Source organism: Vibrio sp. D417a (genome assembly GCF_030248595.1).
GTDB lineage: Bacteria > Pseudomonadota > Gammaproteobacteria > Enterobacterales > Vibrionaceae > Vibrio > Vibrio alginolyticus.
This window is the reverse complement of record NZ_JAHGAM010000009.1, coordinates 1-57,671: the sequence shown is the minus strand read 5'-3', so window position 1 is coordinate 57,671 and position 57,671 is coordinate 1. Positions and strand designations below refer to the sequence as shown.

The following is a 57,671-nucleotide window of genomic DNA, read 5'->3' as shown; positions in this document are numbered from 1 at the left end:
GATCAGTATTGATCTGAGAAATCACGGCCTCTCTTTCCACTCCGAAGTCCATAACTATACCGATATGGCAAAAGATGTGGCTCAGCTCCTTCAGCACTTAAACGTTGAGCCATCTATTGTTATTGGTCACTCCATGGGCGGAAAAGTCGCGATGGCTCTTGTGGGCATTGCTCCAAATGTAGTCAAGCAGTTAGTCGTTCTCGACATGGCGCCTGTAGCCTACACTACGAACCGTCACGATAATGTTTTTAACGGCTTACATGCTGTTATTAATGAAAAACCAGCAAATCGACAGCAAGCCATGGATATCCTAGCTCAACATATTGAACTCGATGGTGTAAGACAATTTCTCTCTAAATCACTGTACAAAAATGGCGATAAGATGGATTGGCGGTTTAACGTACCGAGTCTTTTTGAGAATTATGACCAAATTATTGGCTGGCAAGAAATCACACCAACAGATATCCCAACTTTATTTATCAAAGGCGGCGACTCTGACTACTTAATGCCAGAACATCAGCCGGCAGTGAAGCGACAATTTAACCATGCTAAAGCACACATTATCGCTGGCACTGGTCACTGGTTACACGCCGAGAAACCGACAGAAGTAATGAGAGTCATTCGAAAATACATTTCGAGTTAACAAATTCGAAAAGCAACACTAGATTATTGAAATAACCCTTCTTGTAGTGCATTAACTTTACCGTTTAACAGTGGTATAGTGCGCCCAAGATTTTTCGGCATGAAGGGCTAAAATGCTTTACGACTATATGGATATGCTCGAGTCTATTGGGCTCGATCTTCTTTTTGCTGCTATCTTTTTTTTCATCGGGATGGCGATAAAAGATGTGCTAAAGCAAGGCAATGTACCTGTTTTTGGTCGTCGTATTGTGTGGTTAGTCCTTTTCCTAGGCTGTGCTGGCTTTATTGCAAAAGGTGTAATTCAGCTAACTTGGGAAGGCTCAGGGTTAGGTTAAACCCTTAGTAGCATCGCCAATAACAAACAATGTAAAGGTATAGACTCTATGGCAAGTGTAGGTATCTTCTTCGGTAGCGACACAGGTAATACTGAAGCCGTTGCAAAGATGATTCAAAAGCAACTAGGTAAACATCTAGTTCACGTTCAAGACATCGCGAAAAGCAGCAAAGAAGACATTGATAACTTCGATCTTCTTCTTCTAGGTATCCCAACTTGGTACTACGGCGAAGCACAATGTGATTGGGATGACTTCTTCCCTGAACTTGAGCAAATCGACTTCTCTACTAAGCTAGTGGCTATCTTTGGCTGTGGCGACCAAGAAGACTACGCAGAATACTTCTGTGACGCGATGGGCACAGTCCGTGATATCGTTGAATCTAAAGGCGGCACAATTCTTGGCCATACCTCGACAGAAGGCTACGAATTTGAAGCGTCTAAAGCACTTGTTGAAGGTGACGAAAGCCAATTCGTAGGTCTATGTATTGATGAAGACCGCCAACCAGAATTGACTGACGAGCGTGTTGAAAGCTGGGTTAAACAGATCTATGAAGAGATGTGTTTAGCTGAGCTAGAAGGCTAATCAAATTGAATGATGCAAAGACCTCCACTTGGAGGTCTTTTTGTATGTATTGTCACACAGCATCGGTAAGTACTTCCTCTTCGCGATACTGAGGTTTCTTTCTTACATAAAGCTTGCGTTGAACCTCTGAAACCACATTCCCCTGTTTATCTTTTACATGAGTAATAAACTCAGGAAAGCACTTTTCTCCATTCCGTGTCATTTGGTAAATGTTTTCCAGCATCCCTTCAGTGACCTCAAATTCTGCAAACAAATCACTTTGCCCCGGCTTAATAAAGTTAATGCTTGCCTCTTTATCCCACACATAATATTCCTCTCGTAGAATCCCCATCAGCATCAACGAGTAAATAGGATCAGTTAAAGAGAAAATACTGCCGCCATATTGGGTGCGATTGGCATTTTTATTCCACCAGCGAAGCTTTAAACGTACCTTTACAGTACGGAAGTCTTGAGAAATATGTAAGATTTTAATACCCGCCCCCCAAAAAGGAGGCCAAATATTGAGTGCGAACTTTACAATTCCTGGTTTGTATATCTTCGCTAGTCGCCTATTCATCGCTATCCATGCCCTCTCCAAGCTTAATGTTACATAATTGTAACTGGTCAGAGCTGTAATATAATAGACCTGTTTCTAATTTACAAAAAGATTCTATTAACCCTTTGAAGTTCGTGGTTTAATGTTCCGAACGCTTATCCTATAATGGTAGGAAGATTGAATTCTGTTAAATCGCTGCAGATGATCCAACGGGAAAGTATATGTCAGATAATAATCAGGCGCTGAAGGATGCGGGTTTAAAAGTAACCCTTCCGAGGCTAAAAATTCTAGAAGTACTTCAGCAGCCAGACTGCCAGCACATCAGTGCTGAAGATTTGTACAAAAAGTTGATTGATCTAGGTGAAGAAATTGGCCTAGCAACTGTTTACCGAGTTCTAAACCAGTTCGACGATGCTGGTATTGTAACTCGTCACCACTTTGAAGGTGGAAAGTCAGTCTTCGAATTATCGACTCAACATCACCACGACCACCTAGTGTGCCTAGACTGTGGTGAGGTAATTGAATTTTCTGACGATCTTATTGAAGAACGTCAAAAAGAGATTGCAGCTAAGTACAATGTCACACTAACAAACCACAGCTTATACTTGTACGGCAAGTGTAGCGATGGTGGTTGTAAAGACAATCCAGATGCACACAAACCGAAAAAATAAGGGTTTGTTAATTTAAAAAGTAAACGTCAGCACATGCTGGCGTTTTTTGTTTCTAGAAGTCAGTACCTTAGACGTCAGTACTTTGGTTACAGAACAAAAGCTACTAAACACCCATCTTTTTTATCCACAGTTTTGCAAATCTATATAGCACTCTGTGGGATTAGGTATAAAAAATGCCAGCGTTTGCTGGCATTTTTCATCACTCTCAGCATTAATTGAGATTATTGATTCTCAATTTTTGCCCAGGTATCACGTAAACCAACCGTGCGGTTGAATACTAGATTATCTGCTGAAGAGTCTTTCGAGTCTGCACAGAAGTAACCCATACGTTCAAACTGGTAACCTTTTTCTGCTTCTGCAGAAGCTAGGCTAGGCTCGACAAAGCCATTGATCACAACTAATGATTCAGGGTTGATAGTAGAAGCAAAATCTTCCGCTGCGCCTGGGTTTGGCACCGTAAATAAACGATCGTACAGACGAATTTCCGCAGGAAGAGCTTTATCTGCTGACACCCAATGAATAACGCCTTTCACTTTACGACCATCTGCTGGGTTTTTACCTAGCGTATCTGCATCATAAGAACAGAAGATAGTTGTGATGTTGCCTTCTGCATCTTTTTCAACGCGCTCCGCTTTGATCACGTAAGCACCACGTAAACGAACTTCTTTACCTAGCACTAAACGCTTGTACTTTTTGTTCGCTTCTTCACGGAAGTCTTCACGCTCAATCCACAATTCACGCGTGAATGGCACTTCACGCACGCCCATTTCTGGTTTATTTGGGTGGTTGGCAACTGTCAAGTTTTCTACTGCGCCTGCTTCAAAGTTTTCGATAACAACTTTAACAGGATCCAGTACAGCCATTGCACGCGGAGCGTTCTCGTTTAGGTCATCACGAATACAAGATTCTAATGAACTAAACTCGATCATATTTTCTTGCTTCGTTACACCAATACGCTTACAAAACTCACGAATAGATGCAGGTGTGAAGCCACGACGACGCAGACCTGAGACAGTCGGCATACGTGGATCATCCCAACCATTAACCAGTTTTTCAGTAACTAGCTGGTTAAGCTTACGCTTAGACATCACTGTATATTCAAGGTTTAAACGACTGAACTCGTATTGATGTGGACGGCTTTCGATCGTGATGTTGTCTAGAACCCAATCGTACAGACGACGGTTATCCATGAATTCAAGCGTACAAATAGAGTGCGTAATGCCTTCTAATGCATCAGAAATACAGTGCGTAAAGTCGTACATTGGGTAAATGCACCACTTATCACCAGTTTGGTGGTGCGTAGCAAAACGCACACGGTATAAAACTGGATCGCGCATGACCATGAATGAAGAACCCATGTCGATTTTAGCACGAAGACACGCTTTACCTTCTTCAAATTCACCAGCGCGCATTTTTTCAAACAACGCCAAGTTCTCTTCAACAGAACGGTCACGGTATGGACTTGGTTTACCTGGCGCCTTTAGTGTGCCGCGGTATTCACGAATTTGCTCTGGACTTAGCTCATCTACGTACGCTAAGCCTTTGTTAATCAATTCAATTGCATATTCGTAAAGCTTATCGAAGTAGTTTGATGAGTAACATACTTCACCACTCCACTCAAAGCCCAACCAGTTTACATCTTTCTTGATAGACTCAACGTATTCGATGTCTTCTTTTTCAGGGTTTGTATCGTCGAAACGCAGATTACATTGACCCTGGTAGTCCTGAGCAATACCGAAGTTCAAACAGATAGACTTAGCATGACCGATATGCAGGTAGCCATTTGGCTCCGGCGGGAATCGAGTATGCACGCTAGTGTGTTTACCATCCGCTAGATCTTTATCAATGATCTGGCGAATAAAGTTTGATGGACGAGCATCAGCTTCACTCATCTATAGCACCTCAAAAATATTAGTATTGTCAGAGAAAACGGAACCCTGTATCCAAGTATGGTTTCACAGAGTACATTGTTCCTAATGATCCACAATTCTAAGCAATTAGACAACAAGAACTCGCTCTAAAACGACAATATTTATCGAGTTGGCGTGAAAGCAAAGCAGATTCAAAGGGCCTAAACGAAAAAAGGCCTCCTGCGGAGGCCTTTTGCGATGTTGTAGTATCAATTGTTTGCAATACCAATAACAAACAATCGCACCACTATTAAACAGTTAAGCTGGTAACTGAACACCACTTAAGTCTTCATCTTTAGATACATTCTTCATCTCACCAGCAACAATCTCTGCTAGTGGACCAAGGATAACTTGTAGGTTGTTTGTACCTAGCTTCACAACTCCCATAGCTCCAAGATCTTTCAGAGTTTTCTCATTGATAACGCTCATATCTTTCACAGAAAGGCGCAAACGAGTAATACAGGCATCGATAGAACTTAGGTTGTCATGACCGCCAAGTGCTTTCAAGTACTGACGAGCAAGCTCTGAAGAATTGCTTGATCCAGCCACGTTAGATGAAGCTTCTTCATCATCTTCACGTCCCGGTGTTTTAAGGCCAAACTTAACAATCACGGTACGGAACACGAAGTAGTAAACCGCAAAGAAACCAAGACCTTGTACAATGAGCATGTACCAGTTTACCGCTAGCGGGTTACGAGTTGACAATACTAAGTCGACTAAACCAGCAGAGAAACCGAAACCTGCAATCCACTGCATTGATGCCGCGATATAAACTGATAGACCAGTCAGCGCTGCGTGAAGAACGTACAGTCCTGGAGCAAGGAACATGAATGCAAATTCAAGTGGTTCTGTTACACCTGTAAAGAATGAAGCAAACGCAGCCGCAATCATGATAGATGCCACTTTCTCTTTATTCTTTGATTTCGCAGTATGGTACATCGCTAGAGCAGCGCCTGGTAAACCAAACATCATGATTGGGAAGAAGCCCGCTTGGTACATCCCCGTAACACCTACCGTTGCCGTGCCTTCAGCTAATGATTTCGCACCGCCAAGGAAGTTTGGAATGTCATTAATACCAGCAACATCAAACCAGAACACTGAGTTTAGTGCATGGTGCAGACCAACAGGAATTAGAAGACGGTTGAAGAATGCGTAAACACCTGCACCTGCTTCACCCATACCTTGAATGCTTTCGCCAAAACTGACCAGACCGCCGTAAACTGATGGCCAAACGTACATCAGGATGAACGCAATAACGATACCAGCAAAAGACGTTAGGATAGGTACAAGACGCTTGCCAGAGAAAAACGCCAGTGCTTTGTGCAGCTCTACGTGAGAAAAACGGTTGTACAACTCAGCAGAAACAATACCAACCAAGATACCTACGAACTGGTTATTGATTTTACCAAATGCAGCAGGTACTTCACTTGGGTCAATGCCTTGAATTTGTGATACTGCACCAGGGGCCAAAAGCGTTGTGACAACTAAGAAGCCCACGAAACCTGAAAGTGCAGCGGCGCCATCTTTGTCTTTAGACATTCCATAAGCAACACCAACAGCGAACAATACTGACATGTTGTCAATGATCGCTGCACCAGCTTTAATAAGAAATGCAGCAAGTGCACTGTTTGCGCCCCAGCCATTTGGGTCGATCCAGTAGCCAATACCCATGAGTATTGCTGCTGCAGGAAGTGTGGCAACCGGCACCATAAGCGCCTTACCCACCTTCTGGAAGTATCCGAGAATGTTCACCTTAAGTTCCCCCTATAGGATTAGATGTTATGTTGAATGACTTATTTCAGCCGTCCAATTTAGTCATCCTAAGTTTATGATATTAATTTTGCTCCGCAAATTAAAAGCTCACCGTTTGTGATCATAATCACCACAATTTGCCCTTTCGGAAGGTTTTTGCTAGCGAGATCATAAAACTTATTTTATTATACGAAAAAATGGCGTTTTAAAGATAATATTCTCGCACTTTATGCAAGGCAGAATCAGTGTTATTTTGGTATCTAGGCGGGTAAATCACTGTAACTTTGCTCTGAAAAAGAATCATAAAAAACCATACAATTATTACTTTTCAGTTAGTTACTATGACAATAACATCGATAAAACGCGACTTGCTGTATGTGACTCGTTATCTAATTCAGTGATACAAACTAAGTACCCATATGACTGAAGCAGTCTCTACTTAGATAACGATATAGAAATTGAATTCTCATCTATAAGGACTAGCTGACTATGTACGCGCTAAGTAACTGTAAAATTTATACCGGTAGTGATGTTCTTACCGATCATGCGGTCATCATCGAAAACGATCTTATTCAATCTATTGTGCCGGTTTCTGAGCTACCTCAAAGCATCGAAGTAAAAGACCTTGCAGGCGCTAGTCTAAGTCCAGGCTTTATCGATCTGCAGTTGAACGGTTGTGGCGGTGTAATGCTAAACGATGCAATTACCCCTGAAACCATGCAAATCATGCACCAGGCAAACCTCAAATCTGGCTGTACTAGCTTCCTGCCAACACTCATTACGTCATCTGATGAAGATATGCGAACTGCAATTGCCGCAGCTCGTGAGTACCACAACAAGTATCAAAATCAATCGCTTGGTTTACACCTCGAAGGTCCTTACCTTAACGTCGCGAAAAAAGGCATCCATAACGTCGATTTTATTCGCCCATCAGACGAAAGCATGATCGACCTTATCTGCGCAAACGCCGATATCGTAGCGAAAGTAACACTAGCACCTGAGCATAACGACCCAGAGCATATTGCGCGATTAAAGGCTGCTGGCATCGTGGTTTCAATTGGCCACACAAATGCAACCTACGCCGAAGCACGTAAAAGCTTTGAAGCAGGCATTACTTTTGCTACACACCTCTTTAATGCAATGACACCAATGGTTGGTCGTGAACCAGGAGTTGTTGGTGCAATTTACGATACTCCTGACGTATATGCTGGCATTATTGCTGATGGTTTTCACGTCGACTACGCAAACATCCGAATTGCTCATAAAATCAAAGGTGAAAAGCTTGTTTTGGTGACGGATGCCACAGCTCCAGCAGGTGCTAACATTGATCACTTTATTTTTGTCGGTAAGAAAGTATATTACCGAGATGGTAAGTGTGTTGATGAAAATGGCACGCTAGGCGGCTCAGCTTTGACAATGATTGAAGCAGTTCAGAATTCAGTTGAGCACGCGGGGATCGCTTTAGACGAAGCTCTACGAATGGCCACGTTATACCCAGCAACAGCAATTGGTGTTGAGGATCGCCTTGGCCGAGTTCGAAAAGGGATGGTTGCAAACCTGACTATTTTCGATCGTGACTTTAAAGTAAAAGCGACGGTTGTTAACGGACAATACGAGCAAAATTAAGCATGAATGGCGGACAGATTGGTAATGTAGATTTAGTAAAACAGCTTAACAGCGCTGCGGTATATAGGCTGATTGATCAGCAAGGTCCTATCTCCCGTATTCAAGTCGCGGACGTGAGTCAGCTCGCGCCTGCTAGTGTTACCAAAATAACCCGCCAACTTTTAGAGCGCGGCCTTATTAAGGAGGTCGCCCAACAAGCTTCAACTGGTGGTCGTCGTGCGATCTCTTTGACTACTGAAGTCAAACCTTTTCATTCGATTGCCGTTCGCTTAGGTCGAGATTACGTACAGTTCAGTTTATACGATTTAGGTGGCACCGCGCTGGCAGAAGATCAGCATGAACTGCACTACACTAACCAAGCAGACTTAATCGCAGGACTCATCGATTTATTAAAAGATTTCGTAAGCCGTTGCGAAGACAAAATTGATCAACTCATCGCTATCGGCATCACTTTACCGGGCCTTGTTAACCCAACAACTGGCGTGGTCGAATACATGCCTAATACCGATATCGATAATCTTGCTCTCGGTGAAATTGTTGGAGAGAAGTTTAATACAGCATGCTTTGTTGGCAACGACGTACGTGGCATGGCGTTGGCTGAGCACTACTTTGGAGCAAGCCAAGACTGCCAGGATTCTATTTTGGTTAGCGTCCACCGCGGTACTGGCGCAGGTATTATCGTTAACGGCCAGGTTTTTCTTGGTTTTAACCGCAACGTCGGTGAAATTGGTCATATCCAAATTGACCCGCTTGGTGAGCAATGCCAATGTGGAAACTTTGGCTGTTTAGAAACCGTAGCTGCAAACCCAGCGATTATTCAACGAGTGAAGCAACTGATTACTCAAGGATACGAATCAAGCTTAACCGACCTTGAAAACATCACAATTGAAGCGGTATGTCAGCACGCAATGAATGGTGATGAACTTGCGAAACAGAGTTTAGTGCGAGTTGGCAACCAGCTAGGTAAAGCGATTGCGATTACGGTTAACTTATTTAATCCACAGAAAATTGTAATTGCTGGCGATATTACTGCAGCACAAGATATTGTTTTCCCTGCAATTCAACGCAACGTAGAGAATCAATCTCTTAAAACTTTCCATAACGACCTCCCTATCGTGGCTTCTCACATTGATAAGCAGCCAACGATGGGCGCATTTGCGATGATTAAACGCGCTATGCTAAACGGAGTTTTGTTACAAAAGTTACTGGAAGACTAAGTTTATACAACCAATTGAGTTACAATCTCGGGCTGTGTTTTCACAGCCCGTTTTTGTATATCAGGAATACAGCTTAACAGTATGGAAATTATTCTAATTACAGCCGCTTTTTTAGCTGGTTTTATTGCGCTTAAATGCAGCCTCCCTCCCCTCGTTGGTTTTCTACTAGCTGGATTTGGCTTGCATGCATTTGGTTACCAAAGCAATGACGTTATCGTCACTCTCGCAGATCTTGGTGTTACTCTTCTTCTGTTTACTATTGGACTCAAACTCGATGTAAAAACCCTGCTGTCCAAAGAAATATGGGGAGGGGCAACCGCCCACAACATACTCTCTACCGCTTTTTTTGCCCTAGCGTTATCCGGCTTAAAACTACTGGGCTTGACTTCGCTAGCCAGTATGGACGGCAGCCAAATCCTGCTTTTAGCTTTTGCACTATCGTTCTCTAGTACCGTTTTTGCCGTAAAAGCATTGCAAGAAAAAGGCGAAATGAACGCGACCTACGGCACACTCGCGATCGGTATCTTGGTTATGCAAGATATTTTTGCCGTAGTATTCCTGACTGCTTCAACCGGAAAAGTCCCAGAATGGTATGCCATCGGTTTGTTCGCACTGCCTTTCCTTCGTCCCCTATTCTATAAGCTGCTCGATAAAGTTGGCCACGGCGAAATGCTGGTGCTATTCGGTATTTTCTTCGCGCTTGTTGTCGGTGCTGGGCTATTCGAGTTGGTCGGGATGAAACCAGACTTGGGCGCGCTAATTTTAGGCATGCTACTCGCAGGTCACCCAAAAGCCTCAGAACTATCCAAGTCATTATTCAATATGAAGGAGCTCTTTTTAGTCTGCTTCTTTTTAAACATTGGTTTATCCGCCTCATTGAGCGTGAATGGCGTCGTTCTCGCCCTGCTATTTATCTTACTGCTACCAATCAAAGGACTCTTGTACTTCGTCACTATTAATCATTTTAAGTTTCGCGTACGTACCTCTTTGCTCGCCTCTTTATCACTATTTAACTACAGTGAGTTTGGTCTTATTGTTGCAGGGTTGGCCTATAAAATGGGCTGGATGCCAAGTGATATGCTTGCTGCGATTGCGGTTGCGGTGTCGGTATCCTTTGTAATTTCCGCGCCACTTAACCGCCTTAGCCATAAAATTTATCAACATTCAGGTAAGTGGCTGCAAGAGACAGCGGTAGAAAAGCTCAATCAACGCGACCAACTCATCAACCCAGGTCATGCCCAAGTATTGATCTTAGGTATGGGGCGTATTGGAACGGGCGCTTATGATGAGCTACGCTCACGCTATGGCAAAATTTCATTGGGTATAGAAATTCGTGAAGACGCTGCACATCATCATCGTTCAGAAGGAAGAAATGTGATTTCTGGTGATGCCACCGACCCGGATTTCTGGGAGCGAATTTTAGATACAGGTCATGTAAAACTGGTTCTGCTTGCAATGCCACATCATCAAGGTAACCAAACAGCACTTGAGCAGCTTAAACGCAGAAAATATAAGGGGCAAATTGCCGCTATCGCCGAATACCCAGATCAATTGGAAGGCTTACTTGAAAATGGCGTTGACGCAGCATTCAATATTTATAGTGAAGCTGGTAGCGGTTTTGCTCGACACGTCTGTAAACAACTTCAACCTAAATTCACACCAATTAAATAAGCAACAGCACTGATATTTTTCGGAAGGCTTTCTATTGATAGAAAGCCTTTTTTGTATAGTTTTTATACCAAACCTTGATCTCATTCACCAAAACAACGGTTGAGTTAAATATTTTCCATACAACAAGGCCTTTTATCATTTTTTTAATCACAAAACGTTGCTTTTTTTATTAGTAATGGCAAATTTAAACCATACCGATTAGAAATTGTTTAGTTTAGTAAGGATGTAGTATGTGTTCAGTATTTGGCATTTTAGACATTAAAAGCGATGCAGCCGCATTGCGCCCTATCGCATTAGAGATGTCGAAAAAACTTCGTCACCGTGGCCCAGACTGGTCTGGGATTTACTCTTCAGAGCGTGCTATTTTAGCGCACGAGCGCTTGGCGATTGTTGGTCTAAATAGTGGTGCACAGCCGCTATACAGCCCTGATAAGAAGCTCATCCTTGCCGTCAATGGTGAAATCTACAACCATAAAGAAATTCGTGCTCGTTACGAAGGAAAGTACGAATTTCAAACCGATTCAGACTGTGAAGTCATTCTTGCACTTTACCAAGATATGGGTGCAGATCTCCTTGAAGAACTAAACGGTATTTTCGCTTTTGTGCTCTACGACGAAGAAAAAGATGAGTATTTAGTCGGACGTGACCATATTGGTATTATCCCTCTTTATCAAGGTCACGATGAGCATGGTAACTACTATGTGGCATCAGAGATGAAGGCTCTTGTTCCAGTATGTAAAACAGTAAGTGAATTCCCTCCTGGTAGCTACTACAGCTCTAAAGATACTGAGCCAACACGTTACTATGTTCGTGACTGGAACGAGTACGCAGCAGTACAAGGTAACAGCACTAGCAAAGAAGAATTGACTGAAGCGCTAGAAGCGGCTGTTAAACGCCAACTAATGACTGACGTGCCTTACGGTGTACTTCTTTCGGGCGGTCTAGATTCTTCTATTACATCTGCGGTAGCAAAACGCTTTGCAGCGATGCGTATTGAAGATGATGAAAAGTCTGAAGCTTGGTGGCCTCAACTGCACTCTTTTGCTGTTGGCCTAGAAGGCGCGCCTGACCTGAAAGCCGCTCGCGAAGTTGCCGACCAAATTGGTACCGTTCACCACGAAATGACGTACACGATTCAAGAAGGTTTGGACGCGATTCGTGACGTGATTTACCACATTGAAACGTATGACGTGACGACTATCCGCGCATCAACACCTATGTTCTTAATGGGTCGTAAGATCAAAGCGATGGGTATCAAGATGGTATTGTCTGGTGAGGGCGCTGACGAAATCTTTGGTGGCTACCTTTACTTCCACAAAGCGCCAAACGCGAAAGAGTTCCACGAGGAGACTGTGCGTAAACTGCTTGCTCTGAACATGTTCGACTGTGCTCGTGCTAACAAGTCGCTGGCAGCATGGGGAGTAGAAGGACGTGTACCTTTCCTAGATAAAGAGTTCATTGATGTAGCAATGCGCTTGAACCCAGCAGACAAGATGTGTGGCAACGGTAAAATGGAGAAACACATCCTTCGTGAGTGCTTCGAGCACTACCTGCCAGAATCGATCGCATGGCGTCAAAAAGAGCAGTTCTCTGATGGCGTTGGCTACAGCTGGATCGATACGCTGAAAGAAGTCGCAGAACAGAAAGTGACAGACCAGCAGATGGAAACAGCTCAATATCGATTCCCATACAACACGCCAACGACAAAAGAAGGCTACGTGTACCGTGAAATCTTTGAAGAGTTATTCCCACTTCCATCAGCAGCAGAGTGTGTACCAGGAGGCCCTTCAGTAGCGTGTTCTTCAGCGAAGGCGATTGAATGGGATGAATCGTTCCAAAACTGTGTTGACCCATCAGGTCGTGCAGTACAGACCGTTCACAACGACTCATACTAATTCTCTACGATAAAGATAAGGGTTGGTTCGTCCAACCCTTTTAAAACAGACAAAAAATTAGATACGATCAAAAAGAGGTGCTTTTGCACCTCTTTTTATGTTTGATGGAATTAGGCTATTTTAAATCTAAATCACTATTGTCTATGCTGACAGGCACACGCTTGGTGATCATCTGAACTAGCATAATTGAGCGTTTCTCACCATCTTGTTCTTGGAAGATGGCATCTATGCCCGCAAATTGACCGCTTTTAACTCTAATTTGATCGCCTGGTTTTGGCATACATTCAGAAACGGTATTGTCATTACAACACTTTTCTAGCTGCATCAATTCGAAGACCAAGTCACCTTGAACTTCTTTCGGTTGAGCACCAAAACGCACAAAGTCAACAACACCTCGAGTAGAGCGGACTGAGGTGAAGTTTGGCCCTTGCTCATAATCAAAGTAAGCGAATACGTAACAAGGAAACAGCGGCTCCTCGACTTTTTGTCTTTTCCCGCGCAAAATCTTCTCAACTTCTACAGTTGGATAAAAGCATTCTACACCTTGGTTTTCAAGGTGTTGTTTCGCCCTAACCTGCTCCCCACGTTTACAATAAAGTAGATACCAACGTTTCATCTTTTTACTAGCCAATTCTATTTTGTTTTTATCCTAGCATTAAGCCAAAGTTGAGTCATTGATATTCAGTTTATCTATAAAAGTATGATTATACATCGCTCGCATTAACGACATTTTTCAGCAACTTACGATAAAGAAGTCCATAGGCAAAAATGGAAATTAAGTTTGTAATACAACCAATACACCATCATATAATCTGCAAATCTAATCAAAAACAGCCACTTAACAAACAAAAATAGTTGAATGGCAAAATTTTATTATTTGTCACTCGTTGAATTGCATTGTATACGTAGAAGTCGTTAAAAAATGTAATAACTATTATTAGAAGAGCTTATGTCAAACCAACATCAATATTTTGGTCATCCACGTGGCCTGTTCTTATTGTTCGGTACAGAACTGTGGGAACGCTTTTCTTACTACGCAATGCGTGCCATTCTCGTGCTTTACCTTACTGATACAACAATGAATGGCGGCCTTGGCTGGTCAACCAAAGACGCATTAGACCTATACGGCATATACACAGGGCTTGTGTATATCACGCCTCTTATCGGTGGTTACCTAGCAGATAACTATTTAGGTCAACGTCGCTCAATTTTGCTTGGTGGCGCGTTAATGGCCATCGGCCAGTTTACTCTTGCACTTCCTGCTGATGCTTTAGGTATTGGTTCGCTACACAGTTTCTATTTAGGTCTTGGCCTACTTATCACTGGTAACGGTCTCTTTAAGCCAAATATCTCAACCATGGTTGGCGACCTTTATCAAGAAGGTGACAACCGTCGTGACGGCGCATTCACTATCTTTTATATGGGTATCAACTTAGGTGCATTACTTGCCGGCGTCGTTTCTGGCTCTGTGACAACCTCTTACGGTTGGAAAGCTGGCTTTGTTGCCGCTGGTGTGGGTATGCTGGTTAGCCTAGTGATGCAAATGGTACTGGCTCAATCATGGCTTGGTGATATTGGTCGCGAACCAGCGGCGAAACGAGATCTAAACAACAAAAACGCCACCACGAAGCAGCCACTCACCAAAGAAGAAGTGAATCGACTAAAAGTAATTCTGGTCATGAGCTTATTCACTATTGTCTTCTGGGCAGGCTTTGAACAAGCTGGTGGTCTGATGAACATCTACACTCAACAATATACTGATCGCATGATTGGTGGTTTCGAAGTTCCTGCTGCGTGGTTCCAATCACTAAACCCATTTTTCATTATTACTCTAGCGCCAGTTCTGGCTGTCCTTTGGGTAAAATTGGGTAAACGTGAACCTACTTCGCCAGTGAAATTTGCGATGGCACTATTTTTCTTGGCGATTGGTTTCCTTTGTATGGTTGGCGCAGTGCTAGAACAAGGTGGAGATACAACAGTAAAAACATCGATGTTATGGTTGGTCGGCGCTTTCTTCTTCCACACATTAGGCGAGCTGTGTTTATCACCAATTGGTCTTTCATTGGTGACTAAATTAGCACCGCTTCGCTTAGCTTCACTTATGATGGGTGCATGGTTTGGCTGTAATGCGATTGCTAACTATGTTGCGGGCTATGTGGGCTCTCACGTAGGCGAGTTAGGCGCTATGGCTATCTTTAGTGGTATTGCGGTCAGCGCAACCGTAAGTGGCGTAATTTTGCTCCTATTCTCTAATACACTCGTTCGCTGGATGCATGGCGCTGAAAATACGCACAGCACGGCAGAGCAAGTAGAAGAGCAGCAAGTACAAGTTGCTTGATCGCTCAACTAAACGTAGAAAGGGTCGCTATTGCGACCCTTTTTTGTATCTAAAGTTTAGATTGAACTAACTCAACCATCATCTCGATATGAAGTTCACTATCGTTCAAACAAGGGATGTAGGTAAAGTTTTCGCCACCAGCTTCAAGGAAAATCTCTTTACACTCTTCCGAGATCTCTTCCAACGTCTCTAAACAATCTGACGAAAATGCAGGGGTCACAACATTAATATTTTTCACACCCTTTGCAGGAAGTGCCTCTAGGGTCTTATCGGTATAAGGTTGAAGCCACTCTTCTCTCCCAAATCGGGACTGATACGTCATGCCAATTTGTTGGTCGCTTAAACCTAACGCTTCCCCAAGCAAGCGAGTCGTCTCTTCACAATGCTGTGGGTAAACATCACCATTGTCAGCATAGCGTTTTGGAATACCATGATAAGAACACAGCAAGTAATCTCCCTGACCATTCTTTTGCCAATGTTCACGAACTGAATGCGCTAACGCTTCAATATATTTCGGGTGATTGTAATAATCACGAATAAAGCTAAAGCCTGGCATCACCGGCAGGTTTTTAAATGCTTTAGTGATTCCATCAGAAACCGCTGCCGTTGTTGTGCCCGAGTATTGCGGATACAAAGGTAAAACAATGACTTCATCAACGCCTTGCGCCAATAGGGCTTCAAAGCCTGATTGCAAACTTGGGTTACCATACGTCATACCAAGCTCTACAGGTATATCAAGCTTTTGTGCTAACTTTTCCGTTTGGCGTTTAGAGTACACCATCAACGGCGAGCCCTCTTCCATCCATACTGATTGATAGAGTTTGGCAACTTTAGGAGCTCGGATAGGAAGGATAACGCCGTGCAATAGTGGACACCAAAGCCATCGAGTCATGTCTACCACTCGGTGATCATGAAGAAACTGACTTAAAAAGCGCTTTACGGCAGGAGCGGTTGGTGCGTCAGGAGTTCCCAGGTTAACTAGGAGTACACCCTGTTTATTATTCTCTTTCATAACATCCTATTCATGGTAAACGGCTTGGTTCATATATTTAAGTAACCTCGAAGTAACGAATAGCCGAGCTGAAGTTAATTAGATATATGTTTACGAGTAAACTAAAAAAAGCGACCACTTGGGCCGCTTTCAATATATCAAAATATTAAATTTTTGACTTCAGCAAATTAAGATAGTGCTTTCTCGATATCCGCACTAACTTCAGCTACTTGCTTAGTACCATCAAACTTAAGGTACTTAGTCTTGCCTGCTTCAGCTTCTTTGCCGTAGTAGTTGATTAGCGGTGCAGTTTGCTCGTGGTAAACACCTAGACGAGCACGTACTGTTTCTTCTTTGTCGTCATCACGAACAACAAGATCTTCACCAGTTACATCATCTTTACCTTCCACTTTAGGCGGGTTGTAAACCACGTGGTAAGTACGACCAGAAGGAAGGTGAGCACGACGACCAGCCATACGCTCAACAATCACATCGTCTGCAACGTCAAATTCGATAACGTAGTCTACGTCTACGCCCATTTCTTTTAGGCCGTCAGCTTGAGGGATAGTACGTGGGAAACCATCTAGTAGGAAACCGTTTGCACAGTCTTCTTGAGCGATACGCTCTTTGATAAGACCAAGGATGATTTCATCAGAAACTAGCTGACCAGCGTCAATAACAGCTTTAGCTTGTTTACCAAGCTCTGTACCTGCTTTGATAGCAGCACGAAGCATATCACCAGTAGAGATTTGTGGAATACCGTATTTTTCCATGATGAAGTTTGCTTGTGTGCCTTTACCTGCACCTGGAGCACCTAGAAGAATGATGCGCATGATTTATCCTCTTTAATATTTAAGATTTATACCGAAGCTCACAATAGCTGACCTCTTAGACATCAAACCTGAGAAGCACCTGCAACGATAAGTTTCGGTATAACGTATATAGGCGAGCAAAAATACACGCCTTATTACTCACATTCAAGTCGCAGATTCTATCACAGGTTCTCTGAGCAAAGAGTGTATTAAGACTAAAGAATGTTAACAGTACCCTCTTTCACGCCCTATTGATTATTAACTCAGCACTTGAGATGCAAAATTTTGCGACAACAAACAAAAAGCTCGCGAAATGCGAGCTTTTTGATTTGCAGAGGTTATTACACCTTAGTCAAAAGTTGATTAACGGCTCCTAAGAACTCTGTTGGATCCTCAATAGAGCCTCGCTCCGCTAGCATTGCCTGACCAAGCAGAACTTCAACCCAGCGACCAAACGCTTCTTCATCGGCTTCGTCAGCCATACGCTTAACCAATTCGTGCTCAGGGTTTAGCTCAAAGATGTATTTCACTTCCGGCACAGCTTGACCAGCTGCCGCAAGAAGCTTCGCCATTTGAGTGCCCATTTCGTAATCGTCCGTTACCACAACAGCAGGCGTGGATGCGAGTTTGAAGGTCGTACGAACTTCTTTCACACGATCGCCTAGGTAAGACTTCGTGCGCTCTACAACCGACTTAAACTCTTCTTCGGTTTCTTTTTGCTTCTCTTTTTCTGCTTCATCTTCAAACTGACTTAGATCAAGCCCAGCCTTAGTGATTGACTGGAACTGTTTACCATCAAACTCAGTTAAGTAGTTCATCAGCCACTCATCAATGCGGTCGTACATCAAGATAACTTCAATGCCTTTCGCTTTGAACTGTTCTAAGTGAGGGCTGTTTTTCGCAGCTGCATAGCTGTCTGCCGTCAAGTAGTAGATCTTATCTTGACCTTCTTTCATGCGCTCAACGTAAGACGCCAAGCCCACAGTTTGCTCAGAAGAATCCACTTCAGTTGAAGCAAAGCGCAATAAACCTGCAACTTTCTCTTTGTTTGCAAAGTCCTCCGCAGGGCCCTCTTTCATCACAAGACCAAACTCTTTCCAGAATGATTGGTATTTCTCTTCGTCATTCTTGGCCATACGCTCGAGCATCGTTAGCACACGCTTAGTACAAGCATTACGTAGAGACTGAGTCACTTTATTGTCTTGTAAAATCTCACGCGATACGTTTAGCGGTAAATCGTTTGAGTCTATTAAACCACGTACGAAGCGTAAGTATGACGGCATAAATTGCTCTGCATCGTCCATAATGAATACGCGCTGTACGTACAGTTTCAAGCCTGATTTGTGGTCGCGGTTCATCATATCCCAAGGTGCTTTCGATGGGATGTATAGTAAGCTCGTGTAGTCGTTTTTACCTTCTACACGGTTATGACTCCAGACCAAGGGATCGGCAAAGTCATGTGATACGTGCTTGTAGAACTCTTGATACTCTTCTTCAGAAATATCAGATTTGTTACGCGTCCACAGTGCTTGGGCTTTGTTGATTTGCTCCCACTTTTTCTCATCTGTTTCCTTGCCTTCGTCATCACGAACGACAGTTTGGATTGAAACAGGAATGCCGATGTGATCAGAGTACTTACTGATAACGTCACGTAGACGCCACTCATTCAAAAACTCTTTACCCTCTTCACGCATATGAAGAATGATGTCGGTACCACGTGACTCTTTGGTAATGTTTTCGATGGTGTACTCACCTTCACCCGCTGAGTGCCATTGTACCGCTTCATCAGCGGCTAGACCCGCAGCGCGAGTGCGCACGGTAACGGCGTCAGCAACGATAAATGCCGAGTAGAAACCAACACCAAACTGACCAATAAGCTGAGAGTCTTTGCTCTGCTCTTCAGATAGCTTTGAGAAAAACTCGGCTGTTCCAGATTTTGCGATTGTACCTAAGTGCTCAATCACATCATCACGGCTCATACCGATACCGTTATCAGAAATGGTTAAGGTATTTGCGCTTTCATCAAACGACAGTTTCACGCAAAGGTCTGCATTACCTTCGTATAGATCTGGGTTAGATAACGCCTGAAAGCGCAGTTTGTCTGATGCATCTGATGCGTTAGAGATCAGCTCGCGCAAAAAGATCTCTTTATTTGAATAAAGAGAATGGATCATTAAATGCAGTAGTTGTTTTACTTCTGATTGAAAACCACGAGTTTCTTTATTTTGAGATACGGTTTCGCTCATGTGTGCTCCATAACATCTAAACTAATTGGCTTTTTCATAGGGACAAGTTTGTGACTTTCCCCTTGAAATCACCTTACCGAGATGTCATTTAACATGTGGCTGACAAATGTAAATTCAAGGTCAATATTGCTAAAAACGGTGTTTTTTTAGAAAATTTTAATTATCCTACCCGTCTAAAAGCATCTAAAATGTCGTGCGCACTCCAAGCGCCCCGGTAATTTTGTGACATAAATCACCATAATTACAACATCATCCATCTAAGAAGAACTAAATGACTAACATTGGCACCAAATTTCTACTTGCTCAAAGGTTCACCTTTGATCCAAATAGTAATTCGCTCGCTGACCAACAAAACGGCAACGACGTTGTACGATTAGGAAGCAACGAAAGCCGTATACTTCTGATGTTGGCAGAGAGACCAAACGAAGTTTTAACCCGTAACGAGCTTCACGAGTTTGTTTGGCGTGAGCAAGGTTTTGAGGTGGATGACTCAAGCCTGACTCAAGCGATTTCTACTCTGCGTAAGATGTTGAAGGATTCAACAAAATCTCCAGAGTTTGTTAAAACGGTACCTAAACGTGGCTACCAACTCATTTGTTCAGTGGAACGCTTGAGCCCATTTTCTACTGACTCTAACACTGACGCTGAAGAAACCGCTTCTGAACAAGAAGCGCCAGCAGTGGAGTTAGAAGCGAGCGATATGCTACCGACAGAGGTAGTGACCGATACTACTGCTGATATTGAGCCTCAAGTAGAGCCGACTAAAACTCAGCCGAAGCCAGCATCTAACACGATTAACTGGCTACCGCGTGTCATTATCTTTTTGTCTCTGCTGCTTCCTGTTTGCGTATTGTTATTCACGAACCCTGCGGAATCCCAATTCCGTCAGATTGGTGAGTATCAAAATGTACCAGTGATGACACCTGTAAATCACCCTCAAATCAACAACTGGTTGCCCTCAATAGAGCAATGCATTGAGCGCTACGTGAAGCACCATGCAGAAGACTCGTTGCCAGTGGAAGTGATTGCCACTGGCGGACAAAATAACCAGCTGATTCTGAACTACATTCATGACAGTAACCACTCTTACGAGAACGTAACACTGCGTATTTTCGCAGGTCAAAACGATCCAACAGACATCTGTAAATAAAGGAGGCCAATATGAAGATTAAATTAGCATCTGCGGTTTTGGCCGTATCCGTTCTTTTCAGTAGTTGGTTGTATTGGGGAAGTGACCTAAAAGTGGAGCAGCTCCTCACAGCAAACGAATGGCAGTCGACCATGGTGACAGTCATTACAGACAGCTTGCCTGACGATACTGTCGGCCCACTACGCCGAGTTAATGTTGAATCAAACGTGAAATATCTCCCTAATGGTGACTATATTCGCGTAGCAAATATAAAACTATTCGCTCAAGGTTCAACCGCAGAATCAACGATAAATATCTCGGAAAAAGGCCGCTGGGAAGTAAGTGACAACTATTTGTTGGTCTCGCCTTCGGAGTTTAAAGATATTTCATCTTCTCAATCAAAAGACTTTTCCGAAGCACAGCTACGTTTGATTACTCAAATTTTTAAGCTAGATGCGGAGCAAAGTCGTCGTATTGACGTCGTGAACGAAAAAACACTCTTGCTCACTAGCTTGAACCACGGTTCTTCGGTACTGTTTAAAAACTAATTTTGATTGGATGATAAGGGGGCAAGACGCCCCCTTTGTTTTGCTTATGGATTGGCTAGATACCACTACTCTCTTTTTCGGTTCACTAATCGCCAACACGCTGGCTTCACTTTCTGGTGGCGGAGCAGGCTTGCTTCAATTCCCTTTACTCATCTTTCTCGGCTTACCGTTCTCCGTTGCGCTAGGCACACATAAGGTGGCTTCGGTCGCTTTAGGCTTAGGCGCAGCAAGCACGCATTTGAGATCAGGCACTATTAAATGGAAAATCGCGCTCTACCTTATCTTGTCCGGTAGTATTGGCGTGATTTTAGGGGCTAACTTAATTGTACAGATCCCTGATGGTATCGCGGAAAAGATGCTCGGCACGATGATCCTAGCGCTAGGTATCTACTCGCGATTTAAGACATCGCTAGGCCAAGCTGAAGTAATACGTAACCGTCATCCTATCGGTTGGGTTATTGGTGGAATTGGCTTACTGTTTATCGGCATCATCAACGGATCTCTTACCGCAGGTTCTGGTTTGCTCGTGACACTATTTTTGGTGCGCTGGTTTGGTTACGACTACAAACAAGCCGTTGCTTACACCATGATTTGTGTCGGCCTGTTTTGGAATGGCATTGGAGGCATTGCCGTCGTACAGGCAGGGGCCCCTATTCACTGGGCTTGGATGCCTGTTTTATTGTTAAGCTCATTTCTAGGCGGCAGTTTAGGCGCATGGGCCGCGACTCGATACAGCAACAGAGTGATTAAAGTTGCATTCGAAATTCTCACGTTTGCGGTGGGCATCAAGTTGCTGGTTTAAAAAGATTAAAAGGAAAGTTTCATGGATAAAGCAATCATTGATATTTATTACTGCCGCCAGTGCAACTGGATGTTGCGTTCAACTTGGCTATCGCAAGAATTACTGCATACTTTTAGTGAAGAAATAGAAACAATCAGCTTACACCCAGACACAGGTGGTCGCTTCGAAATTTTCTGTAATGGCCAGCAAATTTGGGAACGGAAAAAAGACAGCGGCTTTCCTGAAGCCAAGGTGCTAAAACAGCGCGTTAGAGACATTATCGACCCAGAACGCGATTTAGGACATTCAGACACAAAATAGGGAGCAATTCGCTCCCTATTTTTTTACTTAGTAAAACCGTTAAATCATGGTTTGTGCTAATACTTCGCCTTCTGGCGTTTTTACCGTTAGCTTATTGTCTTCTAGAGTACCAAAGCTTCTCGGTAAGCCATTACGTGGGAATGTCATCGAGCCTGGGTTGAATATAATGGCTCCATCTTGCATCTCTGCGACGGGAACATGTGTATGCCCGTGGGCGATGATATCACCTTCGCGCAGTGGCGGCCGTTTTTCAGAGTTGTACAAGTGACCATGAGTCAAAAAGATTCTCTTGCCAGATTCAAGTAGCACCCATGAGTAATCCATCATCATTGGAAACTTCAATAGCATTTGGTCCACTTCACTATCACAGTTGCCACGTACAGAAATAATTTGATCACTGTATTGGTTCAATAAGTCTGCTACCTGTGGAGGGTTGTAGCCTTCCGGAATAGGGTTTCGCGGCCCATGGTTTAGCGTATCTCCTAGCAAAATCAGGTGGTGCGCACCAGAGGCCAGAAATAGCTCAATGGTTTCTTTAGTTGCTGGCAAAGAGCCATGCAGGTCTGAGGCAAAAAATAGTTTCACGACATTGTCTCCTCAAAAAGTATGAGGTCATTCTACGGCATTTTTTTAGCAGCTCAACCTACGACGGTTTGAATACTACTGATAGCGCAATGATTCAATGACCATAGGCAAAACATAGAACCATGCTGCATACGCTGTTCCAACCAACACCAGTATCCAAAACACCATCGACATAAATTTTGATTTGGCTAGATGGTGCAGCGGATCGGGCTCTCCGCATCCTGGACATGCATGAGCGCGTTTTGAGATTTGTTTCTCACACACGGGGCAAGAGACTAAAGGCATGATACAGATTCCTCGACATTAGGCTTAGGGCGCAAAGAATAATGGTGAATTAACACATATGCAACCTAACATATATTAAATATTTTAGTTCTTTGTAACAGTCGCTGACTTGAGAAAAAATTCGTTGATTTTTCATTTATATCAACCTATTACACTTCTTCTCGCACCATACCATTGATGACAATATTGTTATAACTCACCATCCCAATGACCTCGCCACTTTCAATGACCGGCGCTCTGCTTATGCCAAATCGCTCAAACAAACGGGCACAATATTTTACGTTCATATCTGGTTCGACACACAAAGCGGGCTTGGTCATGATTTCATAAATATTTGTGCGCTGAGGAGAACGATTATTCGCCAGCACCTTTTTGGCGATATCATTCATCAACACGATGCCATATTCATCATTATCATCTCGCTTTTTCACCACCAGCGCTTTGACTTGGTATTTTTTCGCTAGCGTTATGCCTTCGTATACGGTCATCAGTCCATCAACCATCACATACGTTGCCGCCATAACATCTCGAACTCTAATTATCGTTTGATCACTCATAATTCATCCTCGACTACTTTGGTCAATGTCTCGACTTGATGCGCGACACCGACTGCATCTTCAATATCGATCTGAATAGCAATCCCCTGTCCCGACTCTCTGTCAAATTCACCAACCTCATTAATGGTTTCTAATATGTGTCGAGCGAGATGTTCCTCGACCACAAACAGCAGCACATCTTTTTGCACTTCTAGCGTTAAACCAAAAAACGTTCGCTTTTGATTTAAACCTTGTCCGCGAGCATTGTTAATCACCGTAGCACCGGTCGCACCAGCATCGCGTGCAGCGTCCAACACCTTGTCTGTTTTGCTGTCTTCCACAAACGCAAGTATCAATTTAAAGCGCATTTTCTTCTTCCTCCGAGACGTTTTTATTCAGCCACTGGGTTATTTGCGCATAGCCCATCACAGAGATCATAGGAAATAGACTGGCAAACGCGATCAAGCCAAAGCCATCAATCATTGGGTTTCTTCCAGGGACGGTCGAAGCAAGCCCTAACCCTAATGCAGTTACAAGTGGGACAGTGACGGTAGAAGTTGTTACGCCTCCAGAATCGTAGGCGAGTGGAACAATAAGCTTAGGAGCGTAAAACGTTTGAATCACAACGACGATGTAACCCGCGATGATGTAATAATGAATGGGATCGCCCACGACAATCCGGTAACTACCTAATGCAATACCAATTGCCACCCCAAACGCAACGGCTACGCGCAAGCCGTTAATACTGATACTGCCTCCAGAGACTTGGTTTGCTTTTATCGCTACAGCGATTAAAGAAGGCTCTGCAATCGTGGTACTAAAGCCTATAAAAAAGGCGAAGGTGTAAACCCAATAATAGTCGACCCACATTAAGGCTTTCCCTACCGATACTTTGAACTCTTGTAAAAACTCCGGCGCCGTTAGTTGCACAGCCATCGTCTCCCCAAGTGGAAACAATGCCATTTCTAATCCAAGTAAAAAAAGAGCTAGCCCGAGAATCACATAAACGAACCCAAGCAAAACTTTCTTAAGGTTGCTAACAGGACGCCTTAAAACCGCTAACTGAAAACCAAAAATAATGCTGGCGATGGGAACGACGTCTCGAACGGTCGATAATAAAGTGTCTAGGAAATGATCAATTGAAATCATGTTACGACCATTCCGTAAACCATCACAAACATCATCGGTAACAGCGAGGCAAAAGCGATTAAACCAAAGCCATCCACCATAGGGTTGCGCCCTTTAATAGAAGACGCTAAACCGACGCCCAGTGCAGTGACCAAAGGTACTGTTATGGTGGACGTGGTTACACCTCCGGAATCGTAAGCAACGCCAATAATGGCTTCAGGTGCAAACCACGTCAGTATTACAACGCCTACATAGCCACCAATGATCATGTAATGAATCGGCCACCCTTTTAAGATACGCAAAACGCCGATAACGATGGCTATCCCCACAGAGAGAGCTACTGTTACTCGAAGTCCTTCTCCGTAATCCTGCATGGACTGCTCTGAGTTAGCGATCATTCCGCCCTCTGCCGCAACTTCTGAGGCTTCTTCCGCTACCGCGGTCAATGCAGGTTCAGCTATCGTGGTGCCAAACCCCAAACAAAACGCAAAGACTAATAACCAAAACACACTGCCTTTTTTTGCAAAGGCTTGAGCCATACTCTCTCCGATAGGAAAAAGACCAAGCTCTAGGCCAAAGATAAAAAAGGTTAATCCTAAAACGACAAGCAACAAGCCAAAAAGAATGGAGATCAGGTTGGGCAGCGGCTCTTGCAAAACGACTAATTGGAAAAAAGTGATAACAATGATGATGGGTAATAAGTCACGAGCACTATTGAGGAGCGCTCGAAAAAGCGCAACAAATGCTTCCATGCCTATCCTCCTTGATTGTGCAAACTGATTACGCTCGTTCCAATGAGCGATAACTTCTAGTCTGGCATAGATTTCACTCTTCTACCGTGAATGCACTAGCGCCATCTATAACATTTAGTTACATATTTTCTAATATGTGAAGTTAATAGTATCTCTGCCAGCTTGTCACTATCCCAGAAATAATGGTGTTGAGATGATCAAGCTAAGCACAAAGCGACTATAATGTTCTAATACGTGTACATTCAAAGAGATAACATGAAGATATTACTCACAGGTGGCACTGGGTTTATTGGCTCGGAGTTGCTCAAGCTGCTATCAACTCACCAGGTTATGCTACTTACACGCTCTCCAGAGCGAGCAAAACAACGCCTACAGCATGCTGATCTGGGTAATATCGAATACCTTGACTCGTTCGAGTCGTTCGCCGATCTCAATCACGTTGATGCAGTCATTAATCTTGCAGGTGAGCCTATTGCGGATAAAAGATGGACCAGCGAGCAAAAAGAAAAAATCTGCAAAAGTCGTTGGAAAATTACCGAACAAATTGTTGAGCTGATCCACGCAAGTACCGAACCTCCCTCTGTTTTTATTAGTGGCTCGGCAGTTGGCTACTATGGTGATCAACAAGACCATCCGTTTGATGAGTGCTTACATGTTAATAGCGACGACTTTCCTCACGAGGTTTGTGCAAAGTGGGAGCAAATAGCCAAGCGCGCAGAGTCGGAGCAAACTCGGGTTTGTCTAATGAGAACTGGCGTGGTACTCGGCCTTAATGGTGGTGCGTTGGCAAAGATGCTATTACCTTACAAGCTTGGCGTAGGCGGCCCACTTGGGAACGGTAATCAGTACATGCCTTGGATTCACATCCTAGATATGGTCCGCGCCATCATGTACTTGCTTGAAACACCACATGCCCACGGTGCATTCAATATGTGCGCCCCCCATCCTGTGACTAATCGTATATTCAGCGGCACACTAGCTAAAACGCTAAAACGTCCGCATATCTTGTTCACGCCTAAATGGGCGATGGAACTCCTAATGGGAGAATCTTCCTGCTTATTGTTTGATAGCATGAGAGCCAAACCCAAAAAACTCACCGAACTGGGCTTTAAATTTAGCTACTCCAGAATAGAGCCAGCACTCAAGCACTTGCTTCATGACCGGAGCTGATGAATGATGGCTCCAATCAATGCTTCTGAGTCTTAAATTAAATTATGAAAAAGTCGATTCTTATTACGGGTTGTTCAACCGGCATCGGTTACGTGTGTGCTCACGCCCTACAAAACAAGGGATTTAATGTCATTGCATCTTGCAGGAAAGAACAAGATGTCCAGCGCCTAATTAATGAAGGGCTAACCTGCATCAATCTAGACCTAAATAGCCCAGAAAGCATTTCTTCGGGCGTGATGCAAGCGCTAGAATTAGCAGAAGGTAAGCTTTACGCAGTGTTCAATAATGGTGCCTATGGTCAGCCCGGAGCACTGGAAGACTTACCCACCGAGGCTCTTCAAGATCAATTTCAGACCAACTTTTTTGGTTGGCACCAGTTGGTCAGAGAAGTGCTTCCTCATATGCGCCAGCAAGGCGAAGGACGCATCATACAAAACAGCTCTGTTCTTGGTTTTGCCGCAATGAAATACCGTGGTGCCTATAATGCATCAAAATTTGCCTTAGAAGGCTGGACAGATACGCTCAGGCTAGAGCTTGCGGATACGAATATCAAAGTGGCATTGATAGAACCAGGACCGATCGAAACTCAATTTAGAAACAATGCATTACGAGCCTTTGAGAAGTGGGTTGATATTGAATCTAGCCCCCATCGTCATGCTTATGAAGGACAAAGAGAGCGACTCAACAACGACAAGTCTAATAATCGATTTGTTTTGCCTGCAGAGTCTTGCATCGCACCAGTTCTTCATGCATTAACTAGCGTTTCACCGAAAATTCGTTATCGAATTACTACACCGACTAAATTATTCGCAGTCTTGAAAAGACTATTACCAACCCGTGTACTTGATAAAATTTTGCGACAGGCTGCATAAAAAAGTTTTGTCGAAATGTAATTTCACCGTAACAATGTGATGTCATTATGAACATGTAGGTTAAAAAAACCTCAACTAAACGAATCAATTTCTACGCAATTCAGCGGGGATTCTTTCGCCCAAAGTGATTGAGTTGCTTAGATTTGGTATCGCCACCCATTACGTTTTGTAGCAATGTTTATACTACTGCGAGGCAACAATGACATTAAATCAGCTTAACTGGCTTAGTGTGGGTGTAGTGTTGACCATGTTCATCCTATTTTGATACCGCACTAACAAATAGCATTAGAATTGCGCTGCTTCGGCAGCGTTTTCTTTTTATCTAACACCTGAGCAGCAATAACCTCACTCTATTACCTCACGTTTTCTCAAAATAGAATGATTCATTATTGATGGTGAATGTCGCTTGAATTTCACCTAAATCAACTCCATATCTAATATCAACGACAAGACACAAGGCAAGGATACTCTGATGCAATCCCCATTTATCGTTGAGATAACAGAACAGAACTTTCGCGAAACGCTTGAAGGATCAATGAACACGCCCGTTTTGATCCACTTTTGGGCCAACGCTCAGCCAGAAAGCGCACAGATACTCCCTGAGTTGCAATCTCTTGCTCAACAGTACAACGGTGCATTTACGCTTGCTCTACTAAATTGTGAAGATCAGCCCGCTTTAGCGTCTCAATTTGGCGTGCAAGTATTGCCAACTATCGCGCTGTTTATAAATGGTCAAGCCGTCGATGGTCTGGGAGGCCCCCAGCCAATTGATGCCATTGCTACCATGCTACAAAAGCATTTGCCAAGCCCAGATGAACAACTATTAAAACAAGTCAGTGAACTTCTTCAGCAAGGTGAGCATGCTCAGGCTTTGAGCATCATCCACACTTTGCCGCCAGAGCTGCAAGAGCGTGGTGATGTGAAACTCGCGATGGCTGATTGTTTGCTAGAAACCAAACAATTTGATATTGCCCAAGAACTACTGAACGCTATCCCTCTCGAGTATCAAGATAACTACTACAAGAGCCTAATAGCCAAGCTCGAGCTGCATTTGCAGGCTGCAGATAGCCCTGAGTTACAGCGACTAGAACAAGCATACGCAGCAGACATGGCAAACTTCGAACTCGCTTGTGAATTGGCGGTACAATACAACCAAGTTGGTCGGGATGAAGAAGCGTTGGAACTGCTGTGGAATATTCTTAAAAAAGACTTGGGCGCCCAAGACGGTGAAGTGAAGAAGATTTTTATGGATATTCTCAGTGCGCTAGGTCAAGGTAACGCATTAGCAAGCAAATATCGTCGCCAGCTTTACTCAATTTTGTACTAAGCGTCGCATTCTTCTAGGAATAAGACAACAAAGGCCGGGACTTCCGGCCTTTGTTTTTTGTTAGAAGTCGCTATACAACGTTGGTGCTGCTGGCGGATACTCTATTGGTTGCCAACGATCATTAAAGGTGTACTTGGCATAAAGCATGAAATGGTTTGGTGTATAAAACTCAGAACGTTGTACATCGACTAACGCACCAAGATACCAACGTTTGCTGACTCGCTTTTCCACCGCCGCTTGCAACGACGTACCAAAACCACCACCTTTGTCTGACTCCGCTACTGTCGATAAGTATGGCGCGTCTTCCTTAGTCCAAGAGTTAGAGACGGATGCACTCAGTTGATATGACCAAGAACTGTTGTATCGGCCATAAAAGTTGATAGGTAAAGACACCGAGAAGTAACTTTGCGGGCTGTAGTAGCCACCGTGACCTAGCGTGTACTCACCCAGATTTTTGTCGTAATCAAGGTACATTAAGTTCGTACCTATACTTAAACGCTGGTCATCCGTTGCAATTAACTTGTAGTACGCTCCACCTAGCACGCCTAAACGAGTGTTGTCCTCAACCTTTTCACCAGTCAAAACATGATACTGCAAGCTACTCCAAAAACCGTAAGGGCCACCAATGTCCCAACTTGAGCTCAACTTCACACCAGTACGAGCAACTCCGCCCCATTTAGTCCCTTGAGGGTCAGTCGTGCCGCTAGGGACAGACATTCCAGCATAAGAAAGCGTGCTGCTAGTCTCTGGGCGACGCGAAGCTTCTGCCGTCCAACCGAACTCACCCAGGTCCCCATTGATGCGCACACCACCAACCCATGTGGTATGGTCGAAACCAATTGGTGTCGTGCCGATATCGACCAACCAATCTTCAGCCTGCCAGCCCACTCCAAATGCCATACCTGATGCGTCATTTTGGAACGAAGTGCTGTCAGAATCGGTGGTTTTTTCATAATAGTCCAACTGACCTGAATCGATAGAAACATAATCGGCTTTTAGCAACAGGTGCCCATCCCAGCTCTCTATCGGGATTCGGGCTTCTATGGGCACTTGATTCGAAGTATTACGGCCATCTCGTGCACTGTAATCCCAGCCAATCATGACATGCCCATCACTCCGATCATGCAGTTTATCGATGTCCGATTTGACGTTACGAGTCAACCAGTAGTCGTCAGCAGTATCATATAGCTCGCGTAAGCTTAGGGGTTCTTTTTTCGCCTCTTCAGTTTCACGATTTTTATCCATTCGGTCACGATTTAAGGCTTGATAGGCGCGTGTTTCAGCTAACGCCCACTGTTGATTTTCCATTGCTATAGACATGCTATTGCGAAATGCTAATGCGTCGGCATCAGGCATCGCATCCAACAACTGATTTAGCGCATTAGCGTCATTTCGATAGCCTTGTTGATTAAACACCGCGGCCACTGTCATCAACTGTGCCGCAGTTAAGCTATCGCGCTTTTTATTCAAAATGAGGTGCATGTCGTGATACGTCGCTTCATATCCAGTCAAAGCACTAGCTTGCAACATGCCAATTTCTGCTTGAGTTTTAAATGGCTCAGGCTTTAAAGAAACTTGTTCATACAAATCCAACGCAAGCTTAGGCTGTTGATTAACCAGCATCAGATCCGCTTGACTCAACAGTCGACGGGTTTTGAGTTCATCAAGCTGTAATGCTTCCGAAGCACTTAAATCTTGTGTTGCGGAATTTAATGCTAAGTCCGCGTACCAACGATCAAAATCTTCAAAGTGATTCAAGCTTACCATCATGCTGCCGTAAGCCAGTTTGTCATCGGTTGACCAATCTTCTGAAAGCGAAATGTTTTGGAAAATCCTCTCAGCTTCCTTAACTTCATCAATGTCTAACCACGCACTCACTAGACGAGCGAGCGGTTGAATTTGACCTTGATAATCCGACTCTAGCGCACGTAATGTCGCCATTACTGATTCGGGAGAAGCTAAGTAACGCGTTTGAATGTCTCTCAACTGAGCATCAAGCTTCAAGCGGGTTAAATTGCGCTGCATCGCGTCTGTCATGTCATGTTGTGCGATACTCTCTAGCTCAGCGATGGCCTCATTCACGTTGAAGTCCTGCGCGAGATAAAGCGCGTAAGCAAATTTCATTTCAGGGTCATTACTAGATGTAGCCCAATCGGACATCAGCGTATCCGCGCGTACTTTGTCGCCCATTGAATGAACCACGTCAGCAATATCAAGCCTTAACCATGGGGAGGTTGGCTGTAGCGCAATCAATTCCTCTACGGACGCTTTCATCGTTGCCTGATCATTTTGAGCGATTGCGATCCGCAGACGAGTCAAAATAACTTCCGACTTGATGCTCGCTATTTTTTCAGCGACCACTTTCTGCTGTGGGGCTGAGTAACTGCGCGCGAGTGCTTCCGCGCCAGACCAATCTTGCTGCTGAATACGAACATCTAAGCGACCACGCAATGCAGAGCTATTGCTGCTATCCAGTTGCAAAGCTTGTTTGAAAACCTTCTCTGTCGCGGCATAATTTTCTTGTACCAGATACAAAGAGCCTAATGATGAATAAGCATAAGGTTGGGATTTATCTACTTGAATCGCTTTTTGATAAGCGCTTTCTGCTTGCTTAAACTGGCCTTTTTCGACCAAGGCATCACCTTGATCAAGATACGCCCAATATTGAGAAGTCTCGATTAGCGCTGCCCATTTTGAGGCCGAGTCAGGATTATGATCTAAGTGCTGAGCCTGTTTAAAGTATCCGAGCGCTTTTTGTTGCTGCCCTCTACGTAGATAAACCTTACCCATAGCACCAAGCAATTCAGGATCTTGCGGACGAGTCGTCAACGCATAACGCAGCTGAGCTTCTGCTTGGTCGGTTTTATCTTCCTCGAGCAACGCTAACCCTTTGAGCTTAGCGAGATAGGTGGGGTCTTTGCGTAGTTCCTTTTCCTTTTTCCAGCGATCTTTCGCGCTTTGATTCGCTCTTTGAATCTCCATGTCAGACGGGTAGTAACTAGCTAAAATGGCATATTGCTGAACAACTTGATCTGAAATAGGCAATTGATCCAATGCACGCAACCACGACGTTGCCGCATTTGTTCCAACCGAAGGAGCAAGCGCTAACTTTTTATAGGTATCGAGAATCCATGGATCGGCAGGATTCTCTTTGCGAATGTGGTTGGCTAACGCGAGTTGAAAAGACGGAACACTAGGATAATTTGCATTTAAACGTTCCAGTCCCTGTTTTACCGAGCTCCAACTGCCTGGCAAATTACTTTGCAACTGTAGGAATTCCAGTTGTAACGCTGGTGATGGCATTCCATTTGGGAAAAGGGCTTTGTAAGCTTGAATCGCTTCATCGTAACGACCAGATTTTGCAAGCAACTGAGCGCGCTGATAATCCGCTCTTTTCTCTCCCTGAATAGCCATAATCGATGACAAGTTTTTCGCTTGAGTCGAATGAGGCGCCTGTCTGATTAAGCGCTCAAATACCGGTTTTGCTAATTCTGGCTGCTTACGTTTCAGATACATATTCGCTTGATAGAAAAGCCCCGTTGGATTGCTTTCTTCAATCGCGAACAGCCTCTCCAGAGTACTCTCGACAATATCATCTCGGCCAATCGCATCCGCCAGTTTTAGCTGCTCAACCAACCACTCAACCGAGTCAACTCGTGCTAATGATGTGGAAAATTGAACCAGCTCGATAGGCTTGTAGACCTGTGCGAGCTGCGACTTTGTCAGAGGTGTTGAGCTAAAGCTTTCTGCATGCACAGTGCCGACGCCACCAGCCGCCAAAGCAACCAGTGGAATCCACCATAACACGCGTCCTGTTACTGACATCTCTCGCTCCATACAGGAAGCAATTCACCTTGCACACCAAAACGGTAACGTTCTTCATGCCAACCAAGCCCAAATAGACTTAATACGTTGTCGTAATAATGATCGTTTTTGTCCACCACAAGTTCATTTTGAGCACGACGAAACTGCGTCTCCAACAGCGTAGATTCACCAGAAGCCGCGAGTAACGGAAGAGCCGCAGCAGAAAAACCTGCGCTTCCTGCTTGGGTATATTTACCCGTTTCAGTATTTACTTCTCTCGCTGGCGCACCAAGGGCTTTGGTTGCCGCGACAAACGGCTGCATTTTTTGTACTAATACTGCTTTTTCTGAAACTTGGTCATTTAGCATACCCGCCCAAAGATAAGTGCGGATCGCGTTGTAACTGCCCATCGGCCCTGTAACCACATCTGAGCTATAACGACCATTTCTCAATGCTGCCCAGTCTGGGCTAAAGCCAGCTGGCATCGTTTTCTCTAGCATGTGAACACTTGCCTTGTACATTGAATCCCAGTTGTATTGCGGGTACAGCGACTGCATACGAGCAATCAGTTGTAACGGAACATAACTCGGATTCACACGGTACTGGCCGTCGGCATCAAAGCCCGTTGGAGCTGGCAACAATACCGTTCCAACTCCCGCTATGTTGACGGTTTCTTCACGTAAAATACGACTCGCGATCAGGTGTCCAAGGGTCTGATAGTAGTAGTTATTCCATAATCTCCCCGCCTCAACAAGGGAGTAAGCTATCCACAAATCAGAATCTGACGCTGGGTTAGAATCCAACACTCCGAACTGACCATTTTCTTTTCTTCCCCACAACCAAGCGGGAAGCCTTGCCGTCAAGTCCCCACCAGCTATATGTGATTGAGTCCATTTTAAAACCTGATCGAAGGTTTTAGGGTCATTGGCAACCAAGGCAAAAAACAATGCGTAAGATTGGCCTTCCGAGGTTGTAATCATACGCTCGTCACTGCCATCAACGACTCGGCCTTGCTCCATGTATACCGACTTAAATGTTTCCCATTGTGGCCACTCGCAGGTGTTAGCCCACAAGTAAGGAGACACGAACAACATAAGGAATGAGATGAGTTTTTTCATTATTCCTCTTCCTCAGTTTTTTCTAAACGTCTAGACGCGACTTGACGTAATACGCGCCAAAGCACAATGGTTACAATCACCACTAGCAAGGCGGCAAAGCACGCAACGATGACTGGGTGATTAGAGAAGTGATACCAAACGAGCTGCCACACAGGAAGCTTACCAACATAGTAGTGCGAACCCACGTTGTAGCTTGCTACTTCGTTATTTCTCAACGTCACTACCGAGCCAAACATGTGCTCCACTTTACCGGAGTCAGCCAACGCGCGATCAACCGACGCAAAATCTGACGGGTGAGCCGCCATAATAGAAATGACGCTGCGTTTTTTCGTAAATGGCGATTCTGCACCATAAATAGCAGCAAAAGAGCCTTCTGCCTCGACAGAAACATAATCTGCGGCGACTTGACGAGCATCACTTGGACTCATCCAGTTCATTCCGAGCTGCTTTTCATTTTTGCTTGGCAGGCGAATTTGTCTCTGACCTTCTTTAACCACTAAGTTTACTTGGTCAGGGTTATTAGCGGCTTCTTCTAGTGCATCCACAACACCAATCGTCAGGATGTCTTTATTTTTTAGTTGCTCAGCATTCCATTTATCTGTCAAAAGCACCTGAATACCTGGGTACCCAGAATCACTTCCTAACGACCCCATGACGTTTAAGAAGGTCTGCAACACTTCTTTTGGTGCTCTCTCTGGAACAACAATCGCAGTTTCTGACAAATCGGCCATGCGCGTGTAAGGGAAGCCAGAAGTAGCAAAAGCGCGCATATTTGGCATTTCGATGTAGTGAGGGAAACCACTAAAATCCACCGTAGAGTCACCATCAATGACCGCGTATTGCTTACTTGGTTGCGTCACCTGACATTGCCCATCAGTCACCGACGCAAAGCCAAACTCAAACTCGATTTGGTTTTTACTGCCAACTTTAAAGGCCGGAATACGAACAAGCGCATCACCACTCAGAATACTGTCATCTAACAGAGGAACACGCACACGGTTAGACTCACCACCTTGGCCTTTTGTGGTTAAGTTAAACGCCTCAATGAACTGGTCATTGATGCTCAAAGTCAGGCGAGAACCAGAATGATCCGCAGCAGGTGGCGAATACCTATAGTTAAGATCCATCGGTATACCACGGCTCTGCCAAGTAAAGAGATCGGGTGGTAAGCGTAAACTCACATTGATTGGAGGAGGCGTTCGGCCTTCCACTTGCAACATGCTTTTTTGTTCGACTAATTCAGATAATGCAACGGGACGAGCCGTACTCACCCAGTTTGGCGCATCGTACGGGACTCGTGGTTTGATTTGTTTGACTTCATTAATCTTCGCGATTGGCCCAGTAAGAAGTTGGTTTCCCAACGCCAAACCTTGCACCGCAACGTTAAGATCCTTACTGTCACGGCCTATCACCAGAAGAAGCTTCACGTACGGGTCAGTTGGGTGAGTGATGACTTGAAGACGAGGCCCATCCGTGTCTGGAAAATCTCTCAGAAACTCAGGTTTGTTGTCATTGGTAACAAAGACAATGGCGTTGCGCTTAGGTAACGTGTCGACACTAAAAGGGAATTGAGCGCCACGCCAACCCGCAAGAGCACCAAAGTAAGAGCTCAAGACACCGGCAGCTTTGACATCATCCAGATCGTATTTGCCGCCCATAACGACAGGCAGATTTAACTGGCTGAAATCACGGACATCAAAAAACGGCGCTGGCAACAAGCTCAAGTCACTTTCCAACATTGTCTTTTGGGCGAACATTTCAATTCGACTGCTTTGGCTGATCTCAGCCCAAATGCTCGAGTCATTTGGATTGGCACACTCTTTCTGAGTATTCCCAATCAACTCAAAGCGAATTTGGTTGTAGTTACTGAAGTAACGAGTATCCAGCGGCATCGATAAGCTCAATTTTTTACCTTGCTGACCATCGACGATTGACGCTACTCCCATAAGCTCGTTGTTCAAATACACTTTGACGTGAGAAACCAAAGAGAGCAACGCTGGTGAGGGTGTGATGTCAAAGTACAACGTGGCTTTAGACACCACCTCATCGAGTCGCGAACCGAAACCAATATAAGCACTGGCCTCACTACCTTGAATAGCAATTGAACCACTGTAACCCAATTGACTAAATGGAATGACACGCTTAAATACGGTCGAATTTTCAGCATCTTGCTGTGCCAAAGGCGTTGGTTGTTGCTGACTTACTTCTTGTGCCGCGAGACTGCCCGACATACACATGAGAGTGATAGCCGTCGTCAACGCTGTTAGTTTTTTATTATTTAGCATGACTTGAGGTCCTGATTGGGACATAACGAGGTCTTAGTGACCAAATAAATTCGATACAAAATAAAAGTGCATCCACACTGGCCTGAACAAATTTAGGGCAATGTTGCAACAAGCGTTTGTATCCATTAAAGCCGACTTGCAGTACAGCCTGCATACTCGAGAGAGGCTTATCTGATTGATAGCCTTGTTGCCATTTCGCCCACGTATCTGCACGTGCAAATGTACATTGGACGTATTGGATTTGTTGTTGATGAGACAATTCGTTGAGTTGTAAACCAAATATCCCCTTATGAGCATAGGCAACCGTCATCGGGAACACGAACTCTTGACCACCGCGATTGAGGATCACTTCTAAGGTTTGGCCAAGTAGGTACGCACAGGTTGGTTCATCGACTCCGTCTATTTCAATGCGCACGCCACCCAAAGAGAAATCCTTCATCTGCGCTTGAATCAAGTGTCCTGAGTGAAGCCTTACCGCGACAGGAATCGCCACCTCTACTCGGTGATCTTTTCGCACTTGTTTGGCTTCTACCGCAACGGCGACAGCAGCACCTAAAATCAACAAGTTGTACATCGTCCAAACAAGGTTCACGATAACCGTACCGATTTCGTCTTGAGGCCCCCACCCCATTCGGTAAATCCCTACAGCGAAGCCCAAAATATTGAGTGCAACCAAAACCAAATATGGTCGGGAGATCACCCAATCGTAGTGAGACTTTTCAACCAAACCGCCTTTTGCCGTTACGTTGAATGTCCCCTTATGGGGCGCAAACAAAGCTACTGTTGTTGGCCTTGCGATGTACCAAGCAAGCACGGTTTCGTATACCTCACCCCAAAACGAATAACGGTAGTCACCCTGCATACGAGAGTTGGTCATGCTGGCGTGAATCATGTGGGGTAATACGTACAAAATGATCGCCAGCGCTGGCGCATAAATCACGTAGGAATGCAGCAACAAATAAGCCAAGGGTGCGATCAGGAATACAATCCTCGGGATACCAGATAGAAAGTGCAGCATGGCATTGACGTAACAAAGCCGTTGAGAGAGCTTAAGCCCCTTTCCAGTCAATGGATTATCTACCCTAAATATCTGCGCCATCCCGCGAGCCCAACGAATGCGTTGCCCAACATGTGCAGACAATGTTTCTGTCGCCAAACCAGCAGAAATCGGCTGCTTAAGATATGCAGAACGATAGCCTAAACGGTGCATGCGCAGAGACGTGTGCGCATCTTCCGTCACGGTTTCGACTGCAATACCACCGACTTCCTCTAAAGGCTCTCGACGTAAAATAGCGCACGAGCCACAGAAGAAAGTCGCATCCCATAAGTCGTTACCATCTTGAATCAGGCCGTAAAACAAGTTGCCTTCGTTTGGCACGTTACGAAAGTTCGATAAGTTACGCTCAAAAGGATCCGGTGAGAAAAAATGGTGCGGCGTCTGAATAAGCGCCAACTTTGGATCTTTCAGGAACATCCCCATTGTGAGCTGAAAAAATGCTCGTGTAGGAATATGGTCACAGTCAAAAATCGCAACAAACTCACCGCTGGTCTGCTTCAACGCATAGTTAATGTTACCGGCTTTCGCATGTTCATTCGTTGGGCGGCGGATATAGTTCACCCCTACACTTTTGGCGAAATCTCGGAAGCTATCACGCTTGCCGTCATCCAGAATGTGGATGTTAAGTTTGTCTTTCGGCCAATCGACACCTAACGAGGCATAAACCGTCGCTTTCACAACATCGAGATCTTCGTTGTAAGTAGGGATCATCAAGTCAATGGTTGGCCAAGTTGACTGATCCGGTGGCATCGATACTGGTTTGCGATTCAATGGCCAGATATTTTGGAAATAGCCAAGCATTAGCACAATCCAAGAATACGTCTCAGCTAGAAGTAAAACGCCCCCTAGAAACAAAGCAACAGGATCGTCCCAGTTCAGGGTAGACGAATAACGCCACCACAAGTATCGACATGAGGCCGTAACCGACAAGATGATCAAAAGCATGGTAGGAAAACGACCCGGCATGCGACGGACCATCATCGCTAATGCCCAGAGTAACAGCACAAAGACAGTCTGAGCCTGATAACCAAATGGCACCGTAAAACAAAGCAAAGCGATTAACACCACGAAAAACAACAAGGTGTAGTTCAACGCCATCGCTGACTTACTTGCTTTAATACGCTCTCGAACTTGCGGATCTTTGATGTTGTTCGCTGTCTGTTCTAACCAGCGGACGCCTTTTGCAACCAATTCAAATGGCAAGTAGAACGCATTGCGAATTTGCTCGGCTAAAGTCATCGCTAAGCTGCTGGTTTTTTTGGACCATGCTGTATTTACGTTTTGCTTGAAGCAAAGCAACCACACGCTTTGGATAATAAAACGTACAGGATCAAACCATCTTGGCGCAGCAAAATTAACGTTTGGATAGTAAACCAAAGGCAGTTTCCATGAGGGAACACCCGAAATAACTGGCTTTAAAAATACAAAACTCAATGAAAACCAAAAAGACAAAGCACACTCACCAACCCAGTTTGTTTTGCAATTCCAGGCTTGCTCGTAAGCGTTCTTCTGCAGTCTGAATTGGTCCACTACCCAACGTTGGAAAATCAGATTAAGACTTCGCATAAATTAGCTTTGGTCCTGAGCGCTTGATAACGCTGATACACACCAAAAAGCAAAAGACTGAAAATCTTTTGCGGCTTGGCTCGATGGCGAATAGTGTTGAACGGTCGTCAGGTTTGCCACACATTCAAGCAATGCCGTATCTCGATGAATCGAAACAGGAATCAAGGATTCGCTAAGTTCCTTTTTCAGCACCAACATGAAATCACGACCAATTTCGGTTTCTGGCTGATACTTATTCACCAAAAAACGTAATTTGTCAGAGCGAAGCAATCTCGATAGCTCTTCATGTTGTAGCCAAGATTGAAGAGTGAGATAACTCAGGGCGTCTGCCGTTACCACCACCACAATCATATCCATTGAGTCGACAAAAGATCGCACTTCAGGATCAGTAAGCTCTGCTAAGTCGGCGTGAAAAAGCAGCCACTGCTCACCACGGTTTTCGCTCACTTGCAACGTCATTTCACCTAGCATTGACAGGTAGTGAGAACGCTCGTTAAAAAACGCTTTTAACTGCTCAGAATTCAGATGGCCAAACGGTAAAAAAAGTGCACCTTGTGGGCTTTCATAACCAGCCTGGGTCCAAGGTTTATCTGAAAGAAGTTGTTTCGCCCAGCCATCTTTCTCTTCCTGCGGCAAGCCAAGATGAGCTTGCAGTAAACTGTTAGGCACCACCTCAATGGCCAGTACCTGTTTGTTTATCTTAACTAATGCTTGTGCCAAGTTCGCAGCGACGGTCGTTGAGCCACAACCACCTTTTAAACTAACAAAAAGAAGGCGTTTCATATCGCTTCAGTCTCTAAACCTGTCTGCTTAATACGCACTTGAAACAGGGCATTACGAGCACCGTTGGCTTGAAAGACCAACCACTTATTTTTAGCTTGCACGTAAGACTCGTTTTCTGTTGTTTCAATATACTTATGTTGAGTTAAGTTATAAGAAGAGTAGATCGAATTAATATCTTTTGCAGACTCAGTCACAACATTTTTTTCACAATATAACGGTGTTTAAACTGCGGTAATGGCAATCCCGCCAATTACTCTTTGCAGTATAAATTCCATTGTTAAAAAATTGACGCATCGAACTATGCGTCTCATATTTACAGAATGCTAATGAATGTGAACAGGGCTGTTTATTAGTTCACATAATTAATAAATCCCTAAATGATGTTTGACTTCAGAAACAGGGGTTATGAAGGTGAATTGTAATTATCCATTTACGACATATAAGTGCAATAAATAATTTACAGCAAAATCATAGGCTTGAAAATCATTGAATTTAAACTTATAAACATCATATGAAGCATATGCTATAACTATTTTAATTTTTGATCAATTTCGTTTAATATCTTGGCGTCATTTTCTTGTCGCTAAGAAAAGTTAACATTGTAACGATTAGCATACAGCGGATTGTAAGCCACAACGCACAACGACAGTAAACCATTGAATATAAGGCCTTTTATGTCAGCAATCTCCGGGTTATCCGCTATTACTTCTGAAAAAGAGATAAGTTCTGTTTATGTAAACTTGTTTACACATAAGCAAATGGTCATTGATTATTTGTTCAGTACGCTACCAGAAAATAACAACACTTCACTTACAAGCTTTACAGACAAGGAAACTTTTTTGTCTGCATTGAATGATGAAGCCTTATGCAAATTCAATGAGTTATCCACACTCCATATTGAACAGTGTTTCTTTCTTAGCAACAAATTCACAAATAAAGCGCCGAACGCTATAAATCTTGTGAAAGACATTCGCCAAACAAATATAAAGAAACTCTCCACATATATATTAGTAGTTCCAGATTCACTATTATCATCAAGTGATGATTATTTTGTAAGTATTTTCCTACAAAACTTAAATGAACTAGCAAATAATAAAAAACTCACTATTAGTGTTTGTATATATGGGCATCTGACGACTTCACTATTAAAGCCCATTCTTATTTCTCATAATAGATACATCGCCGGTTTGGCGACCATGACATCATTAGATGATGCTCGCTACTGCTATCTTGTGGATTTTTGGTCCAATAAACACGGTGTAATTTCCCAAGACGAATACCTTCTCTCTAACACTAAAGATAAGAAGCTAAAAGCAACGTCTTACGAAACGCACCAGCCTCGTGCCATACAGGAAGACAAATCGGATAGTGATAGAATATATATCAGCAGAGGAGCCTTCAGAGAAAGCGAGAAAGCCCCAAAAGGGATGAGTATGGCTGAGAGTAATCAAGAGCTCATAGCGATGTTAAACAACCCTCGCTCTTCAACTATTGTTTTCAGCTGTGATAACCAAAGCGAAGTTCAACAGATCGCGTTAGATTGCTACCGTTTAAGGTCCGCGTATGGCCGTCAGCTAAAGATTATTGTCAGGGAGACCCAACAATGTCTGAGATATGCAGATGAAAAGTTCTTACTTCGCTCGGGGGCAAACTTCATTTCTCACGCGCAAATCCCCCCAATGCGCTTTATGACTCAGGTTGAAGCAATTCAAGGCCAGATGCTTACGCGTCCAATTCCTGACAGTTTAGAGGCGCTCTTAAAGTATGACCTTAAGTTTGGTAGCAAAGGCTACTTACAAAACCAGGACTTTAGCCAATACTGTATTGACGTCATTTCCCACTCAACACACTCAAATGTGAACTTTGCGCTTATCAAGCTGAACTTATTACCAGGCATGACGGCAGAGGAATGTTTACGTCTTTGCCATATTCGAAGAGATGGCGACGTTGTGACAGCCTGCAACAAAGCTCTGTATGTCTTGTTCAGTGCTATTCGACATAGCGATATTGACATTGCACTCAACAATATATTTGAGTTCCCAGTGAGAGACTTATTTCACTCAACTCACACGTTTGATACTCAATTAGATATCGAAACAGAGTTAAAATTCATCGTTCAAGATGAAGCCGTCATATCCGACGACGTTTCAGCTCTGGCGACAGAGAGGAAAATATTCCATAACGCCATTAATTCTATGGTTGATGTTCCTCCTTTGTTTGCTGTGAAAAAAACCATTGAGCTCAAGGAACGTTCATGAATATTAACGATTTTTTACTGACCGTGAGTATCAGTTCAGGTATTGGCCTACTCCTAGGATACTTTCTACGTGACCTAGTAAACGCTACCCGACGCTTTTACCACAAACACTTAAAACGCTCGCGCTATTTTGAGCTAGATACATCAGCCACTAACACCAAGAAGCTTAAGTAATGACATCGCATTCTCATGACTCTACCCCCCTCACTATAGGATTGGGCTGGTGGAACATTTACTTTATCGCAAAAACAGCGCTCTATTTTCAAGGAATCATCGATTTCCATCCAATGGAAAACTTTGCGCTGTTGATCTTAATCCTGCTTCCTATCTCGATGAAAAGCCTAAATGCGGTGCGCCATATCGTTTCATTTGTCGCCGCAGCGTGGCTCTTGCATTACGATTCTTACCTACCTCCTCTAAACCGTCTTTGGGCTCAAGCGGGACAGTTAATGCAGTTTGAATCGAGTTATCTGGTCGAGCTTTTGGGACGATTTTTATCATTCCAAGCAATACTCGGATTGCTCGCTTTGTGTGGTGCGTACTTTATTTTGAGCAAGTTTGTTAGGGTTTCAGTCTTTGTGGTTATTGCGATGATCTATATAAGTATTCCTATGACGACTGAACCTCAGACAACAGTGGCTGCAGAAGTAACTCAACAACAGCCACCAACCGAGGTTACTACTAGCAAACAACCTCAAATAACGGAAATTAATGATGCCAGTCTCAACACGTTAACTGCAGATTTCTTTTCTAAAGAAGCTTCCCGACATGTGACATTCGATACCAGCAGCGCAATGGATGCTCCTTTTGATTTGTTGTTCTTGAGTATTTGTTCGGTCGCGTGGGATGACATCGAAATTGCAGGACTGGCTGATCATCCTCTGTTCAAAGAGTTTGACATCATGTTCGACAATTTTAGCTCCGCTACGTCATACAGTGGGCCTGCTGTCATTCGTCTGCTACGAGCCAATTGTGGTCAACAAGAACACAGTCAACTGTTCCAGCCAGCACCATCAAAGCAGTGCTACTTGTTCGAAAGTTTGAAAGAACTAGGATTCACAGAAAATTTACTGATGAACCACAATGGTGTCTTTGATAGCTTCCTTGAATTGATCAAAAAAGACGGCGACTTACAAGGGGCTCTTATGTCTCAAGAAGGCTTAACTCCTTACCAAAAATCTTTTGATGGCTCTTCGATCTTCCGCGATAAGCAAGTATTGGATAACTGGTGGCAGCAAAGACTTAACAGTAGTGACGACAAAGTCGTGGCACTCTACAACTCAATTTCACTACATGATGGCAACAGGATCATCAATGCGAACTCAAGCACATCTATTGCTAGCTACAAAATGCGCCTTAAGAATTTGCTTGATGACCTCCACGCGTTCTTTAAAACCTTAGAGTCCTCAAAACGCAACATCGTTGTCGCTTTGGTACCAGAACATGGTGGTGGTATGCGAGGAGACCGCATGCAAATTTCAGGTATGCGAGAAATTCCTGCACCGACAATCATTCATACACCGGTAGGAATTAAAATCTTCGGAGAAGGAATTCAGCGTCAGGGCAACACCGAACACGTAAGCGAGCCATCTAGCTATCTGGCATTGTCGCAGCTCGTTTCGAATATCCTGGATAAAAACATTTATCAAAGTAAGACGTTTAGCCCTTCAATATTGACAGAGAACCTACCAGAAACACGAGTTGTCGCGCAGAACTCAGGCTCTACTGTGATTGAAGTACAAGGGAAGTATTATGTTTCTCTTGATGGTTCAAGTTGGATTGAATACCCCGCGAAATAGCGAGAGTAAAACCATGCAATGACAAAGGCCGGTGTTTCCGGCCTTTGTCATATAAAAAACCAATAACCTCTCAAAGGTCTCAGAACTTCAATTGTCTATTGTCTATAAATAGGTAAAAATGGATCGAACATTATGCACTTAAGGGAATAACTCATGCCAATTGATTCACTGATCACCATCGGTATTTTCGTCGTTCTTGCTGTCGTTATCTTATCTTCAGCCATTAAAACGGTTCCGCAAGGAAACAACTGGACAGTTGAACGCTTCGGACGCTACACCCACACATTAAAGCCGGGTTTAAACTTGATCATTCCATTCGTTGATAAAGTTGGTCAAAAAGTAAATATGATGGAGCGCGTTCTCGATATTCCTGCGCAAGAGGTCATTTCAAAAGATAACGCTAACGTGGTTATTGACGCTGTCGGATTTGTTCAAGTGATCGATGCTGCAAAAGCGGCTTATGAAGTCAACGATTTAGAACACGCTATTAGAAACTTGACCCTTACCAACATTCGTACCGTTTTAGGTTCAATGGAACTGGACGAAATGCTGAGCCAACGCGACATGATCAACTCTAAGCTGTTGGCGATTGTTGACCAAGCAACAAACCCTTGGGGCGTAAAAGTCACACGAATTGAGATTAAAGATGTCCAGCCACCAGCCGATCTGACCGCTGCAATGAATGCGCAAATGAAAGCCGAGCGTAATAAGCGTGCGGAAATTCTTGAAGCAGAAGGGGTTCGCCAAGCTGAGATATTAAAGGCCGAAGGTCATAAACAATCAGAGATATTAAAAGCTGAAGGCGAAAAGCAGTCTGCTATTCTCCATGCAGAAGCACGTGAGCGTGCCGCGCAAGCAGAAGCAAAAGCGACTTACATGGTTTCCGAAGCCATTGCAAAAGGTGACATGCAAGCCGTCAATTACTTCATTGCACAGGGTTATACCGAAGCGATCAAGAGCATTGGTCAAGCCGAAAATGGTAAAATCATTATGCTTCCATTAGAAGCAACCGGACTAATGGGCTCGGTTGCAGGGATAGCAGAGATGTTTAAACAACAAGATAAAGAATAATTTATGGACTTTTTTAGTTTGTTGGAAGGTATCTCTTTCTGGCATTGGCTAGCGTTTGGCTTTGCTCTTTTAGCAGTTGAGCTACTTGGTACCGCTGGGTATTTTCTCTGGCTCGGGATGTCTGCACTTATCGTTGGAGCAATCATGACCGTTTTGCCAATGAGCTGGCAATTGCAATGGCTTTGCTTTGCAAGCTTCAGCTTAATCACCACCTGGCTTTGGTGGCGACGACAATGGTCTAAAGACAAGCAAGAAGACCAAGAAAGAGATCTGAACCAAAAGTACAAGCAGTTAATTGGGCGTACTCTTATCCTTGAAGAAGACTTTTCCGTCGGACTCAATCGCATCAAGGTAGCCGATACCACATGGTCCGCACAATCGGATCAAGCACTTCCAGCCGGTACCCGCGTAAGAATCACCGATGTTGAAGGTATTATTTTAATCATTGAGCCTGATTCTAATTAATTTATGCCAAAGTAATGGGGCAAATCATGCTCCATTACTTTAATCTAAACAACTGCTTTCATTTCATTACCTTAATTAAAATCGAGAAAAAAATAAGTATTAGTAATATTATTAATACCCTACCTCCCATTTCCTATTATTTAATTATTCAACACACGACAATCAATAAGATAGAAATATATCTAGGTAAATTATCGATCTAAATTTATCTTAAAAAATAAAACTTTATTGAATTATTTTTTGATCTTTTTATCCTCGGATACATACTTAACGCATAAGCATTTAAGTTGAGTGCTTTTTATTTGGTAAGTAAGAGGATGTACTATGAATAAGCTTCTCTTTTTGATGTTGTGCGGTATTTTTTCTTTTTCTTCCTTTGCCTACAACAACGGAAACGGCGGTACAACTAATTTGGGACCTATAGTCGAATGTAAGATGCCAAGTGGCGACGTTACGAATATTCCAAGTGAAATGTGTCGATTTAGAGGTGGGGAATGGGAATAGTAAAGAAGTAAGAGATTAGTTTGATATAAGAGCCCTTTTCAACCTTACCTTTCTGCGTAGTCACGGTTTATACAAGTACGTAGATATTTAAAGTTTATATTGAGGTGATGATTATGAGATTTTTATCTGGTCTATTAGTAATATCTTTTGCCATAATTCCGTTAACCACTCATGCTAATGGTGCATCCGGTGGTCGTACGTTAGGCCCAGAGATAAAGTGTGAGTTGCCAAACGGTAATGTACATATGTTGCCACCGTTATATTGCAAAATATACGACGGCCGAGAAGTGAAATAGAAAAGGAGCCTAGCGGCTCCTTTTATTATTTCACTAAGTATTAGTGGAAGCTGTAAGGGATAAGAACTTGTAGACGTAAGTCTGTTTCATCCGCATCGCCAGCACCTGCGTACTCATCACGTTCTAGGATTGTACCGTGTAAACGAATGGTAGAACCTTTAAGCGCGCCACTTTGTAGTGAGTAAGATACTGTTGCGTTAACTGCGTATTCGCTTTCGTAATCCCAGTCACCTGATGCTCCGCTTGCTGCAGAGTCAGCGCCAGTACCGTAACCAAAGCCTAGGTAGTAGTTCCAGCCGTTACCTTGGTTGTAAGATAGACGGTTGTACCATGCTAGCTCACCCGCTTTGTTCCAGTCAGATAGCGCGTCCCACCACTGAGACCAAGTACCATTGTTCATACCATATGTATGAATAGTACGAGGAACGAAGTCCGCACGGTTATCTGTGTCTGTGTAGCGCAACTCAGACATCCAAGCTAGCTTACCGAAAGATTGATTCAAAGATAGACCAGTGTGGAAACCTAGACCATCGTATTTCACATCATCGTCAACACCGTAGAAATCAAATGCTAGAGTTGTACGGTCACTAACAGTGTACTTCAAGTAAGCCTTGTAAGAAGTGTTGTCAGTTTCGTTGTGGTAGCTAGTCACTTGACCTGCCCCCCAGTCAACACCATTTGCATATTGAACGCCAGTTGCTTGGCCTAGGCCAAGTTGCATAAACAGGCTGTCAGTTAGGTTACCATTTAGACCTAGAGAGTGTAGGTAGCTCCATGACGTGTCAGACCAAAGCGCTGGTGCGTAATCATCTTCGTGAAGCAGCCAAGGTGCTGTAAATTGGTCTGCGCCAAAGTAGCTTAGGTTGAAATCACCAAGTTTAGCGTTCAGTTCGAAACCACGGTAAGTACCAGGTACAAAGCTCCAAACATTACCGATTGTACCGTTACCACCAGCCTGTAACATACCGAAACGAGCATTAAAGTTTTCGTTTGCTTTGAATTTCAGCGCTGCTTTGTAAACTTTAAGCTGCTGACCATCACCTGCACCCCAGTCTAGGTTGTTACAAGTTGAGATTTCGTTACATAGGTAGCCTTCGTTTGAATTGTAAAGACTATCGTTGTAAAGATCGCCAGAGTAGTAAGCCGCAACATCTGCGCCCACCCAACCATCGTGGTAGCCAGAAGTGAAGTCTAAAATTGCGTTGTAAGAAGAGTAGTTTAGACGACTCCAACGGTCACCATTTTCACCGCCGGGCTTACCTGTTGTACGAGTTCGTGAACGAGTATCAACTATGAATAATGCATTCAGACTTGAGTCTTGCATAAATTCGTTCACTTTCTCTACGTACTCGCCACCTGCTGCACTTTCAGTAGACGCTGTAGCTGGAGCGACAGCAACAACACCAAACATTGCTGCGGTTAACGCTGAAACCTTAAAAAATTTGTCCATGGAAAAACTCCTAAAAATGGATATAGCTGTATTTTTCTATCTCACCTTTAGTTGGCCGCCGAAGGAGAGAAGTAAATTCCTGATCAAACCTCATTATTTCTAATTTGGCTTTTTTAGTTCCTGCATACACACCGTGTATCCACGTGATTAAGACTAACTTCGCAGCTAAAAACATCCAAATGGAACTTATTTTTTTTCTAAAAAAATATGAGCCACTCCAAAGTTCCATATAACTTATTGATCCAGATCTTATTTTTAACAACATCAACACAAGACAATAAATTATTATTTAAAATCAAACACTTAAATTGAACTTAAAAGTATCAACTTGAAGTCACTCGCAGACTAAAAAAGTCAAAAAAACCAATAACCCAAGGTTCGATCTTGATCACTGAAAAGAACAAAGGCATCAATTACTCAATAAAAAAACACTTAATTATGAACAAGAAAAAGCCCCGCATGCTTACCATACGGGGCTTTTAGTTATTTTTTAGCTTTTTTGAGAAGACTTAATTCATCAGTTCGAGTAAGTCTTGTTCTGTTTTAATTTCGATACCCAGTTCTTGTGCCTTTGCGAGCTTCGAACCTGCATTTTCACCAGCAAACAAAATATCGGTTTTCTTAGAAACACTACCCGTCACTTTAGCCCCCAGTGCTTGGAGGACTTCTTTGGCTTCTGTACGCCCCAGTTGAGAAAGTGTTCCCGTTAATACTACTGTTTTACCTTCTAATGGTAATTCCCCCACCTGCTCAGTAGTAGTAATCTCTGGCCAATGAATTCCTTGTTCAAGCAAATCTTTAACCACCGCTTGGTTCTGTTCTTCACTAAAGAAAGTCGTAATATGTTGAGCAACCACAGCACCGATGTCTTGCACTTCAATCAACTGCTCTTCGGTAGCATTTTGGATCGCTCCCAACGTTTTAAAGTGCATTGCTAAGTTTGCTGCGGTTGCCTCGCCAACTTCACGGATCCCCAGTGAATACAAAAACCGAGGTAAAGTTGTTTCTTTGGATTTTTCTAACGCATTCACAATATTCTGCGCAGACTTTGGCCCCATGCGATCTAGTACGGTTAAAATCCCCGCAGATAACTTAAATAAGTCAGCAGGAGTTTTCACCATCTCACGATCAACAAGCTGCTCGATCACTTTATCGCCTAAACCGTCAACGTCTAACGCTTTACGAGAAACAAAGTGTTTTAGCGCTTGTTTGCGTTGGGCTTGGCAAACTAAGCCCCCCATACAACGTGTTACCGCTTCTCCTTCGATCCGCTCAACATGCGAACCACAAACAGGACACTGAGTTGGGAAAACAATATCTCGAGCTGTTTCTGGTCGACGCTCTTTGATGACAGATACGACTTGCGGAATAACATCGCCAGCACGGCGGATCACAACGTGATCACCAATCTTGACCTGCAGACGTTCTATCTCATCTGCGTTATGAAGCGTCGCATTACTTACCGTTACCCCGCCAACAAATACAGGCTCTAGTTTAGCAACAGGTGTAATCGCACCAGTGCGACCGACTTGGAACTCCACTTCATTCAGTGTCGTCATTTCTTCCTGTGCTGGGAACTTGTAGGCAATCGCCCAACGTGGAGCGCGAGCAACAAACCCCAGACGCTCTTGCACGGCAATATCGTCAATTTTAATAACGACACCATCGATCTCATAAGGGAGGGCATCACGACGCTGCAATATATCTTGGTAGTAAGCTTTTACATCCGCCAAGCTTTCAACTCGCTTAGTTTCCGGGCACATTGGCAGTCCCCAAGATTTGATTTGCAAAAAGCGTTCGTAATGACTTGCTGCCAATTCTGCGCCTTGCACCACGCCTACACTGTATGCATAGAAGCTAAGCGGACGAGAAGCCGTAATACGTGAATCCAATTGTCGTAAGCTACCTGCCGCAGCGTTACGTGGATTAACAAAGATTTTCTCGCCTTTCTTCCTTGCTAATTCATTGAGCTTTTCAAACCCAGCTTTCGGCATAAAGACTTCACCACGAACTTCAAGACGATTTGGCCAGTCATTACCTCTGAGTTTTAAAGGAATGGCTTTAATCGTACGCACATTCTCTGTGATGTTTTCACCCGTAGTACCATCGCCTCGAGTGGCCGCCTGAACTAACACGCCATTCTCATATAACAAACTTACGGCGAGTCCATCCAATTTAGGCTCACAACAGTATTCTTTCACACTCTGGCTGCCCACGCGCTCTTGTGCGCGCTTGTGGAAACTATCAAGTTCACTATCATCAAACGCGTTATCAAGCGAAAGCATCGGTACTTCATGTGTCACTTGGCTAAACGCAGAGAGAGGTTGTCCACCGACACGTTGGCTTGGCGAGTCTACGGTTATTAAGTCAGGGTTCTCAGCTTCAATATCCAGTAACTCTCGCATTAAACGGTCGTACTCGGCATCAGGGATCTCTGGGTTATCTTCCACGTAGTAACGCACAGCGTGGTAATGCAACGACTCTTTTAGTTCTTCTAGTCGCTGAAGTACTGATTCAGACATAGTAAAGCCCCGTGTATTTTCAATCGGTGAGGTTGGGAAATCCAAGAAAAAGGGCTCCATCCGGAGCCCTATTATTATTTGCTGTTAAGATTATGCGTTAGCGGCATTAAACTCAACTATTTGACGTCGATAAGATGCTAAACGATCTGGCGTCATTAAGTTGCGCTGGTCATCAAGTACGTTACCACCTAAGTCATCAGCAATTTGCTGCGCAGTTCGGAGCATTAAGTTGAAGTTCTGTTCAGCCTCGCCATAACAAGGCAATGTCATGAAGAATGAAATACCCTTCGTTGTAAACTCAGCAGGATCAGCATGCTCAAACGTACCAGGGTGCATCATATTAGCGACGCTAAACAGCACTTTGCCGTTACCGGACAAGTCAACATGACGATGGAAAATATCCATCTCGCCATAAATTAGACCGTTTTGTTGCATACTTTCAAATAAAGCAGTACCAACAAATGGCTCTTCACCCGCACAGTGCACATTCAATACAATCACTTGCATTTCAGGTTCTGGCTTTGGCTCTTCCTTAGGCTCTGCAACGACAGGCTCACTAACCGTTTCGACTTGCTGTTCTTTCTCCGTAATATCAAACGCGGCGGGAATAGCGTCTTCTTCCACAGCGGGCTGGAATGGCTCTTCAGCTACTGTTGCTTGAACAACAGGCTCAACGTCCTCTTCTTTATCTTTTTCTGCAACAAATGAAGGGATGTCATCCGGCTCCTGCTGCGTCTGTTTGACTTCAGATGGACCACCGAATAACGGGTCAGATTCAAACTTGTTGTCGAAAGAGCTCGCCATCCCAAAATCTGGTTCTTTGCGATCTTTGCGAATGATCTCAAAGTCATCTTCAGGAGCGGGAGCGAAGTCTCGTTCTTTCTCAACAAGATCATTTTTGTCTTCTTGGTTAACATCCAGCTTACCAAGTGGCTTGTTACCAAACTTTGCTTTGCCTTCTTTTTTACTGCTCCATAAACCATGAAACAGTAATGCCGCGATGGCTAATGCGCCAACAACAATGAGTACGAATCGCAATTCCTGCATTATTTACTCTCAATATACTTGTTTTTACTACTCGCAGTTCCTTGAGCAGCAACCCAAGTGCAATAAATCTGAATGATACGTTTACTTTACCAAAACTATATGTAGATTTAGAACAACTTAATGCAAGAAGTTCCGTTTTTTGTTGTGATTCTTGCCACGATTCCACTTAACAAGACGTCATTTGTCAGGGCATTGAAAGAAAAGTCCTCACAGGTACAATGAGTTTTCATTTACACGAAGCCAAAATAGACATGAAGCAAAACAATCAGCAGAGAACCGGGTTCGGTTATTTTCTATACGGGATACAATTGGCACTTGCCCCTAAAATCAGGCGCTTTGTCATCTTACCTCTACTTGCAAATATCTTGCTTGTAGGTGGTGCCATCTTCTATCTATTTTCAAACCTTAATATATGGATAGAAGGCTGGATTGGGCAGCTGCCTGAGTTTTTATCCTGGTTAACTTACATTCTTTGGCCTTTACTCGCTCTGACGATACTCGCTACCTTCTCCTATTTTTTCAGCACGCTCGCGAACTTTATCGCCGCGCCATTCAATGGCCTCTTGGCTGAAAAAGTGGAAGAGTACTTAACGGGACAAAAAGTAAATGATGATGGTTTCACTGCCGTCCTGAAAGATGTTCCTCGCGTTTTAGCTCGTGAGTGGAGAAAGCTCCTTTACATTTTACCTAAAGCAATAGGCCTATTCCTGTTATTGCTCATCCCTGCCCTTGGACAAACAGTAGGCCCATTTTTATGGTTTATCTTTACCGCCTGGATGCTCGCGATTCAATATTGTGACTACCCGTTTGATAACCATAAAATCCCATTTAACGACATGCGTTACAAATTGAAACAAAAGCAAGGTAAGGCCTATGGCTTTGGGGTATTGGTGTCTGTGTTTACGACGATCCCAATTTTGAACCTCATTGTCATGCCTGTAGCAATATGTGGTGCAACCGCTATGTGGGTCGCGGAGTTTAAGCACCAACGATAGTCGATTAGAGATTAAGGAAAGGGATCAGCGCCAGCTTTTCCCTTTTCTTTTATCAAGTTCTGGGCCAACCTAATAAGATATAACTTTTTAATCCTTTTCCCTTTTTTTCATACCGCATATTCTTCTATCCATATTCACACAACGTGTAATGAAGGAACATCACTATGAGCAAAATCTACGAAGATAACTCTCTTACTATTGGTAATACACCTCTCGTTCGTCTAAACAAAGTAAGTAAAGGCAAAGTTCTCGCGAAAATTGAAGCGCGTAACCCTAGCTTCAGTGTTAAGTGCCGTATCGGTGCAAACATGATTTGGGAAGCAGAGAAAGCGGGGCTTCTTAAGCCAGGTGTAGAGCTTGTAGAACCTACCAGTGGTAACACAGGTGTTGCTCTAGCATTCGTAGCGGCTGCTCGCGGTTACAAGCTAACATTGACCATGCCTGAATCAATGAGCCTAGAACGCCGTAAGCTACTAAAAGCACTAGGCGCGAACCTTGAGCTGACTGAAGCGGCGAAAGGCATGAAAGGGGCGATTGCTAAAGCAGAAGAAATCGTAGCAAGCAACCCTGAGAAGTACCTACTTCTTCAACAATTTGACAACCCAGCGAACCCAGAAATCCACGAAAAGACTACGGGCCCTGAGATTTGGGAAGCGACAGACGGTGAAATCGACGTATTCGTTGCTGGTGTTGGTACGGGCGGTACTATCACAGGTACAAGCCGTTACATCAAAGGTGAAAAAGGCAAAGCCATCACTTCTGTTGCAGTTGAGCCAGCAGAGTCTCCGGTTATTGCACAAGCACTTGCTGGCGAAGAAATCCAACCTGCCCCACACAAAATTCAAGGTATCGGTGCTGGTTTCATCCCTGGTAACCTCGATTTAGACATTATTGACCGTGTTGAGCAAGTTACCTCAGAAGAAGCGATTGAGATGGCTCGTCGCCTAATGGAAGAGGAAGGTATCCTAGCTGGTATCTCATCTGGCGCAGCGGTTGTTGCAGCGAACCGACTTGCGGAACTACCTGAATTTGAAGGAAAAACAATTGTAACTGTCTTGCCAAGTTCCGGTGAGCGTTACCTAAGTACAGCACTCTTTGCAGGTATCTTTACCGAAAAAGAGAACCAACAATAATATGTGTTCAAATCAATTTTTAGTTTAAAAAAGCCCCGTTTAGGGGCTTTTTTGTTGATCCCTGCCCTACCTTTGGTAATATCAGGGTGTTTTATTTCTAGCTTCAAAATAAAGAAGCAGAACACAAAAAGGTTTCAAAGTGATTACGCACGCAAACAGTTGCGTAGTTACCAAACTTTTGACTAGTATCAGAACTGACGCGCTTTGAACTCTTCCCGTGCTAGCGCACAAGATGTAAAGCAGTTAAGCTAAAATCTGGTCACAAACTAACAAAAAAATACATTTATTGGGGTATATCACATGTACGAGAAGCAAGTAGAAATCACAGCAGAAAACGGCCTTCACACTCGTCCAGCTGCACAGTTTGTTAAAGAAGCAAAAGCATTCGACGCAGACATCACTGTGACTTCTAACGGTAAAAGCGCTAGCGCTAAGAGCCTGTTCAAACTACAAACACTAGGCCTAGTAAAAGGTACTCAAGTTACTATTTCTGCTGAAGGCCCACAAGCTCAGCAAGCAGTTGACCACCTAGTTGCTCTAATGGACCAACTACACTAATCCGGTCTCCTACTCCAGAAGCCATTTTGTGAAAGCAAAATGGCTTCGTTGGAAATAGGCTCAAAACTAAGCTAAAACTATTCGTTAGCGCACCCATTATTCTCCCGTTTTATAAAGTTGACCAAACTTAAGGTAAGGCTATGATTTCAGGCATCCTAGCATCTCCTGGTATTGCAATCGGTAAAGCACTACTACTTCAAGAAGATGAAATTGTCCTAAACACAAACACTATTTCTGACGATCAAGTAGAAGCTGAAGTTCAGCGTTTCTTTGACGCTCGTAACAAATCTGCAGCTCAGCTAGAAACTATCAAGCAAAAAGCGCTTGAAACGTTTGGCGAAGAAAAAGAAGCGATCTTTGAAGGTCACATCATGCTTCTTGAAGACGAAGAGCTAGAAGAGGAAATCCTAGCACTTATCAAAAACGACAAGATGACTGCTGATCACGCTATCCACTCAGTGATCGAAGAGCAAGCATGTGCTCTTGAGTCTCTAGATGACGAATACTTAAAAGAGCGTGCAACTGACATCCGCGATATCGGTTCTCGTTTTGTTAAGAACGCACTAGGCATCAACATTGTTTCGCTTAGCGATATCAACGAAGAAGTAATTCTTGTTGCTTACGACCTAACGCCATCTGAAACTGCACAAATCAACCTAGACTACGTGCTTGGTTTTGCTTGTGATATCGGCGGTCGTACATCTCACACTTCAATCATGGCTCGCTCACTTGAGCTTCCAGCTATCGTTGGTACTAACGACATCACGAAGAAAGTTAAGAATGGCGACATGCTGATTCTTGACGCAATGAACAACAAGATTGTTGTTAACCCATCAGAAGCTGAGCTAGAAGAAGCGAAAGCGGTTAAAGCAGCATTCCTAGCTGAAAAAGAAGAGCTAGCGAAACTGAAAGACCTACACGCAGAAACGACTGACGGTCACCGTGTAGAAGTTTGCGGTAACATCGGTACAGTGAAAGACTGTGACGGTATCCTTCGTAACGGCGGTGAAGGTGTTGGTCTGTACCGTACTGAATTCCTATTTATGGACCGTACTGCGCTACCAACTGAAGAAGAACAGTACCAAGCGTACAAAGAAGTTGCGGAAGCAATGAACGGTCAAGCTGTGATCATCCGTACTATGGATATCGGCGGCGATAAAGATCTCCCATACATGGATCTTCCAAAAGAGATGAACCCATTCCTAGGTTGGCGTGCTGTACGTATCAGTCTAGATCGTCGTGAAATCCTTCGTGATCAGCTACGTGGCATCCTACGTGCTTCTGCACACGGCAAACTGCGTATCATGTTCCCAATGATCATCTCTGTCGAAGAAATCCGTGAGCTTAAGAAAGCGATCGAAGAGTACAAAGAAGAGCTACGCGCTGAAGGCCACGCGTTCGACGAAAACATCGAAATCGGTGTTATGGTTGAAACTCCTGCTGCTGCTGCGATCGCACACCACTTAGCGAAGGAAGTGTCTTTCTTCTCTATCGGTACAAACGACCTAACTCAGTACACGCTAGCGGTTGACCGTGGTAACGAGATGATTTCTCACCTATACAACCCACTATCACCAGCTGTACTTACAGTGATCAAGCAAGTTATCGACGCTTCTCACGCAGAAGGTAAATGGACTGGTATGTGTGGTGAACTTGCAGGTGACGAGCGTGCAACACTTCTACTTCTAGGTATGGGTCTGGACGAGTTCTCAATGAGCGGCATTTCAATCCCTAAAGTGAAGAAAGTAGTTCGTAACTCTAACTTCGCAGAAGTGAAAGCAATGGCTGAAGAAGCCCTTTCTCTACCGACAGCAGAAGAAATCGAAGCCGTGGTAGAAAAGTTTATTGCTGAGAAAGCTCAGTAATCGGTAGTACCAAGTAATTCAATACTTAATGGCCATTAGACGGCGAAAAAAGTCGTCTAATGAGCTATATTGGTATACTATAATTCGACAGAATAAAACCAAACCTTAGGAGCATGACACAATGGGTCTGTTTGACAAACTTAAGAAGCTTGTATCTGATGACAGCGCTGACGCTGGTGCTATCGAAATCATCGCGCCACTTTCTGGTGAGATTGTAAACATCGAAGACGTGCCAGATGTTGTTTTCGCTGAGAAAATCGTTGGTGACGGTATTGCTATCAAGCCAGCAGGCAACAAAATGGTAGCTCCTGTAAACGGTACTATCGGTAAGATCTTCGAAACTAACCACGCGTTCTCTATCGAGTCTGACGACGGTGTTGAGCTTTTCGTTCACTTCGGTATCGACACAGTTGAACTAAAAGGCGAAGGCTTCACGCGTATCGCTGAAGAAGGTCAAACTGTTAAAGCTGGCGACACTGTAATTGAATTCGATCTAGCTCTTCTAGAAGAGAAAGCGAAGTCAACGCTAACTCCAGTTGTTATCTCTAACATGGACGAAATCAAAGAGCTAAACAAGCTTTCTGGTTCTGTAACTGTTGGTGAAACTCCAGTTCTACGTGTAACTAAGTAATTTTTACTTAATCGAACACGAAAAAACGCTGCCATTGGCAGCGTTTTTTATTACCTGAAATTTTGTTTCTAATCGACTTACATCAATGAAATCCGCTCAGCTAAGTAATCCAAGTGCCGAACTCGGCCTTTGCTTTGCCTGAGCCAATAATGCTGTTGTCGCATCTTGGAGCACTTGAGAACGCACCATTTCCGTAGATTCTCTTGCGAAGTCTGTATCTCTTATTCGACTCTTGGACTCTGTAACACTCCGATTCACAGTATTTAAGTTATCCATCGAGCCGTTTACACGGTTCTGAAAGCTGCCAATTTCACTTCGGTGCGAATCAACGTACTTAATTGCTGCATCAATCACCCCAACTGAAAGCTGAGCCTTACCTGCCGTCGACATATCAATGTCATCCATTGTGACTAATTGACCAGCGCTCACATCAAGCACATCCGCTAAACTCCCATCGAGAAGCACACCCTCTGGCGCATTCATCGTAGAAGCGAAGAATTGCAGTTCGTTGTTTTCCGTTACTGAAGCATTCACTATCGATTGTTGAGCATTGATGTAAGTGGCGACCTGTTCTATACGGTCACCCAATTTGAGTCCAATGGATTCCGTTTGGGTTTGCCCTTTACTGTCTTGGTATTCGACTTTTAGGGTTTGGTTATCTTTAGTGACTCGCCAATCTTTATCGACCGCATCACCAACATAATGCTGCCCTCCCATCTCTGGGATATGGCTACGCATGTTACGTAACGTCAAAGAGATTGAATTAGCGTTCGCGCCAATATGGAAACTTTGTGAACCGTAAGATCCATCAAACAGGTTTTTATCCGCAAATGTTGTCGTGATCGCGACACGATCAAGCTCATCTTGCAGCGCTACGACCTCATATTGAATACTTTGCCGATCACTTGAGTCATAACTGCCGTTTGCTGCTTGAAGCCCCAGAGAGCGTAAGCGTTGCAATATGTCACTGCTTTCGTGCAATGCTCCCTCCGCTGTTTGAGCAACAGAAAAAGCGTCGTGCGCATTTCTTAAGGCGACATCAAGCCCTCTCGTTTGTACATGGAGAGTATTCGATATCTGTAAACCTGCCGCATCATCGCTCGCCGAGTTGATTCGAAACCCCGAAGTTAGGTTGCGTTGTGACTCAACATTTTGCGCAGCTGCTTGACTCAGGTGTCTCTGCGCCACCATCGCAGAAACATTGGAATTTAAAGAGATCATCTAATCGATATGAATGCCTTATCGAACATAATGTCAGGACACATCTGAATCGTTATAGCCAATAAGCAAAAAGCCAGGGATGAGCCTGGCTTTGGTTTCTTGCTTTGTTAAATTGATTAACCTAGCAGACTTAGCGCTGAGTTAGGCGCTTGTTTCGCTTGCGCAAGGATTGAGCTTGACGCTTGCGATAGAATTTGTGATTTGGTCATTGCCGTCGTTTCTTTCGCGAAATCTGTATCTTTGATACGGCTCTTCGACGCGTTCACATTCTCGTTAATGTTGTCCAAGTTGCTGATTGCATGGTTGAAACGGTTCTGGAATGCACCCAGCTCTGCGCGGTGGCTGTCTACGTATTTCAGTGCCGCATCGATGATAGCAACAGATTCTTGTGCGCCACCAACTGAGGTTACGTCGATAGTATCTACCGTTACTTTTTTACCTTCGCCCAAACCTAGTTCACCAGATAGACCGCCTGAAAACTCGACCTCGCCCTCAACTTTGTTGTTGCCAGCGAAGATTTGCAGTTTACCGTCTTGGTCTACAGAGGCTTTCACTAGGTCAGTTTGGCCGTTAATGTAAGTCGCAAG

At 43.9% G+C, this 57,671-nt stretch carries 50 protein-coding genes (1 of these 50 running past the window's edge); 26 read left to right on the top strand and 24 right to left on the bottom strand.

Features of this window, described 5'->3' with window-relative positions:
- The 3 genes from KI742_RS10425 to fldA all read left to right on the top strand — a co-directional run.
- Positions 1-643, top strand: the 3' portion of a protein-coding gene (locus KI742_RS10425; RefSeq protein WP_285385217.1) for an alpha/beta fold hydrolase. 125 nt of this gene lie to the left of the window's left edge; the window shows 643 of its 768 coding nt (coding positions 126-768); its start codon lies beyond the left edge, outside the window; it ends in the stop codon at positions 641-643.
- A 112-nt stretch (positions 644-755) separates the two neighbouring features.
- On the top strand, positions 756-977 hold the full coding sequence (locus KI742_RS10420; RefSeq protein WP_005393038.1) for a DUF2788 domain-containing protein: 222 nt from the start codon (positions 756-758) through the stop codon (positions 975-977).
- Between the two features lie 48 nt (positions 978-1,025).
- Positions 1,026-1,559 carry a flavodoxin FldA gene (gene fldA / locus KI742_RS10415; protein WP_005382146.1) on the top strand — a complete coding sequence of 178 codons (534 nt, stop codon included), beginning with the start codon at positions 1,026-1,028 and terminating at the stop codon, positions 1,557-1,559.
- Positions 1,560-1,611: 52 nt separating this feature from the next.
- On the opposite strand, the gene KI742_RS10410 is transcribed toward fldA, so the two are convergent.
- Positions 1,612-2,115, bottom strand: coding sequence for a DUF4442 domain-containing protein (locus tag KI742_RS10410; protein WP_005382144.1), 504 nt, complete (start codon positions 2,113-2,115; stop codon positions 1,612-1,614).
- A gap of 200 nt (positions 2,116-2,315) precedes the next feature.
- On the opposite strand from KI742_RS10410, the gene fcrX reads away from it, so the two are divergent.
- Positions 2,316-2,765 carry a ferric iron uptake transcriptional regulator FcrX gene (gene fcrX / locus KI742_RS10405; RefSeq protein ID WP_005382141.1) on the top strand — a complete coding sequence of 150 codons (450 nt, stop codon included), beginning with the start codon at positions 2,316-2,318 and terminating at the stop codon, positions 2,763-2,765.
- A 221-nt stretch (positions 2,766-2,986) separates the two neighbouring features.
- Here fcrX and glnS read toward each other — a convergent pair whose 3' ends face one another.
- Positions 2,987-4,657 carry a glutamine--tRNA ligase gene (gene glnS / locus KI742_RS10400; protein WP_005382124.1) on the bottom strand — a complete coding sequence of 557 codons (1,671 nt, stop codon included), beginning with the start codon at positions 4,655-4,657 and terminating at the stop codon, positions 2,987-2,989.
- 276 nt (positions 4,658-4,933) lie between these two features.
- Complete coding sequence (gene nagE / locus KI742_RS10395; protein ID WP_005384985.1) at positions 4,934-6,427, bottom strand: N-acetylglucosamine-specific PTS transporter subunit IIBC; 1,494 nt, start codon at positions 6,425-6,427, stop codon at positions 4,934-4,936.
- 489 nt (positions 6,428-6,916) lie between these two features.
- Here nagE and nagA point away from each other — a divergent pair, with 489 nt between their 5' ends.
- The 4 genes from nagA to asnB all read left to right on the top strand — a co-directional run bounded on the left by nagA (position 6,917) and on the right by asnB (position 12,836).
- Positions 6,917-8,053 (top strand): N-acetylglucosamine-6-phosphate deacetylase, encoded by a 1,137-nt coding sequence (gene nagA, locus KI742_RS10390; RefSeq protein WP_104978885.1) that lies wholly within the window; start codon positions 6,917-6,919, stop codon positions 8,051-8,053.
- Positions 8,054-8,055: 2 nt separating this feature from the next.
- Positions 8,056-9,270 carry an ROK family protein gene (locus KI742_RS10385; protein ID WP_005382105.1) on the top strand — a complete coding sequence of 405 codons (1,215 nt, stop codon included), beginning with the start codon at positions 8,056-8,058 and terminating at the stop codon, positions 9,268-9,270.
- 81 nt (positions 9,271-9,351) lie between these two features.
- Complete coding sequence (locus tag KI742_RS10380) at positions 9,352-10,941, top strand: cation:proton antiporter family protein (RefSeq protein WP_005384981.1); 1,590 nt, start codon at positions 9,352-9,354, stop codon at positions 10,939-10,941.
- Positions 10,942-11,171: 230 nt separating this feature from the next.
- A complete protein-coding gene (asnB, locus tag KI742_RS10375) occupies positions 11,172-12,836 on the top strand; it encodes an asparagine synthase B (RefSeq protein ID WP_005384979.1) in 1,665 nt (554 codons plus the stop codon).
- A 115-nt stretch (positions 12,837-12,951) separates the two neighbouring features.
- Here the strand turns inward: asnB and rfaH are convergent, their stop codons facing one another.
- Entirely contained in the window at positions 12,952-13,452 is a 501-nt protein-coding gene (gene rfaH / locus KI742_RS10370) for a transcription/translation regulatory transformer protein RfaH (RefSeq protein ID WP_005382098.1), read from the bottom strand.
- Between the two features lie 333 nt (positions 13,453-13,785).
- Between rfaH and KI742_RS10365 the strand changes: the two genes are divergently transcribed.
- Complete coding sequence (locus KI742_RS10365) at positions 13,786-15,174, top strand: peptide MFS transporter (protein WP_005382097.1); 1,389 nt, start codon at positions 13,786-13,788, stop codon at positions 15,172-15,174.
- Positions 15,175-15,223: 49 nt separating this feature from the next.
- Here the strand turns inward: KI742_RS10365 and hemH are convergent, their stop codons facing one another.
- The 3 genes from hemH to htpG form a co-directional block, all read right to left on the bottom strand.
- Positions 15,224-16,186, bottom strand: coding sequence for a ferrochelatase (gene hemH / locus KI742_RS10360; RefSeq protein ID WP_053303297.1), 963 nt, complete (start codon positions 16,184-16,186; stop codon positions 15,224-15,226).
- A gap of 167 nt (positions 16,187-16,353) precedes the next feature.
- On the bottom strand, positions 16,354-16,998 hold the full coding sequence (gene adk, locus KI742_RS10355; RefSeq protein WP_005382094.1) for an adenylate kinase: 645 nt from the start codon (positions 16,996-16,998) through the stop codon (positions 16,354-16,356).
- A 320-nt stretch (positions 16,999-17,318) separates the two neighbouring features.
- The gene (gene htpG, locus KI742_RS10350; protein WP_017819957.1) at positions 17,319-19,223 is read right to left on the bottom strand and encodes a molecular chaperone HtpG; all 1,905 of its coding nucleotides are present in this window, start codon (positions 19,221-19,223) and stop codon (positions 17,319-17,321) included.
- 271 nt (positions 19,224-19,494) lie between these two features.
- Here htpG and KI742_RS10345 point away from each other — a divergent pair, with 271 nt between their 5' ends.
- From KI742_RS10345 to KI742_RS10330, 4 genes are read left to right on the top strand one after another with little or no spacing between them, the layout of a single operon-like run.
- On the top strand, positions 19,495-20,373 hold the full coding sequence (locus KI742_RS10345) for a transcriptional regulator (protein WP_213962900.1): 879 nt from the start codon (positions 19,495-19,497) through the stop codon (positions 20,371-20,373).
- Between the two features lie 11 nt (positions 20,374-20,384).
- The gene (gene toxS, locus KI742_RS10340; protein ID WP_005382091.1) at positions 20,385-20,900 is read left to right on the top strand and encodes a transmembrane regulator ToxS; all 516 of its coding nucleotides are present in this window, start codon (positions 20,385-20,387) and stop codon (positions 20,898-20,900) included.
- Positions 20,901-20,946: 46 nt separating this feature from the next.
- Positions 20,947-21,702 (top strand): sulfite exporter TauE/SafE family protein, encoded by a 756-nt coding sequence (locus tag KI742_RS10335; protein WP_042523148.1) that lies wholly within the window; start codon positions 20,947-20,949, stop codon positions 21,700-21,702.
- 21 nt (positions 21,703-21,723) lie between these two features.
- Complete coding sequence (locus tag KI742_RS10330; RefSeq protein ID WP_005382088.1) at positions 21,724-22,002, top strand: SelT/SelW/SelH family protein; 279 nt, start codon at positions 21,724-21,726, stop codon at positions 22,000-22,002.
- Positions 22,003-22,041: 39 nt separating this feature from the next.
- On the opposite strand, the gene yfcE is transcribed toward KI742_RS10330, so the two are convergent.
- The 6 genes from yfcE to KI742_RS10300 form a co-directional block, all read right to left on the bottom strand.
- On the bottom strand, positions 22,042-22,587 hold the full coding sequence (gene yfcE, locus KI742_RS10325; RefSeq protein WP_017634822.1) for a phosphodiesterase: 546 nt from the start codon (positions 22,585-22,587) through the stop codon (positions 22,042-22,044).
- A 75-nt stretch (positions 22,588-22,662) separates the two neighbouring features.
- Positions 22,663-22,872, bottom strand: coding sequence for a hypothetical protein (locus KI742_RS10320; protein ID WP_005382086.1), 210 nt, complete (start codon positions 22,870-22,872; stop codon positions 22,663-22,665).
- A 149-nt stretch (positions 22,873-23,021) separates the two neighbouring features.
- Entirely contained in the window at positions 23,022-23,429 is a 408-nt protein-coding gene (locus KI742_RS10315) for a CBS domain-containing protein (protein WP_005382085.1), read from the bottom strand.
- Complete coding sequence (locus KI742_RS10310; protein ID WP_206959848.1) at positions 23,426-23,776, bottom strand: P-II family nitrogen regulator; 351 nt, start codon at positions 23,774-23,776, stop codon at positions 23,426-23,428. The genes KI742_RS10315 and KI742_RS10310 overlap by 4 nt, the downstream gene beginning before the upstream one ends.
- Positions 23,766-24,557, bottom strand: coding sequence for a DUF1538 domain-containing protein (locus KI742_RS10305; protein WP_205390755.1), 792 nt, complete (start codon positions 24,555-24,557; stop codon positions 23,766-23,768). The genes KI742_RS10310 and KI742_RS10305 overlap by 11 nt, the downstream gene beginning before the upstream one ends.
- Positions 24,554-25,288, bottom strand: coding sequence for a DUF1538 domain-containing protein (locus tag KI742_RS10300; RefSeq protein ID WP_137281781.1), 735 nt, complete (start codon positions 25,286-25,288; stop codon positions 24,554-24,556). Before KI742_RS10300 ends, KI742_RS10305 begins: the two co-directional genes overlap by 4 nt.
- 255 nt (positions 25,289-25,543) lie before the next feature.
- Here KI742_RS10300 and KI742_RS10295 point away from each other — a divergent pair, with 255 nt between their 5' ends.
- The 3 genes from KI742_RS10295 to KI742_RS10285 all read left to right on the top strand — a co-directional run bounded on the left by KI742_RS10295 (position 25,544) and on the right by KI742_RS10285 (position 28,657).
- Positions 25,544-26,458: a TIGR01777 family oxidoreductase gene (locus KI742_RS10295; protein WP_064376310.1), complete on the top strand. Its 915-nt coding sequence runs from the start codon at positions 25,544-25,546 to the stop codon at positions 26,456-26,458.
- Positions 26,459-26,502: 44 nt separating this feature from the next.
- Complete coding sequence (locus tag KI742_RS10290) at positions 26,503-27,330, top strand: SDR family oxidoreductase (protein WP_047102895.1); 828 nt, start codon at positions 26,503-26,505, stop codon at positions 27,328-27,330.
- Between the two features lie 472 nt (positions 27,331-27,802).
- On the top strand, positions 27,803-28,657 hold the full coding sequence (locus KI742_RS10285) for a co-chaperone YbbN (RefSeq protein ID WP_285385220.1): 855 nt from the start codon (positions 27,803-27,805) through the stop codon (positions 28,655-28,657).
- A 60-nt stretch (positions 28,658-28,717) separates the two neighbouring features.
- Here the strand turns inward: KI742_RS10285 and KI742_RS10280 are convergent, their stop codons facing one another.
- Genes KI742_RS10280 through KI742_RS10255 form a run of 6 tightly spaced genes read right to left on the bottom strand, consistent with a single transcriptional unit; the run spans position 28,718 to position 39,464 of the window.
- Positions 28,718-32,482 carry a cellulose synthase subunit BcsC-related outer membrane protein gene (locus KI742_RS10280; RefSeq protein WP_285385222.1) on the bottom strand — a complete coding sequence of 1,255 codons (3,765 nt, stop codon included), beginning with the start codon at positions 32,480-32,482 and terminating at the stop codon, positions 28,718-28,720.
- The gene (gene bcsZ, locus KI742_RS10275) at positions 32,473-33,579 is read right to left on the bottom strand and encodes a cellulose synthase complex periplasmic endoglucanase BcsZ (RefSeq protein WP_285385223.1); all 1,107 of its coding nucleotides are present in this window, start codon (positions 33,577-33,579) and stop codon (positions 32,473-32,475) included. Before bcsZ ends, KI742_RS10280 begins: the two co-directional genes overlap by 10 nt.
- A complete protein-coding gene (gene bcsB, locus KI742_RS10270) occupies positions 33,579-35,864 on the bottom strand; it encodes a cellulose biosynthesis cyclic di-GMP-binding regulatory protein BcsB (RefSeq protein WP_213962898.1) in 2,286 nt (761 codons plus the stop codon). The genes bcsZ and bcsB overlap by 1 nt, the downstream gene beginning before the upstream one ends.
- Positions 35,854-38,487 (bottom strand): UDP-forming cellulose synthase catalytic subunit, encoded by a 2,634-nt coding sequence (gene bcsA / locus KI742_RS10265; RefSeq protein ID WP_119565090.1) that lies wholly within the window; start codon positions 38,485-38,487, stop codon positions 35,854-35,856. Before bcsA ends, bcsB begins: the two co-directional genes overlap by 11 nt.
- Before the next feature lie 3 nt (positions 38,488-38,490).
- Positions 38,491-39,270: a cellulose biosynthesis protein BcsQ gene (gene bcsQ / locus KI742_RS10260; RefSeq protein ID WP_285385226.1), complete on the bottom strand. Its 780-nt coding sequence runs from the start codon at positions 39,268-39,270 to the stop codon at positions 38,491-38,493.
- Positions 39,267-39,464, bottom strand: coding sequence for a hypothetical protein (locus KI742_RS10255; protein WP_031781222.1), 198 nt, complete (start codon positions 39,462-39,464; stop codon positions 39,267-39,269). The genes bcsQ and KI742_RS10255 overlap by 4 nt, the downstream gene beginning before the upstream one ends.
- Positions 39,465-39,944: 480 nt before the next feature.
- On the opposite strand from KI742_RS10255, the gene bcsE reads away from it, so the two are divergent.
- From bcsE to KI742_RS10230, 5 genes are all read left to right on the top strand, one after another.
- On the top strand, positions 39,945-41,528 hold the full coding sequence (gene bcsE, locus KI742_RS10250; RefSeq protein WP_285385228.1) for a cellulose biosynthesis protein BcsE: 1,584 nt from the start codon (positions 39,945-39,947) through the stop codon (positions 41,526-41,528).
- Positions 41,525-41,701: a hypothetical protein gene (locus KI742_RS10245; protein ID WP_191116321.1), complete on the top strand. Its 177-nt coding sequence runs from the start codon at positions 41,525-41,527 to the stop codon at positions 41,699-41,701. The genes bcsE and KI742_RS10245 overlap by 4 nt, the downstream gene beginning before the upstream one ends.
- Entirely contained in the window at positions 41,701-43,326 is a 1,626-nt protein-coding gene (bcsG, locus tag KI742_RS10240) for a cellulose biosynthesis protein BcsG (RefSeq protein ID WP_285385231.1), read from the top strand. Before KI742_RS10245 ends, bcsG begins: the two co-directional genes overlap by 1 nt.
- A 153-nt stretch (positions 43,327-43,479) precedes the next feature.
- On the top strand, positions 43,480-44,397 hold the full coding sequence (locus KI742_RS10235; protein ID WP_005382060.1) for an SPFH domain-containing protein: 918 nt from the start codon (positions 43,480-43,482) through the stop codon (positions 44,395-44,397).
- 3 nt (positions 44,398-44,400) lie between these two features.
- Positions 44,401-44,862 (top strand): NfeD family protein, encoded by a 462-nt coding sequence (locus KI742_RS10230; RefSeq protein ID WP_005382058.1) that lies wholly within the window; start codon positions 44,401-44,403, stop codon positions 44,860-44,862.
- 840 nt (positions 44,863-45,702) lie between these two features.
- Here the strand turns inward: KI742_RS10230 and KI742_RS10225 are convergent.
- From KI742_RS10225 to zipA, 3 genes are all read right to left on the bottom strand, one after another.
- Entirely contained in the window at positions 45,703-47,112 is a 1,410-nt protein-coding gene (locus tag KI742_RS10225) for a hypothetical protein (protein WP_005382055.1), read from the bottom strand.
- Between the two features lie 509 nt (positions 47,113-47,621).
- Positions 47,622-49,634, bottom strand: coding sequence for an NAD-dependent DNA ligase LigA (gene ligA / locus KI742_RS10220; RefSeq protein ID WP_285385232.1), 2,013 nt, complete (start codon positions 49,632-49,634; stop codon positions 47,622-47,624).
- A 90-nt stretch (positions 49,635-49,724) separates the two neighbouring features.
- On the bottom strand, positions 49,725-50,681 hold the full coding sequence (gene zipA / locus KI742_RS10215) for a cell division protein ZipA (RefSeq protein ID WP_005382051.1): 957 nt from the start codon (positions 50,679-50,681) through the stop codon (positions 49,725-49,727).
- Between the two features lie 251 nt (positions 50,682-50,932).
- Here zipA and cysZ point away from each other — a divergent pair, with 251 nt between their 5' ends.
- The 5 genes from cysZ to crr all read left to right on the top strand — a co-directional run bounded on the left by cysZ (position 50,933) and on the right by crr (position 55,863).
- Positions 50,933-51,676, top strand: coding sequence for a sulfate transporter CysZ (gene cysZ / locus KI742_RS10210; protein ID WP_025998633.1), 744 nt, complete (start codon positions 50,933-50,935; stop codon positions 51,674-51,676).
- 164 nt (positions 51,677-51,840) lie between these two features.
- Positions 51,841-52,809: a cysteine synthase A gene (gene cysK / locus KI742_RS10205; RefSeq protein WP_005382045.1), complete on the top strand. Its 969-nt coding sequence runs from the start codon at positions 51,841-51,843 to the stop codon at positions 52,807-52,809.
- A gap of 300 nt (positions 52,810-53,109) precedes the next feature.
- Positions 53,110-53,367, top strand: coding sequence for an HPr family phosphocarrier protein (locus KI742_RS10200; protein ID WP_005382043.1), 258 nt, complete (start codon positions 53,110-53,112; stop codon positions 53,365-53,367).
- Between the two features lie 140 nt (positions 53,368-53,507).
- Positions 53,508-55,232: a phosphoenolpyruvate-protein phosphotransferase PtsI gene (gene ptsI, locus KI742_RS10195; protein WP_005389298.1), complete on the top strand. Its 1,725-nt coding sequence runs from the start codon at positions 53,508-53,510 to the stop codon at positions 55,230-55,232.
- Between the two features lie 121 nt (positions 55,233-55,353).
- Positions 55,354-55,863, top strand: coding sequence for a PTS glucose transporter subunit IIA (gene crr, locus KI742_RS10190; RefSeq protein ID WP_005382041.1), 510 nt, complete (start codon positions 55,354-55,356; stop codon positions 55,861-55,863).
- 96 nt (positions 55,864-55,959) lie between these two features.
- Here crr and KI742_RS10185 read toward each other — a convergent pair whose 3' ends face one another.
- Both KI742_RS10185 and KI742_RS10180 read right to left on the bottom strand, forming a co-directional pair.
- Complete coding sequence (locus tag KI742_RS10185) at positions 55,960-57,084, bottom strand: flagellin (RefSeq protein WP_285385234.1); 1,125 nt, start codon at positions 57,082-57,084, stop codon at positions 55,960-55,962.
- A gap of 116 nt (positions 57,085-57,200) precedes the next feature.
- The coding region (locus KI742_RS10180) for a flagellin (protein ID WP_285385236.1) at positions 57,201-57,671 on the bottom strand (471 nt) is incomplete at its 5' end.

Excerpts from the sequence above, each read along its gene's own strand:
- bcsE (WP_285385228.1), top strand. The coding sequence starts at position 39,945 with ATGTCAGCAATCTCCGGGTTATCCGCTATTACTTCTGAAAAAGAGATA.
- KI742_RS10310 (WP_206959848.1), bottom strand. The coding sequence starts at position 23,776 with ATGCGCTTTAAATTGATACTTGCGTTTGTGGAAGACAGCAAAACAGAC.
- KI742_RS10365 (WP_005382097.1), top strand. The coding sequence starts at position 13,786 with ATGTCAAACCAACATCAATATTTTGGTCATCCACGTGGCCTGTTCTTA.
- toxS (WP_005382091.1), top strand. The coding sequence starts at position 20,385 with ATGAAGATTAAATTAGCATCTGCGGTTTTGGCCGTATCCGTTCTTTTC.
- bcsB (WP_213962898.1), bottom strand. The coding sequence starts at position 35,864 with ATGCTAAATAATAAAAAACTAACAGCGTTGACGACGGCTATCACTCTC.
- bcsG (WP_285385231.1), top strand. The coding sequence starts at position 41,701 with ATGACATCGCATTCTCATGACTCTACCCCCCTCACTATAGGATTGGGC.
- bcsQ (WP_285385226.1), bottom strand. The coding sequence starts at position 39,270 with ATGAAACGCCTTCTTTTTGTTAGTTTAAAAGGTGGTTGTGGCTCAACG.
- fcrX (WP_005382141.1), top strand. The coding sequence starts at position 2,316 with ATGTCAGATAATAATCAGGCGCTGAAGGATGCGGGTTTAAAAGTAACC.
- asnB (WP_005384979.1), top strand. The coding sequence starts at position 11,172 with ATGTGTTCAGTATTTGGCATTTTAGACATTAAAAGCGATGCAGCCGCA.
- glnS (WP_005382124.1), bottom strand. The coding sequence starts at position 4,657 with ATGAGTGAAGCTGATGCTCGTCCATCAAACTTTATTCGCCAGATCATT.
- KI742_RS10410 (WP_005382144.1), bottom strand. The coding sequence starts at position 2,115 with ATGAATAGGCGACTAGCGAAGATATACAAACCAGGAATTGTAAAGTTC.
- ptsI (WP_005389298.1), top strand. The coding sequence starts at position 53,508 with ATGATTTCAGGCATCCTAGCATCTCCTGGTATTGCAATCGGTAAAGCA.
- KI742_RS10285 (WP_285385220.1), top strand. The coding sequence starts at position 27,803 with ATGCAATCCCCATTTATCGTTGAGATAACAGAACAGAACTTTCGCGAA.
- crr (WP_005382041.1), top strand. The coding sequence starts at position 55,354 with ATGGGTCTGTTTGACAAACTTAAGAAGCTTGTATCTGATGACAGCGCT.
- KI742_RS10345 (WP_213962900.1), top strand. The coding sequence starts at position 19,495 with ATGACTAACATTGGCACCAAATTTCTACTTGCTCAAAGGTTCACCTTT.
- nagA (WP_104978885.1), top strand. The coding sequence starts at position 6,917 with ATGTACGCGCTAAGTAACTGTAAAATTTATACCGGTAGTGATGTTCTT.
- cysK (WP_005382045.1), top strand. The coding sequence starts at position 51,841 with ATGAGCAAAATCTACGAAGATAACTCTCTTACTATTGGTAATACACCT.
- cysZ (WP_025998633.1), top strand. The coding sequence starts at position 50,933 with ATGAAGCAAAACAATCAGCAGAGAACCGGGTTCGGTTATTTTCTATAC.
- KI742_RS10300 (WP_137281781.1), bottom strand. The coding sequence starts at position 25,288 with ATGGAAGCATTTGTTGCGCTTTTTCGAGCGCTCCTCAATAGTGCTCGT.
- KI742_RS10320 (WP_005382086.1), bottom strand. The coding sequence starts at position 22,872 with ATGCCTTTAGTCTCTTGCCCCGTGTGTGAGAAACAAATCTCAAAACGC.
- ligA (WP_285385232.1), bottom strand. The coding sequence starts at position 49,634 with ATGTCTGAATCAGTACTTCAGCGACTAGAAGAACTAAAAGAGTCGTTG.
- KI742_RS10230 (WP_005382058.1), top strand. The coding sequence starts at position 44,401 with ATGGACTTTTTTAGTTTGTTGGAAGGTATCTCTTTCTGGCATTGGCTA.
- rfaH (WP_005382098.1), bottom strand. The coding sequence starts at position 13,452 with ATGAAACGTTGGTATCTACTTTATTGTAAACGTGGGGAGCAGGTTAGG.
- KI742_RS10185 (WP_285385234.1), bottom strand. The coding sequence starts at position 57,084 with ATGATCTCTTTAAATTCCAATGTTTCTGCGATGGTGGCGCAGAGACAC.
- KI742_RS10280 (WP_285385222.1), bottom strand. The coding sequence starts at position 32,482 with ATGTCAGTAACAGGACGCGTGTTATGGTGGATTCCACTGGTTGCTTTG.
- hemH (WP_053303297.1), bottom strand. The coding sequence starts at position 16,186 with ATGAAAGAGAATAATAAACAGGGTGTACTCCTAGTTAACCTGGGAACT.
- zipA (WP_005382051.1), bottom strand. The coding sequence starts at position 50,681 with ATGCAGGAATTGCGATTCGTACTCATTGTTGTTGGCGCATTAGCCATC.
- KI742_RS10315 (WP_005382085.1), bottom strand. The coding sequence starts at position 23,429 with ATGAGTGATCAAACGATAATTAGAGTTCGAGATGTTATGGCGGCAACG.
- KI742_RS10245 (WP_191116321.1), top strand. The coding sequence starts at position 41,525 with ATGAATATTAACGATTTTTTACTGACCGTGAGTATCAGTTCAGGTATT.
- KI742_RS10330 (WP_005382088.1), top strand. The coding sequence starts at position 21,724 with ATGGATAAAGCAATCATTGATATTTATTACTGCCGCCAGTGCAACTGG.
- adk (WP_005382094.1), bottom strand. The coding sequence starts at position 16,998 with ATGCGCATCATTCTTCTAGGTGCTCCAGGTGCAGGTAAAGGCACACAA.
- KI742_RS10420 (WP_005393038.1), top strand. The coding sequence starts at position 756 with ATGCTTTACGACTATATGGATATGCTCGAGTCTATTGGGCTCGATCTT.
- htpG (WP_017819957.1), bottom strand. The coding sequence starts at position 19,223 with ATGAGCGAAACCGTATCTCAAAATAAAGAAACTCGTGGTTTTCAATCA.
- KI742_RS10385 (WP_005382105.1), top strand. The coding sequence starts at position 8,056 with ATGAATGGCGGACAGATTGGTAATGTAGATTTAGTAAAACAGCTTAAC.
- KI742_RS10225 (WP_005382055.1), bottom strand. The coding sequence starts at position 47,112 with ATGGACAAATTTTTTAAGGTTTCAGCGTTAACCGCAGCAATGTTTGGT.
- fldA (WP_005382146.1), top strand. The coding sequence starts at position 1,026 with ATGGCAAGTGTAGGTATCTTCTTCGGTAGCGACACAGGTAATACTGAA.
- KI742_RS10200 (WP_005382043.1), top strand. The coding sequence starts at position 53,110 with ATGTACGAGAAGCAAGTAGAAATCACAGCAGAAAACGGCCTTCACACT.
- KI742_RS10290 (WP_047102895.1), top strand. The coding sequence starts at position 26,503 with ATGAAAAAGTCGATTCTTATTACGGGTTGTTCAACCGGCATCGGTTAC.
- bcsZ (WP_285385223.1), bottom strand. The coding sequence starts at position 33,579 with ATGAAAAAACTCATCTCATTCCTTATGTTGTTCGTGTCTCCTTACTTG.
- bcsA (WP_119565090.1), bottom strand. The coding sequence starts at position 38,487 with ATGCGAAGTCTTAATCTGATTTTCCAACGTTGGGTAGTGGACCAATTC.
- KI742_RS10235 (WP_005382060.1), top strand. The coding sequence starts at position 43,480 with ATGCCAATTGATTCACTGATCACCATCGGTATTTTCGTCGTTCTTGCT.
- KI742_RS10305 (WP_205390755.1), bottom strand. The coding sequence starts at position 24,557 with ATGATTTCAATTGATCATTTCCTAGACACTTTATTATCGACCGTTCGA.
- KI742_RS10380 (WP_005384981.1), top strand. The coding sequence starts at position 9,352 with ATGGAAATTATTCTAATTACAGCCGCTTTTTTAGCTGGTTTTATTGCG.
- KI742_RS10335 (WP_042523148.1), top strand. The coding sequence starts at position 20,947 with ATGGATTGGCTAGATACCACTACTCTCTTTTTCGGTTCACTAATCGCC.
- KI742_RS10295 (WP_064376310.1), top strand. The coding sequence starts at position 25,544 with ATGAAGATATTACTCACAGGTGGCACTGGGTTTATTGGCTCGGAGTTG.